The sequence below is a fragment of the Streptococcus infantis genome (assembly GCF_047463315.1).
GTDB lineage: Bacteria > Bacillota > Bacilli > Lactobacillales > Streptococcaceae > Streptococcus > Streptococcus infantis_AB.
Genome location: NZ_JASHEB010000003.1, coordinates 115,343 through 172,506, shown reverse-complemented (window position 1 = coordinate 172,506; position 57,164 = coordinate 115,343). Strand labels below are relative to the sequence as shown.

The following is a 57,164-nucleotide window of genomic DNA, read 5'->3' as shown; positions in this document are numbered from 1 at the left end:
TCGTTCATTGTTCCGTCGTCGTTCATGACATTAACTTGTGGCAAGTTGTGGCGTTGACCAACCAAGAAGTCGTTTGGATCATGGGCAGGTGTGATTTTCACGACACCCGTACCAAACTCAGGATCAGCGTGTTCGTCCCCAACGATTGGAATCAATTTATTAGCGATTGGAAGGACGACGTTTTTACCAATCAAGTCCTTGTAGCGTGGGTCTTCTGGATTGACCGCAACCGCAACGTCCCCAAACATGGTCTCAGGACGAGTGGTCGCCACTTCAAGGGCACGTGAACCATCTTCCAGCATGTAGTTCATGTGGTAGAAGGCACCTTCCACATCCTTGTGGATGACCTCGATATCAGAAAGGGCTGTGCGAGCTGCTGGGTCCCAGTTAATGATAAACTCACCACGGTAAATCCAGCCTTTCTTGTATAGGTCCACAAAGACCTTGCGAACAGCTTTTGACAAACCTTCATCAAGAGTGAAACGCTCACGAGAGTAGTCTACAGAGAGTCCCATCTTACCCCATTGTTCTTTGATAGTAGTGGCATATTCGTCTTTCCATTCCCAGACTTTGTCAAGGAATTTTTCACGACCAAGGTCATAACGGCTGATGCCCTCACCACGCAAGCGCTCCTCAACCTTAGCCTGAGTCGCAATCCCCGCGTGGTCCATCCCTGGAAGCCAAAGTGTATCAAAACCTTGCATACGTTTTTGACGGATGATGATATCTTGCAAAGTCGTATCCCAAGCGTGACCAAGGTGGAGTTTCCCAGTTACGTTTGGTGGTGGAATAACGATAGAGTAAGGCTTAGCCTTTTTATCGCTAGAAGGCTTGAAAACATCTTCGTCAAGCCATTTTTGGTAACGACCAGCCTCAACCTCGGCTGGATTGTATTTAGGTGAAAGTTCTTTAGACATGTGTTTGTCCTTTCTAGTTATTTCTATTTTTAATGTTGACCTTGAGCTTCCCACTCACTCTTCAGCAATCCATATATCAGACTGTCACAGCGGTTACCTTGAGCATCTTTGCGGTCTCTTATGCGAGCTTCGAGGGTAAAACCAAGTTTCTCAGCGACTCGTTGACTTTGGATATTGTAGCCAAAGCAAGACAATTCTACCTTGTGAAGCCCCAGTTCTTTAAAAGCCAGGTCAATCAAGGCACGCGCTGCTTCAGGCACATAGCCTCGTCCCCAATAGTCTGGGTGCAAGGTATAGCCAATCTCCAGTACATCGTCTTCGTAGCGACGGGGAAAATCGACTGAGCCTATGATTTTATCGGTCCCTTTGACCACGATTCCATAGCCTGCTGGGAGATTGTCTTTTTGATTGCGCTCGGGAAGGATATGTTCTAGGTAATAAATCTCGTCTTCCAAGGTCTTGACAGGTGGAAAACCTGCTGGGTAAGAGACTTCTGGGAGACTAGCATAGTCAAAGATATCCTCGGCATCAGCCACCGTTCGGACTCGCAAGACCAGTCGCTCCGTTTCGATTTGTTCTGGCAACTCTGTTCTTGTCATCTTCCTACCTCGCTTTCTACAAAAAAATCGCCCCTGTCATTAATTTGACAGGGACGAATGTGTTTATCCGCGGTACCACCCAATTTCGGGCAGAGCCCGCAACTTTGTTTATTTCATTTTCATCCATTAGCAACCAGTTTTGACACATTTGTGGACTTCTCAGCACCGCCACTTTCTGTAAAATGTGGGATTCAAAACACCTCTAATGGCTTTATTTTAACAAGTTTTTCACGGAAAAGCAAGGAACAAGAAAGATTACTTGAACTTGATGCCGTTTTCTTTTAATTTCTTGATTGTAGCTGGACCGATTCCTTTCAAAGCAAGGAGTTCTTTTTCTGTCCAGTTTTTGAAGTCAGCAGCAGACTTGATGCCTTCATCGTAGAAAGTCTTAGCACGGTCGACTGAAAGTCCACCTAGGTTGGCTGCGAATTCTTCTGCTGAGCTTGTAACTTTTTGAGCTTGCTCTTTAGTTGCTTCTACAGTTTTTTCAACTTGCTTAGAGACTGCTTTTCCTGCTTCACTTGCTGCTTTTTCAGCATGCTTCACAACTTTTTTTGTTTCTTCGACAACCTTGTTTACAGCATTTGAAAGTGCGCCTGAGCGACGAAGACTGTTTCTTAATTGTTTTTTACGTTGTAGTTTTTTTGACATGATAAGATCCTTTCAATAAAAAACCCCTGTGACTGAACAAGGATAAATCTTTATGTTTTATTGTATCAACTTTCTTTAGGAAATGCAAGGCTTCTTAGTTTAGAAAGATAGGAGTTATATAGGAAATTCCGCCTTAGAATAAGAGAATATGATAGAAGAAAAGCGAAAAATATGGTATAATGAAACGATAGATTTTTGAATAGGAATACAATCATGTTTGGATTTTTAAAAAAAGATAAAGTTACAGAAACACCAGCGGTAGTGCCAGCTCACATTGGAGTTATCATGGATGGGAATGGTCGTTGGGCTAAAAAACGGATGCAACCGCGTGTCTTTGGGCATAAGGCTGGGATGGATGCTTTGAGAATAGTAGCCATTGCTGCTAGTGATATGGGTGTCAAGGCTATGACAGTTTATGCCTTTTCAACTGAAAACTGGACTCGTCCAGACCAGGAAGTTAAGTTTATCATGAACCTTCCGGTTGAATTTTATGATAAGTATGTTCCTGAGTTGCACCAAAAGAACATGAAGATTCAAATGATTGGGGAAACGGATCGTTTGCCTAAACAGACTTTTGAAGCTTTGAAAAAGGCAGAAGAGTTGACCAAGTTAAACACAGGTTTGATTCTCAATTTTGCCCTTAATTACGGTGGACGAGCTGAAATTACACAAGCAGTCAAGTTGATTGCGCAGGATGTTTTGGATGCCAAGGTGAATCCAGGCGATATTACAGAAGAGTTGATTGGGGAATATCTATTTACGGGACATTTGCCGAAAACCTTGCGCGATCCAGATTTAATCATCCGAACTAGTGGCGAGCTTCGTTTGAGTAATTTCTTGCCTTGGCAAGCAGCTTATAGTGAACTTTATTTCACAGATGTCTTGTGGCCTGACTTTGATGAGGAAGCCTTGAAGGAAGCTATTGCAGAGTTTAACCGCCGCAATCGTCGATTTGGAGGAGTTTAGGAAGAAGTTATGAAAAAGGATTTATTAAAGAGAACCATATTTGCCGCTCTGGCATTAGCAATCTTTATCCCACTCTTGGTGATTGGTGGACTCTGGTTACAGATTGCTATGGGACTTCTAGCCATGCTAGGGGTTCATGAGTTGCTTCAGATGAAAGGGTTAAATACCATGACCCCTGAGGGCTTGCTGACCTTGTTAGCAACTTTCGCACTGACAATCCCCCTAGAAAACTACTTGACATTTTTACCTGTAGATGGGAATGTTGTCGCATATGGTGTTGTGATTTTTATCATGTTAGGTTGCACTGTTTTTAGCAAGAATTACACCATTGAAGATGCTGTATACCCAATCGCCATGAGTTTCTATGTTGGTTTTGGATTCAACGCTTTAGTCGATGCTCGAATCGCTGGCTTGGATAAAGCGCTCTTGGCTCTCTGTATCGTGTGGGCAACAGATAGTGGTGCTTATCTCGTTGGAATGAATTTCGGCAAGAGAAGATTGGCTCCAAGAGTTTCTCCTAACAAATCAGTCGAAGGAGCTTTTGGTGGTATTATAGCTGCCATGCTTGTTACACTCATCTTTATGTTAGTGGATAGTACAGTTGCCCTTCCTTATGGTATTTACAAAATGACACTCTTTGCTATTTTCTTTAGTATTGCAGGTCAATTGGGTGACTTGATTGAAAGTGCCATGAAACGCCATTTTGGAGTCAAGGATTCAGGATTCTTTATCCCTGGACATGGTGGGGTGCTGGATCGCTTTGACTCTATGTTGGCTGTTTTCCCTATTATGCACCTATTCGGCTTATTTTAAGGAAAGGTGGACAGATATTAAATGTTAGGATTATTAACCTTTATCCTTGTTTTTGGAATTATCGTGGTGGTTCACGAGTTCGGACATTTCTACTTTGCTAAGAAGTCTGGAATTTTGGTTCGTGAATTTGCCATTGGTATGGGTCCGAAAATCTTTGCCCATATCGGGAAAGACGGGACTGCTTACACGATTCGTCTCCTACCGCTTGGTGGTTATGTCCGCATGGCAGGTTGGGGTGAAGATACCACAGAGATTAAGACAGGAACTCCTGTTAGTTTGACCTTAGCCGAAGATGGCAAGGTTAAGCGCATCAATCTTTCTGGTAAGAAGGTCGACCAAACGGCTCTTCCGATGCAAGTAACCCAGTTTGACTTTGAGGATAAACTCTTTATCACAGGTTTGGTCTTGGAAGAGGAAAAAACGTTCTCCGTAGACCATGATGCAACTATTGTGGAAGCTGATGGAACGGAAGTTCGTATCGCTCCGCTAGACGTCCAATATCAAAATGCGACTGTCTGGGGCAAGTTGATTACCAACTTTGCAGGCCCCATGAATAACTTTATCCTAGGCGTCATCGTCTTCTGGATCTTGATTTTCATGCAGGGTGGCGTTCGTGATACACAAAGTAATAACTTTAGTATCATCCCTGATAGCGCGATTACAAAGGTCGGTGTTGAAAATACGGCCCAAATCACTAAAGTCGGTTCACACGAAATCAGTAACTGGCAAGATTTGATTCAGGCAGTTGAAGCAGAGACCAAGGACAAAACAGCACCTGTTTTGGATGTGACAATCTCTGAAAATGGGACTGACAAACAAGTTAGTGTGACACCTGAGGAAAGCCAAGGGCGTTATATTCTAGGTGTTCAGCCGAGACTCAAATCGGATATCTGGTCTATGTTTGTAGGTGGATTCACATCTGCAGCGGACTCAGCCTTGCGCATTCTTAATGCCTTGAAAAACTTGATTTTCCAGCCTGACTTGAATAAATTGGGTGGACCTGTTGCTATCTTTAAGGCAAGTAGTGATGCTGCTAAAAATGGTCTTGAGAATGTTTTGTTCTTCTTGGCTATGATTTCCATCAATATCGGGATTTTCAACTTGATTCCTATCCCGGCACTAGACGGTGGAAAAATCGTGCTCAACATCATTGAAGCCATTCGCCGTAAACCGCTGAAACAAGAAATTGAAACCTATGTGACTCTAGTTGGAGTTGTGATTATGGTTGTCTTGATGATCGCCGTGACTTGGAACGACATCATGCGTACCTTCTTTTAAGAATTAGAGGAAAAATATGAAACAAAGTAAAATGCTAATCCCAACGCTTCGCGAAATGCCAAGCGATGCTCAAGTTATCAGCCACGCTCTTATGTTGCGTGCTGGTTATGTTCGTCAAGTATCAGCAGGAGTCTATTCTTACCTGCCACTTGCTAACCGTGTTATCGAAAAAGCTAAGAAGATCATGCGTCAAGAATTTGACAAGATTGGTGCTGTTGAGATGTTGGCTCCAGCCCTTCTCAGTGCTGACCTTTGGCGTGAATCTGGCCGTTATGAAACCTACGGTGAAGACTTGTACAAATTGAAAAATCGTGAGAAGTCAGACTTTATCTTGGGTCCAACTCACGAAGAAACCTTCACAGCGATTGTCCGTGATTCTGTCAAGTCTTACAAGCAATTGCCTTTGAACTTGTACCAAATCCAGCCTAAGTATCGTGATGAAAAACGTCCACGTAATGGACTTCTTCGTACCCGTGAGTTCATCATGAAAGACGGCTATAGCTTCCACGCTAACTACGATAGCTTGGATGTAACCTATGATGAGTACAAGGCAGCTTACGAGCGTATCTTTACTCGTAGTGGCTTGGACTTCAAAGCCATCATCGGTGACGGTGGAGCTATGGGTGGTAAGGATAGCCAAGAATTTATGGCCATCACACCTGCTCGTACAGACCTTGACCGTTGGGTTGTTTTAGATAAGTCTGTCGCATCATTTGATGAGATTCCTGTAGATGTACAGAAAGAAATCAAGGCAGAATTGCTCAAATGGATGGTTTCTGGTGAAGATACCATTGCCTACTCAAGTGAGTCAAGCTATGCAGCTAATTTGGAAATGGCAACTAACGCCTACAAACCAAGCAACCGTGTTGTGACTGAAGACCAAGTAGCTCGCGTGGAAACACCAGGTGTCAAATCGATTGATGAAGTAGCAGCCTTCCTAAATGTTTCAGAAGAAGCAACAATCAAGACCTTGGTTTATATCGCAGATGAGGAGCCAGTTGTGGCACTACTCGTTGGCAATGACCAGCTCAATGAAGTTAAGTTGAAAAACCACCTTGGAGCAGACTTCTTGGAACCTGCAACTGAGGCAGAAGTCAAAGAATTATTGGGAGCTGACTTTGGTTCTCTTGGGCCAGTAGATCTTCCAGAAAATGTTAAGATTATCGCTGACCGCAAGGTACAAGATAGCCGCAATGCTGTTGTAGGTGCCAACGAAGATGGCTACCACTTGACTGGTGTCAACCCAGGTCGTGACTTCACTGCCGAGTATGTGGATATCCGTGAAGTTCGTGAGGGAGAAATTTCTCCAGACGGACAAGGTGTTCTCAACTTTGCGCGCGGTATCGAAATCGGTCACATCTTTAAACTTGGAACTCGTTACTCAGCAAGTATGGGTGCAGATGTCTTGGATGAAAATGGTCGCGCCGTGCCAATCATCATGGGATGCTACGGTATCGGTGTCAGCCGTCTCCTTTCAGCAGTCATGGAACAACACGCTCGCCTCTTTGTTAATAAAACTCCTAAAGGTGAATATCGTTACGCTTGGGGAATCAATTTCCCTAAAGAATTGGCACCGTTTGATGTGCACTTAATTCCAGTCAATGTCAAGGACGAAGCAAGTCTTGAATTGACAAATCGTATCGAAGAAGCCCTGGTCAACAAAGGCTATGAAGTCTTGACAGATGACCGTAACGAACGTGTCGGTGTTAAATTCAGCGATAGCGACTTGATCGGTCTTCCAATTCGTATCACTGTTGGTAAGAAAGCAGCTGATGGTATCGTAGAAGTGAAGATCAAGGCGACAGGAGATACAATCGAAGTTCATGCAGATAACTTGCTTGAAACTCTTGAAATCTTAACCAACAAATAAAATCTATAATCAGAAGAAAAACAAGACAAAAATGTAACTAGTTTTTACCTTGTTTTTTCTTTATAATGAGATAAAATAAAGATAAAAAGAGTAAATAAAGAGGTAGAGCTATGCTAAAATTTCCAAAGGATTTTGTCTGGGGTTCCTCAACTTCTGGGCCACAGACAGAAGGGCGAGTGCCTGGTGACGGAAAGGGAGATAATCTCTGGGATTATTGGTTTCAAGTGGAACCAAATCGCTACTACAATGGGATTGGACCAGATAAGACATCGACCTTCTATGAAAATTGGGAAAAAGATATCGAATTATTGTTAGAAACAGGGCATACAGCCTTTCGGACTTCTATCCAGTGGTCTCGTATTTTCCCACAAGGACGTGGAGAAGTCAATCCTCAAGGTGTGGCGTTCTACCGTCAGGTCTTTGAAGCTATTAAGGCCAAGGGAATCCTTCTCTTAGTCAATCTTTATCACTTTGATCTGCCTTTTGCCCTTCAAGAAGATGGCGATGGTTGGGAAAATAAGGCAACTATCCAGGCTTATGAAGACTATGCGCGTTTCTGTTTTGAAACTTATGGAGACTTGGTAGACCAATGGATTACCTTCAATGAGCCTATCGTTCCTGTAGAGTTTGGCTATTTCTATGATGCGCATTATCCACATAAGGTGGATGCCAAAGCTGCGGTTCAGGTAGCCTATAACACTCAACTGGCCAGCACTCTTGCGGTGAAGGCCTGCCATGAGGTTTTGCCTGATTCTAAGATTGGGATTGTTCTCAACTTGACACCAGCCTATCCACGTAGCGAGCATCCTGCCGATGTCAAAGCTGCACGCATTGCTGATCTATTCCAAGCTCAATCTTTCCTAGATCCATCTGTCTTGGGAACTTATCCAGAAGAATTGGTGGAAATTTTAGCTGAGCATAATTTGCTGCCAGATTCTACAGCTGAGGAGTTGGAACTTATTCGTGAGCACACAGTAGACTTCCTTGGAGTCAACTACTACCAACCTTTGCGTGTCATGGCGCCACGTTTTGCTAAGCATCCTGACAGTCCGCTTTTGCCAGAGCATTTCTATGAACCTTACGTCATGCCTGGTCGTAAGATCAATCCGCACCGTGGTTGGGAAATCTACGAGCAAGGGATCTATCATATCGCTCAAAATATCAAGGAAAACTATGGCAATATCGAGTGGATGTTGACAGAGAATGGGATGGGCGTTGAAGGTGAAGATAAATTCCGTGAGAATGGAATGATTCAGGATGATTACCGTATTGACTTTGTTAAAGGTCACCTTCGTGAGCTTCATCGTGCCATCGAAGACGGTGCCAACTGTAAAGGCTACTTGATTTGGACCTTTATCGACTGCTGGTCATGGCTCAACAGCTATAAAAACCGCTATGGTTTGGTCGAGCTTGACTTAGAAACACAAGAACGTCGCTTGAAAAAATCAGGCCACTGGTTCAAAGAACTCAGTGACAATAATGGATTTTAAGCTACTTTTCAAATAGATTCAAAAAAACCATTGGAAATAAAGATCTCTGAGAGAGTCTCCAATGGTTTTTCTTGTTCTTAGAATAGTCCGATAAAAAGTAGTAGAGCTGATAAAGCAATAAAAGCTAGGGTTGCAAGACCACGTTGGCCTGGGCTGTAAATTTTTCGTTCTCCTCGAACTGGGAAGACGATAGCCAGTAAAGCACCACCGATAGCTCCCCCGACATGCCCAGCAAGGCTAATACCAGGCATTAAAATACTACCTACTAGATTGATGACTAAGAGGGAGAGGTAGGATTGACCAAGTTGTTGGAGATAGGGATTGCGTGAAGCATATCGGAGAACAACAATTGAGGCAAACATACCGTAGAGGGCAGTTGAAGCACCTGCAGTAATAGCATTGGGACTAAAAACTAGGACAAAGAGATTTCCCATCATACCTGATAGAAGGTAAATAAAGAAAAACTGTTTGGAGCCAAAGATTTGCTCCATCTGACGTCCCAAAAAGTAGAGGGATAGCATATTGACTAAAAAGTGCTGCAAGCCAATGTGGACAAAGGTTGCGGAGAATAAGCGCCAGATTTGTTCAGGCATGGCCTTGATAGCAGGGGGATACACAGCTCCAAATTTATACAAGGTGGCTGCGCTGGTATAGTTAAAACCACTGGTTAGAAACATGAGTATAAAAACCAGGCTTGTCACGAGTAGAAAGAAGCTCGTGACAGGATACCGACGATCAAAAATTTCTTTCATAGATGAGTACCTCCTCAACAGGAATATCGTAGTGCTCAGGTTGAAAATTCTGAATCTGACATGGATAAATCGTACTAATTGTATGACCTGGGAAACGCTCCAAGTAGCGGTCATAGTAGCCTCCACCATACCCAATCCGATAACCGGAAGGATTGAAAGCCAAACCAGGAACATGAATCAGGTCAATCTGAGAGGGTTCAAGGATTGTGAAGTCTCCTTGAGGTTCAAGAAGTCCAAAAGAATTTCTTTCGAGTTTCTCTGGTTCATATAGAACAAAGTCCATTTTTCCATGTGGATAGGTTTTGGGAATGAGGATAGTCTTCCCATCTTTTTGAGCTTGTTCAATGAGTCTAGCTGTCTGAAATTCATGAGGAAAAGACAGGTAAGTAGCGATGGTTTTTGCTTCCTTGTGGAAGGGATGTAGAAGTAGTTGCTCAGTCAACCAAGCGTCCATGACTTCCTTTTCTTCGGCTGATAGAGATTTGAGTTCTTGCAAGACCTGCTTGCGTAGGGCTTTTTTCATTGTTTACTCCGCAACTTTCTTTGCTAAAAAGCTTGATACAGCCTCGACACCGACAGCCAGAGCTTCTTCCTTAGGACTCATCTTTGGATGGTGAAGAGCATAGGGACTGTCAATTCCAAGCCAGAACATGACTCCAGGAACCTTTGATAGAAGATATCCAAAGTCCTCCCCTGTCATGGCAGGTTCGATGTCGATTAGTTCAATTCCCTCTTTTTCATCAAAGAAGGTCATCAATTCCTGGGCTAATTCAGGGTTGTTTTCGACAGGTAGGTAACCTCCCTGTTTGAGTTCAACTTCCACATCCATATCAAAAGCAGCTGCGACACCTTCAGCGATGGCTTTGACACGTTTTTGAACTAAGAGGCTCATGCTATGTGTGAGGGCTCGAATGGTTCCATGCAAGAAAGCTGTATCAGCGATGACATTATTGGTTGTTCCAGCTTGAAAAACACCGAAAGTGACGACAGCTCCCTCGATAGGATCGACATTACGGCTAACGACTGACTGGACTTGAGTGACAAAATAGCTAGCTGCAACCAGAGCGTCGTTTGCTTGATGTGGAAAGGCAGCGTGACCACCTTTACCCTTGAAGCGAATCTTGACTTCGCAAGTTCCTGCAAAGAGTGTATGGGTATTGGTCGCAATCTGACCAACCTTTAGGTCTGGACGGACATGAAGTCCATAAAATTGATCAGGCAACCAGTCGCCAAAGGCCCCATCTTCATACATGAGCATGCCACCTGCTTCATTTTCCTCGGCAGGCTGGAAGAGAAAGAGGAGATTGTTTTTGGGTTGTTTTTCTAATGCACGTTCGAGACTTCCTAGGGCAATGGTCATGTGAAAATCGTGTCCACAAGCATGCATACGGTCTGGGTGCTGAGAGGCAAAGGCAAGACCTGTTTGTTCAACGATTGGGAGTCCGTCGATATCTGTCCGCCAACCGATGGTACGTTCTGGCTGACTTCCCTGTAAATACACTAAAATACCTGTTCGCCAAGTACGAATCTGAACAAAATCCTTACCAGCTGTTAATTTCTCAATGACATTGAGCAAATAAGCTTGAGTCTTGACTTCTTCTAAACCGATCTCAGGAATTTGGTGAAGATCGCGTCGAGTTTGAATCAAATCTAACATATCTAATTTCCTTCTACTGATACGATAAAGAGGCTGGAAAAGTTTCCGCCTCTGTTACTAATTACAAGGTACGAAGCGCATCCTCTAGCGCTGTTTTTTGTTGAGTTTGGCTATCAATTTCTTTGATGATACGAGCCGGAACACCAGCAACCACAACATTTTCTGGGACATCTTGAGTGACGATGGCACCTGCTGCAACAACAGATCCGCTACCGATTTGAACACCTTCTATAACCACAGCGTTAGCACCGATGAGTACATTATCACCGACACGGACAGGCTCTGCACTAGCTGGTTCGATAACACCTGCAAGAACAGCTCCCGCACCCACGTGACTATTTTTACCGACAATAGCACGTCCACCTAGAATAGCACCCATGTCAATCATAGAGCCAGCACCGATTTCAGCACCAATATTGATCACAGCTCCCATCATGATAACAGCGTTGTCGCCAATTTCAACCTGGTCACGGATGATAGCCCCTGGTTCGATACGGGCATTGATGTCACGCTTGTCAAGGAGAGGTACAGCTGAGTTACGGGCATCTTGCTCAACAACATAATCCTTATTTTCAGTCAGTCCTTCAAGAAGAGGTGCGATATCCTTCCAGTCTCCAAAGAGAACATTTCCAAGCTTGGTAACAGAAGCAGGGATAGATCCAGTAAGTTGCCCCTCAAAGGTCACTTTTACACTTGTCTTTTTCTCAGCATTGGCGATAAATTGGATAATTTCTTGTGCATTCATTTTTGTAGCAGTCATAGATGTCTCCTCACTCTTTGTAATGCTTACTATTCTACCAAAAAAGGCTTCAAAATTGAAGCCTTAAGTGTTAAAAGAAGATTCTTTCAGTTTGTCCTTTGATTCTTCGATGGATAAGAAGATCATGGGAATAATAATCAAAATCATAGCTAATAGTAGGTAGCCGTCCAAGACCAAACCTAAAAATAGAACGCTTAGAATAGCAGAGGATAGTGGTTCACTTGCACTGACCACTGACACCACCAATGGGGATACCAGCGATACAGCCTTCATAGATAGGAAAAAGGCAAAAGCTGTTCCCAAAAAGGCAATGGTCAAACAAATCAAGATGCTCACCCAATCTAGCTGAAAGCTAATTCTATATACAGGGTAGAGAAAATTACTAAAGAGTCCAGCCAGCATCATTCCCCAACCAACAGTGGGAACAAAACCATATTTTCGAGCAAATGGCTGGGGCAAGATAACATTAAACATGACGCCCAGCGCACTGAGAAGTCCAGTTAGTAAGGCAATAGGAGTGATGGATAACTTAGATAAATCGCCTTTGGTAGCCATCAAAAAGACCCCAAGCATAGCAGTTAAAACATAGAAGATTGCTTTTTTAGAAGCTTTTTTCTTGTAGATGATACGGTTGTATATGAGAATGAAGACAGGACTGATAAATTGTAGGATGGTTGCAGTTGTCGCATTAGAGTATTCTACACAGAGATAGAAGAAATACTGAACAGAGAAGATTCCTAAGATGGCATAAGCCAGAAAAGGCAGGTAGTTTTTGCGCTTTCTCCAGATATCGAATAGCTGTGAGCGAAACTTAAAGCTAGACAAGATAAGCACGAAACCACCTGCAAGGCTTAGTCGCATGGAAGTAATCCAGCCGGATGATACTTGATAATGCGTAAAGAAGAATTCTCCTAAAATGCCACAAATACCCCATATTAATCCAGATAGGAGGGAGTAGATGGTCCCCTTAAAAATATTCTTTTGGTAGTGATTCATATAAAAGGTTAGCGTTGTAGTCTATTTGACGAAGAGTCGTTACTTCCGTTGGTAATATTATTGTTATTATTACCGTTATTGTTGCTACTGTTGCTATTATTATTGCTATTGCTATTGTTATTTCGATTATTGTTATTGTTGCTATTGTTGTTTGAATTAGAAGATTTTGGTAAGCTTCCCAAAATAGTATTCCAAGCATTTTGGTAGTCAGCATCGCTTCCACCAATAGCAAATCTGTAGGTAGTAGTCGGAGCACCAGTTTGGTTAGCCCAGTAACTCGTTACCATTTCTCCAGTTACTTCAATTTCTCTACCGTTAATAGTAACCTTACCTGGTTTCTGACCAGTTGATCTAAGAACTTGAGAAGAAGTGACGCTAGAGTCCAGGCTAAAGCGTTCAGAACCCCAAACAGAAGGAGAAGCTTGCTGAATAGCATTGACCAGATAAGCCATATATTTAGCATTGCGGTAGTGACCAGCTCCCTTTCCAAGAGGTCGGTTGTCATCGTGACCAAGCCAACCGCCAAGTGTCAATCTTGGAGTTGAAAGCATAAGCCACATATCACCATCTTCATTGGTTGTACCCGTTTTACCAATCCAGTCAGCGCCCGCTAAACTTGGATTGATCGCAGCAAGGTCGCTCTGGAAGCTTGAAGTGACTCGTGACGAAATAACATCTCTCAACAAGCTCTGCATAATGGTTGCAGTCGCTTTAGAGTATACCTGAACAGGTTCGTCTTTGTGCTCATAGATAACCTCACCACTAGTTTTTTCGATTTTCGAAATCATGAATTTTTTATGATAAACACCGTTGTTGGCTAAGGTTTGGTATCCGTTTGTATGTTGAGCTACAGTAACATCGATTCCTCCACCCATAGGCAAACTTTCAATGTCGTATTCCGGGATTTCATAGCCCATTTTTTCCATGTAAGAGCGAACATCAACACCCTTTTCACGGAGGGTACGATAAGTCCAGTAGGCTGGGATGTTCCATGAATAATTGAGGGCTTCTTTCAAGCTCATCATGCCTGTACCAGGGCTATTGACATACATGATTGGGTTTCCGTTTGAGAAGTTGGTTGGATAGTTAGATAGGATACTAGCACTTCCCATCAATCCTTGGTCAATAGCAATACCATAAGCTAATAGTGGCTTAGTAGTAGAGGCAGGAGAGCGTTTAGTATCAAAAGCATGATTATTTTGATTGTTTTGGTAATCTCGTCCTCCTACAAATCCTATGATGGCCCCTGTTTTATTATCCATTAAGACATTTCCGACTTCAGGTTGACCACTACTATCATTTAGAAGGTAGCCATAATTTGCCACAGCATCTTGCATGGCAGCATGGATTGTTTTGTCGATTGTAGTAGTGATACGGTAACCACCATTTTGAATTTCTTTTTCAGCTAATTCACGATAAGATTTTTGAATAGATTCGTTCTTGAGTTCTTGGGCAGAAACATTATCTTTTTGTACCAAATAATCATACATGAGGTTAGTTGCTTCATCGAGAGCAGTAAAGTAGAGATAGCCCTTAGCAGTTATGTTTACATTTTCTGCTGGCAAGAAGTCTTGCTTAATGTCGTATGCCTTATATGTCTCGTAGTCTTCTTGACTGAGCACTCCAGTTCTGTACATATTGTAAAGGACATCTTTGGAACGTTTAATACCTAGTTCCATATCCTCTTCGCTCTTCATTTCTCCAGTAGATTCATAAGGTGAGTAGGAGATAGGACTTTGTGGCAATCCTGCTATGAAGGCTGCTTGAGGAATCGTTAGCTGATTGGCGTTAACTCCGAAAATATCCTTAGCTGCTTGTTGAGCTCCTGCGATATTTTGCCCTTTATTGTTACGACCAAATGGAGCAACGTTGAGATAAGTTGTCAAGATTTCGTCCTTACTCATTGCTCTCTCCAAGGCCAAGGCATCCACGATTTCAGTAGCTTTACGGGTTAGTGTAGGAGCATCCCCAACCACTTGCTGCTTGATGAGCTGTTGGGTTAGTGTAGAACCTCCACTAGAAGAACCAAGTCCGATAAAGTTTCCTAGACTGGCACGAATAACCGCTTTAGGAACGACCCCATTATGTTCTGCAAAATGTTCATCCTCTGTTGCAACGATTGCCTGCTTGAGATTGTCTGAAATAGCATCCGACGCAACAGATGTTCGCAGAAGATCACTCTCAATAGCACCAATCATGGATCCGTCAGCATAGTGAATCTCAGAGATGGATGAAATATCATTCACTTGCTTGAGCAAATCTTCTGTTTGAGGGACGGTCACTTTGTCAAATAGGGACACTGCATATCCGAAAACAACCCCAGTGCCTAAAAGTCCACCAAGAAAGGCGATGATGAATAGGGTATTAAAGGTTGCCTTGATTCCCAGTAAGATATTAGCAAAGATAGTCCAAATATTAGTCTTTGTTTGCTTTTTCTTTTTAGATTTTTTAGGACCACTTTTACCTAAATGTATATTTTTTAGTTTTGATTTTAGAGACTGCAGTAAGGCCAGTCCTTTTTCTTTCATAGATAATAATTTATTCTTCATTTCTTTCCTCACTCTTATTATTATACCATAAAAGCAATGATTGCAAGAAATTAGTCTTGGACGAGCTTTGGAGGTGTTTAGACAACAAAAAAACCAGGTATTTTCAACCTGGTTTAAGGGCTTATTTTTCTCCTGAGAGTTCTTTCCCAAGGTTAATCAAATAAGTTTTCAAGTCATCTTTGACTTGAGGATGTCTAAGTGCGTAGTCGATTGAAGTTTTCATAAAGCCAAACTTGTCTCCAACATCATAACGAGCCCCCTTGAATTCACGAGCAAATACACGTTGAGTTTTGTTGAGGGTATCAATAGCGTCTGTTAGCTGGATTTCATTTCCGGCACCAGGTTTTTGATTTTCAAGAATACCAAAAATCTCTGGTGTGAGGAGGTAACGACCAATAATGGCTAAATCACTTGGTGCGTCCTCAGGTGCTGGTTTTTCAACGAAGGTTTCAACACTGTAAAGTCCATCTTTTCCTTCTCCTTGAGGATCGATGACACCATAGGCAGAAACTTCTTCGTGTGGTACAGGCATTACGGCGATAGTAGAAGCGTGAGTCTCTTCGTAATCATTCATAAGTTGCTTGGTCAATGGGACAGCATTGTCATCAGTGATATCCATGAGGTCATCTCCGAGCATCACCACAAAAGGTTCATTCCCAACGAAAGCTTTGGCTTGTAAAACGGCATCTCCGAGTCCACGTGGGTGTGTTTGACGGATGAAGTGAAGTCGCATGCCTGTTGTTTCATCAACTAATTTTAAGAGATCTGTTTTTCCTTTTTCCTTAAGGTTATATTCTAGTTCAAAGTTTGAGTCAAAATGGTCTTCGATAGAACGTTTTGATTTCCCTGTTACTACAAGAATATCCTCAATTCCAGACTTGAGAGCTTCCTCAACGATGAATTGAATAGTTGGCTTATCCACGATTGGCAACATTTCTTTTGCCAAGGCTTTGGTTGCTGGAAGGAAACGAGTTCCAAGCCCCGCGGCAGGGATAACAGCTTTTCTAACTTTTTGCTTCATGAGCTTCCTTTCTAACGGTGATTATGACCACTCGTTTTCTGCCTTGAACTCGTTACTCATGAGCTCAGAAACAGCATCTTTAATATTAATGTTTTCATAAATAACTTGGTAAATAGCCTGGGTAATAGGCATATAGACTCCAAGCTCTTGCGCCAATTCGTAAGCAGCTTTGGTTGTTGAAATTCCTTCGATGACCATTCCCATGTTGGCTTCGATATCTGACAAGGCTTCACCACGACCAAGAGCATCACCTGCTCGCCAGTTACGTGAGTGGATTGAAGTTCCAGTAACGATTAGATCCCCAACACCTGAAAGTCCGCTATAAGTCAGTGGATTTGCTCCAAGCTTGACTCCTAGACGAGTGATTTCCGCAAGCCCGCGCGTGATAATGGCAGCCTTAGCATTATCACCAAAGCCGAGTCCATGAAGAGCCCCTGCACCAACAGCAATGATATTTTTAAGAGCACCAGCTGTTTCCACTCCAATCACATCTGTATTGGTATAAAGACGGAAGTAGTGGTTACTAAAGAGTGCTTGAACATACTGAGCTGTTTGTAAATCTTTAGAAGCAGCAGTAATCAAGGTGATGTCGCGGACGATTGTTTCTTCTGCGTGGCTAGGACCAGATACAACCACAATTTCACTGCGGAACTCTTCAGGGATTTCTTCTTCAAGAATGGTTGAAAGACGTTTGTGACTATTTGGCTCGAGGCCTTTTGAAGCATGCATAATAACCACTTTATGATCAAGAACAGCAGCCACTTGTTGAGCAACCAATCTTGTCACCTTAGTTGGAACTACGAACAAAACAGCGTCAGCGCCTTTCAAGACTTCTGCTAAATCATGGTAGGCAACAATCTTTTCGTCTAAAACAGTATCCTTAAAATAGCGTTTGTTGGTATGTTGTGTATTGATTTCGTCAATTTGGTCAGGAATATTTCCCCAGATACGTACTTCATGTCCATTGTCATTTAAAACTTGTGACAGAGCAGTACCCCAAGAACCAGGCCCTAAAACAGCGATGGTTTGTTTGTTCATTTTCCCCTCCTTCTGAGAAAGCACTTTCCTATATTCTACCATAAAAAGCACTATCTTGCATCTATATTATTTATGAAGCATTAATTGAATGATAGAGTATAAATAAAAAAACAGCCAATGAGTAATTTGGCTGTTTTTAGGAGAAAAACTAGAGGGTAATGCTATTGTTTTTAGAAATTTTCATAAATAGTAATAATGAAGTAACTGTTAAGACAGTGAGGATAGTTGACAAAGCAGCTGCCACACCATAATTTCCTCTGAGAACCTCTGTATAGATTGCTACGGTCATAGTTTTTGTTTTGGCATTATATAGCAGGATAGAAGTAGATAGTTCTGAAATCATTGTTACCCATGATAGAATAGCTCCAGAAATAATACCGGGTAACATCATTGGAACAGTGATGTTACTGAAAGTATTGAGACGGCTACTTCCTAAACTCTCAGCTGCTTCTTCAATACTAGGTGCTATTTGTTGTAAGCTAGCAACAGATGAGCGGATTGTATAAGGGAGTCTTCTTACAGATAAGGAGATAATCAAGATGAAGGCTGTTCCTGTAATCATAAGGAAGCCACTTCCGAAGATACCTGTATTGAATGAAGAGATAAAGGCAATACCGAGAACTGTTCCTGGTACGATATAAGGTACCATACTAAGGCTATCAATTAAGTTTGTAAACAAATTTCGTTTTCTAACAGCTAGGTAGGAGATAAATGATGCAAATAAAACAACTAGAATCAAAGCAATCAAAGGAATGCGAATCGTATTAAAAATAGTAGCTCCCATGCGATTGAAGGCAATCTTGTAACTGTTTAGAGAATAGCCTTTGACAAATACCATACCTGATGTTTTTAAGAAAGAGGTATAAATCAAAAATAATTGAGGTAGAACAGAAAATAAGACAATTCCGTAAACTGTTGCATAAATTGCTGCCATTTTCCCTTTTGTGGTTTTTTTCGGCTCAATTGGATGGAGAGAATTCATGCTGAAACTATAGCGATTGGAAATATATTTTTGAATAAGAAAGATTGTTAAAGCAATGATAATCGCCATGATTGCTAAAGCAGATGCAAAAGCAGAATTTCCGCCAACCTCACTAATGAATTGATTATAAATTAAAACAGGGAAAGTTCGATATCCTTCACCAATTAACATAGGAGTTCCGAAGTCGGAAAATGCTCTCATAAATACGAGTAGGGCAGCGGCAAGTAAAGTTGGAACTAAAAGGGGCAAAATAACTGTTATCATACGTTTGAATCCAAATACTCCCATGCTTTCAGCGGCTTCAAGAAGAGAATGGTCAATTCTTTTCATGGCTCCAGCCACGTATAGAAAAACTAATGGGAATAGCTGGAGTGTAAACACAAGTACAATTCCTTTGAAGCCATAAATATCAATAGCTGGAAGATGAAGGGCATTTGTCAAAAATTTAGTGATGACACCATTTCGTCCCAACAAGAGAATCCAAGAGTATGCCCCTACGAAAGGAGCTGACATGGAAGCGATGATAATCAATATCTGTAAAAATTTCTTTCCTTTGAAGTCATATATAGAAAAGAGGTAAGCCAATAAGGTCCCTAAAACTAGGGAAGTTACAGTAGAAGTAATGGAGACGTTAAAACTGTTTACTAGTGTCTCAGAGTAATAGGATTTACTAAAGAAATCCTCAAAATTAGCTAGTGAGAATTGACCTTCATGTATGAGTGCTTGCTTGAGTACAATAATAATTGGATAAACAAGAAAAATAAGATAGGTAAGAAAGATGAAGAACGAGGAGGCTGTCCAAATATTTAGTTTTTTACCTTTCATAGCCAACTCCTGTAATAAGATTTTGGGAACCATCTGCAGAAAAGACATTTAACTTTTGAGTATTGATTCGTAGACGAATTCGATCCCCTTTTTGAAGATCTTCTTCAAAAGTTGATTCTTCGCTGACCTGTATTTTTGAAGAAAATGCAGTCTCTACAAAATATTCAGTGGTGAGTCCAAGATAAACACTATCGGTGATTGTTCCATCGATTGGACCATTTTCATCACGGATAAATTCTTCAGGACGGATGCTAACACGGATGTTTTGCTCGTCAACTTGGTCAAGAGTTGGCATACGAAGAGAATAGCCGTCTTCGAAGACTATGTAAGCTCCATCAGCTTGTTTTTCTAAACGAGCAGGGATTATATTTGTTCTACCAATAAATGTTGCAACAAATTCATTTGCTGGTTTGTGGTAAAGCTCTTTTGGACGACTAATTTGTTGAATAACACCGTCTTTCATAACAGCAATTTGGTCAGAAATGGCCATCGCTTCTTCTTGGTCGTGGGTCACATATACAGTTGTAATTCCCACTTCGTGTTGAATTTCTCGAATAACTTGGCGCATATCTAAGCGAAGTTTCGCATCCAGGTTACTAAGAGGCTCGTCCATGAGGAGAACACTTGGATTAACAGCTAAGGCACGTGCCAAGGCGACACGTTGTTGTTGTCCACCACTGAGTTTATCGGGCTTTCGATCTGCGTATTGATCAATTTGCATTAGTTCCAGATATTTATTAGTTTGTTGAACTAATTCATCTTTTGGAACCTTTTTTTGTTTAAGGCCAAAAGCAACATTATCTCGAACAGTCAAATGTGGGAAAATAGCGTAGTTTTGGAAAACCATACCGATGTTGCGTTTGCTGGGTTCTATGTTATTGATTTTAGTATCATCGAAGTAAAATTCTCCGCCTTCAATACTGTTGAAGCCTGCAATCATTCGAAGTAGAGTCGTTTTTCCACAACCTGAAGGTCCAAGAATAGTGAAAAGACTTCCTTTTGGGATCGTAACATTTAAATTCTCAATGACAGGAATGTCATGGTAGATTTTTTTTGCGTTAATAATTTTGATCTCACTCATAGCGAACCTCTTTTACTGTTTCGATTGAATATTAGTGAAAATATCATTGTACTTTTTAAGAATAGCTGATTTATTTTGGATGACGTACTCAGAATCTTCAGTGGCGATATTGATTTCGGTCATTGATTTCATATTTTTATTGGTTTTAGCATTTTTTCGAATGGGTCTAATGGTTGTTTCAGTTCCTAGTTTATCCTGAATGTCTTGAGAAAGAAGGAAATCGATAAATTTTTTAGCGTTTTCCATGTGTTTGGCATTTTTGATAATAGCTGCGTTACCAGGCAAAAAGACGGTTCCTTCTTTTGGATAAATGACTTTTACATCAACGCCATCGTTTAAGAGTTTCAAGGCAGGATCTTCATAGGTAAGTCCTACAGCCATTTCTCCGTCAGCGACAGATTTGTAGACATTTGAAGAACTAGAAGCAATTTTACCGTCTACTAAGCTAAATAGATTTTTCACATATGTCCAAGCTTGCTCATTTTCATAGCCACCTTGATCCACAAGCATGTTTGTTAATTGAGCAAAGGCGCTAGAAGAATTACTTGGATCAGCAGTTGCGATTTTTCCTTTTAATTTAGGATTGAGTAGATCATTGTAGCCTTCAATTTTAATATCTTTTGTAAGAGCTGAATTGGCAATGATGACACTGACATCAAGTGTATAAGGCGTGTAGAATCCAGTTTTATTTTGATATTCAGGGATTATCTGGTCGTTCTCTTGAGAAATATAAGGTTCAAAAAGATTTTCGTTAGAAGAGAAGAGGGCGTAGGAGCCTCCGAAAATGACATCGGCTACAGGGGATTCTTTTTCAGCCTCAGCTTTTTTGAACAATTCACCAGTGCTGGCTTGTACTAAGTCAACCTTAATACCATATTTTTCTTCGAAGGCAGGGATTGTTTCTTCGATAAGGTCTTCAGGGTTAGGCGAGTAGATAACCAAAGTGTTATCTGAATCTTTTTCAGAGCTAGTTTCCGCTTCTGTTGTTGAAGAACATCCTGATAAAGTAAGAAATATCCATCCACAAGAGAGAAAGAATAGTAGTTTTTTCATAAGAGTCTCCTTTTTTACGAACGTTTTTACTCCACAGCTTGCTTAATGTTTATAATTTGCAGAGTTCTATAGGATATAATAAAAACCTTAAAGAAATCTAAAACGAGGAATATGAGTCAAAGGCGTTAGGGGAAAAAGATGGAAGAGATAAATAATCGATATAAGTTAATTTCAAGTGTTAGCTAATTTCTTATACTGCTAAATAAGCTGGATTTGCGATTCAGTCTTTCTTTCCATCCAAGCCCAAAAGAACATTTCTCGACTTTCAAATTCCCCCAAAAATGGTATAATAGGAGCATCACGAAAATTGGAGAGACAGCATGAGTTTTTACAATCATAAAGAAATCGAGCCTAAGTGGCAAAAGTACTGGGCTGACCATCACACTTTTAAGACAGGAACAGATGCTTCAAAACCGAAGTTTTATGCATTGGACATGTTCCCTTATCCATCTGGAGCAGGTCTGCACGTAGGGCACCCAGAAGGCTATACAGCGACAGATATTCTCAGTCGTTTCAAGCGTGCCCAAGGCTACAACGTCCTTCACCCAATGGGATGGGATGCCTTTGGTTTGCCTGCAGAGCAATATGCTATGGATACAGGGAATGACCCAGCAGAATTCACAGCGGAAAACATTGCCAACTTCAAACGCCAAATAAATGCGCTTGGATTCTCTTACGACTGGGACCGTGAAGTTAATACTACAGACCCAAACTACTACAAGTGGACGCAATGGATTTTTACTAAGCTTTACGAAAAAGGCTTGGCTTATGAAGCTGAAGTGCCAGTAAACTGGGTGGAAGAGTTGGGAACAGCTATCGCCAACGAAGAAGTCCTTCCTGACGGAACTTCTGAGCGTGGAGGTTATCCAGTTGTCCGCAAACCAATGCGCCAATGGATGCTTAAAATCACTGCTTATGCTGAGCGCCTGCTCAATGACTTGGATGACCTTGATTGGCCAGAGTCTATCAAGGACATGCAACGCAACTGGATTGGTAAATCAACTGGTGCCAATGTCACTTTCAAAGTCAAAGGGACTGACAAGGAATTCACCGTCTTTACCACTCGTCCTGACACCCTTTTTGGTGCTACCTTCACTGTTTTGGCGCCTGAGCATGAACTAGTAGATGCCATCGTAAGTGCGGAACAAGCTGAAGCTGTAGCAGACTACAAACACCAAGCAAGCCTCAAATCAGACTTGGCTCGTACAGACCTTGCCAAGGAAAAAACAGGAGTTTGGACGGGTGCTTATGCGATTAACCCTGTAAACGGCAAAGAAATCCCAATCTGGATTGCCGACTACGTTTTGTCTAGCTATGGTACAGGTGCTGTTATGGCTGTACCTGCCCACGACCAACGTGACTGGGAATTTGCCAAACAGTTTGGTCTTCCAATCGTAGAAGTGCTTGAAGGTGGAAACGTTGAAGAGGCTGCTTACACAGAAGATGGTCTTCACGTCAACTCTGACTTCTTGAACGGTCTTAACAAAGAAGATGCTATTGCCAAGATTGTGGCTTGGTTGGAAGAAAAAGGTTGTGGTCAAGAGAAGGTAACTTACCGTCTCCGCGACTGGCTCTTTAGCCGTCAACGTTACTGGGGTGAACCAATCCCAATCATCCATTGGGAAGATGGGACTTCAACAGCCGTTCCAGAAAGTGACCTCCCACTTGTCTTGCCGGTAACCAAGGACATCCGCCCTTCAGGTACTGGGGAAAGCCCACTAGCCAACTTGACAGACTGGCTGGAAGTGACTCGTGAAGATGGCGTCAAAGGTCGTCGCGAGACCAATACCATGCCACAATGGGCAGGTTCAAGTTGGTACTACCTCCGTTACATTGATCCACATAACACAGAGAAATTGGCCGATGAGGACCTCCTCAAACAATGGTTGCCAGTCGATATCTACGTGGGTGGTGCAGAACACGCTGTTCTTCACTTGCTTTACGCTCGTTTCTGGCACAAATTCCTCTATGATATCGGTGTTGTACCAACTAAAGAGCCGTTCCAAAAACTCTTTAACCAGGGAATGATCTTGGGAACAAGCTACCGTGACCATCGCGGTGCTCTTGTAGCGACTGACAAGGTTGAAAAACGTGACGGTTCCTTCTTCCATGTGGAAACAGGAGAAGAATTGGAGCAAGCACCAGCCAAGATGTCTAAATCCCTCAAGAATGTGGTGAACCCAGACGATGTGGTGGAACAATATGGTGCTGATACCCTTCGTGTCTATGAAATGTTCATGGGACCACTTGATGCTTCAATCGCTTGGTCAGAAGAAGGTCTGGAAGGAAGCCGTAAATTCCTTGACCGTGTGTACCGTTTGATTACAAGTAAAGAAATCGTTGCGGAAAATAATGGCGCTCTAGACAAGGTTTACAACGAAACCGTTAAGGCTGTCACAGAGCAAATCGAGTCCATGAAATTCAACACAGCCATTGCCCAACTTATGGTCTTTGTCAACGCTGCTAACAAGGAAGACAAACTCTATGTGGATTACGCCAAAGGCTTTATCCAATTGATTGCCCCATTTGCCCCTCACTTGGCAGAAGAACTCTGGCAAACAGTGGCAGCAACAGGCGAGTCTATCTCTTACGTAGCTTGGCCAACATGGGATGAAAGCAAATTGGTTGAAGACGAAATTGAAATCGTCGTTCAAATCAAAGGAAAAGTCCGTGCTAAACTCATGGTCGCTAAAGATCTTTCACGCGAAGAATTGCAAGAAGTTGCTCTCTCTGACGAAAAAGTCAAAGCAGAGATCGATGGTAAGGAAATCGTGAAAGTGATTAGTGTACCTAACAAGCTTGTAAATATTGTTGTGAAATAAATTTAAAAGTCCTTCAGAGCTAAGTTCTGGAGGATTTTTGTATTGCTATATGCTATAATAGTTCCAACTAAGATAAAAACACAGTTCTGGTTGGTAGTCCAGACGTAGGCAAGCCTATCAGTAACCTTCCTCCTTGGTTGTCCATTCTTAGGGATAGATTTAAGGAGGTGCTGTCGTGGAAACAATTTCAATTGGATTGACAGTTTATTTTGAAGATGGATTTTGGCATGGTTTGTTCGAACAAGTGTATCGAGAAACTTATCAAGTTTGTCGTGTGACATTTGGTAAGGAGCCAAAAGATGATGAAATTCTAGAGATTTTACAGACTCAGTTTACTCAATTATCTTTTAGTCCAGAAACTACAGTTAAGCAACATGTAAAAATCAAGAATCCTAAACGATTACAGCGAGCTGTGAAGAAACAAGTAAAGCAGAAAGTTTCTTCCAAGTCGAAAGAACTATTGCAGTTGCAGTATGAGGAAAGGAAAAAGATTTCAAAACATCAATCTAGTGTCCAAAAACAATTGCTCAAACAAGAGAAATTCGAACGCAAACAGCAAAAACGTAGAGAGAAGCACAAGGGGCATTAACTCACTCGTTTCCATATTTGATCAATCCTCCATAATCTGGAGGATTTTTTGTAGATTACCTGTGAGATGTGATATACTATTCACATCTTTAAACTTATAAGTGTGAGACAAGGAGAAAGCTATGCCAGTAAATGAATACGGTCAGATGATTGGTGAACCTGTAGATGATACACCTGGAGTTTTGCCTTCACTTGTACGGATAGAAGGGCGATATACGATTATAGAAGCTCTATCGGTGGAAAAGCACGCGAAAGATTTGTTAGCTGTTTATGGCCCAGATAGCCCTCGTGACATGTGGACCTATCTCTTTCAACCACCAGTAGAAAATCTCGAAGAATTAATCGTCGCTTTAAAGAAGATGATTGAGCGCAAGGATCGCTTCTATTATACGATTATCGATAAAGTGACTGGAAAGGCGTTGGGGACTTTTTCTCTCATGCGTATTGACCAAGCCAATCGCACCATTGAAGTTGGCGCGGTGACCTTTTCTCCAGCTCTCAAACAGACTAGGATGGGAACAGAAGCTCACTATTTGCTAGCCCGTTATGTCTTTGAAGAGCTCAATTATCGACGTTATGAGTGGAAGTGTGATGCCCTCAATCTTTCATCTAGAAAAGCAGCAGAACGTTTGGGCTTTGTCTATGAAGGAACCTTCCGCCAAGCTGTTATCTATAAAGGTCGCACCAGAGATACGGATTGGTTGTCCATGATCGATAAGGACTGGGCTCAAGTCAAAGCTCGCTTGGAAGCGTGGTTGCATCCTGAAAATTTTGATGAAAATGGGCAACAGTTGAAATCTCTTAGAGAATGTTAGAAAGGTTCTACTATGATAAAATTTACAAAAGAATCCTCTGTTTCAATTGATGACGTTTTACATCTCTATCAGGCAGTTGGTTGGACAAACTATACCAATCAGCCACAGATGTTAGAGCAGGCCTTGTCTCATTCGCTAACGACTTATCTTGCGCGTGATGGTGAGGAAATCGTTGGTTTAGTGCGTCTGGTTGGAGACGGTTTTTCATCGGTTTTTGTCCAGGATTTGATTGTTTTGCCTAGCTATCAGCGCCAAGGAATTGGTAGTAACTTGATGAAAGAAGCCTTAGCTGACTATAAGGATGCCTATCAAATACAACTAGCGACTGAACAAACAGAAAAAACCTTGGGTTTTTACCGTTCTCTGGGGTTTGAAACCTTATCTACTTATGATTGTACAGGAATGATTTGGGTGGATCGAAAAAAATTTAAATAATTTTTTTATCTTAAGTTAACTTTAAGTCTTCTCTTGTAACATATAGTTATTAAGTAAAGACCTCCTAACTTTATTTAATAGAAATCCTAAACTTTTCTTTTTCATAATAATCTCCCTAAAGAAGCCACCAAATCAGGTGGCTTTTTTATGTTCAAATGCAGAAGTTTTAAGGTAGAATTGACCACATAATCATCCATTTCGACCACATAGCACCAAACAATATTTTTTCTTTTTCCTTTTTGTTAAACTGAAGGTGTAAAAAGGAGGAAGGAAATATGATTTTACAAGCAAAAGGCCTCACTAAGAACTATGGAGACCATACAGCAGTAAAAGATATAAATTTAGAGTTTAAAAAAGGAAGTTTTAACGCAATCTTAGGACCTAATGGGGCTGGCAAATCGACCACGATTTCAATGTTAATCGGACTTAAACGAGCTACTAATGGTCAAATCATCTATGCGCCCAATACTAGGATTGGAGTTGTTTTTCAAGCAAGTGTATTGGATGAAAAGTTGACGGTCAAAGAAAACCTAGCCATTCGTGCCCAGCAGTATAAGGGAATTAAAGGTGGTCGTGTGGAAGATTTAATCAATCAACTAGGGTTGACTGCTTTTCAGAAACAACTTTATGGAACTTTATCAGGAGGACAGAAACGTCGAGTTGACATTGCTCGGGCTCTCCTATCCAATCCCGATATTTTATTTCTAGATGAGCCTACGACTGGACTAGATATTCAGACTCGCAAATCCATTTGGGATTTATTGTATCGTCTACAAAGAGATGAAGGGATGACTATTATCTTAACGACTCATTATCTGGATGAAGCAGATGAGGCAGATCAACTTTATATTATAGATCATGGAAAGGTTATTGCCCAAGGTTCTGCTACTGAGATTAAAAGTGAGTACGCTTCCAATCATTTAAAAATTTGTTTTAAAGATAACCAGGTGGAAAAATTCTTACCTAAAAATATGCCTGTGGAAAAGGAAAATGAGTTTGAGTATAGTCTTTATCCTAAGAGCCAATTGGAAGCTATTGATTATTTGACCCAAGTTCGTGAGAAGATTGCTAGCTTTGAATTTCGTCCAGGAACTATGGATGATGCCTTCATAGCCCTTACAGGAAGAGAGGTGCGCTAATGTTAGCCTTATTAAAACGTGATTTTTTGTTGTATTTTCGTAATCGTTCAGGAGTCTTTTTCTCATTACTGGGAGCTTTGATTTCCTTTCTACTCTATATCATTTTTTTGCAGAAAAATTTGATGGATGCCTGGTCCCAACTTCCTGATAATAAGAGCCTTTTAAATAACTGGTTGATGGGTGGAACCTTGGCTGTGACTGGGATTACAACCAGTTTTACAGCTTTGTCCCAGATGGTACAAGACCGTGAAAATCAAGTGGATCAGGATCTCTTTTTGACAGATTTAGGGAGCTGGGGCTTGCAACTGTCTTATCTTATTAGTAGCCTTATCATTTCCTTTGTTATGCAAGCCTTTATGCTTATTGTTATGAGCCTTTATTTTCAAGAAATTCCAGCTATGAGTAAGCTATTTGAAATAAGTTTAATCATGCTGCTAAGTAGTCTCCTTTCAACATTGGTAAATGTACTCTTGATTTATCATTTCCAGTCAGTAGATAGTCTGGGTAAATTGGCTACAATTGTAGGTACAGCATCAGGATTTTTAGTAGGAACTTATGTACCAATGGGAATTCTTCCTAACTTCGCTCAAGTTCTCATGAAGTGCACACCGGCTACCTATCTTGCTTCTCTCTATAGACAGGTCTTAATGAAGGAGCAATTAGAAACTACATTTATGGAGAATAGTAGCTTATTAGAAGAGTTTCAAGAAAAATTAGGAATCCGGCTTAACTGGCAGAACCTTTTAACAAAGGAAGAAACATACTTAATAGTGGTGAGTATCTGCCTCTTAACTTTTCTGCTTTGGCTGGTAGTAGTTAAAATCTCTAGCAAAAAAATAAAATTTATAGGTTAAGCTAACTTTAAGTCTTCTCTTGTATCATATAGTTATTAAGTAAAGACCTCCTAACTTTATTTAATAGAAATCCTAAACTTTTCTTTTTCATAATAATCTCCCTAAAGAAGCCACCAAATCAGGTGGCTTTTTTGTTTGTAGGCTGGATTTTTGCTATAATAGGAACATGAGTAGAATTTTAGATAATGAAATCATGGGTGATGAGGAGTTGGTAGAACGTACCCTCCGTCCCCAATATTTACGTGAATATATCGGTCAGGACAAGGTCAAAGATCAGCTTCAAATCTTTATCGAAGCAGCAAAAATGCGTGATGAGGCGCTGGACCATGTTCTTTTGTTTGGCCCTCCAGGTCTCGGGAAAACAACCATGGCTTTTGTCATTGCCAATGAATTGGGAGTCAATCTCAAGCAGACATCTGGCCCTGTTATTGAAAAAGCTGGTGATTTAGTTGCAATTTTGAATGATTTGGAGCCGGGAGATGTGCTTTTTATCGACGAGATTCATCGCTTGCCCATGTCAGTAGAAGAGGTCCTTTACAGTGCAATGGAAGATTTCTACATCGACATCATGATTGGTGCAGGGGAAGCTAGCCGTAGTGTCCATCTAGACTTGCCGCCTTTTACCTTGATTGGTGCGACAACACGAGCAGGGATGCTTTCAAATCCTCTTCGTGCCCGTTTTGGGATTACAGGTCACATGGAATATTACGAACATGCTGACTTGACAGAGATTGTCGAGCGGACGGCAGATATCTTTGAGATGGAAATCACTCATGAAGCTGCATCTGAGTTAGCTTTACGCAGTCGTGGAACTCCTCGTATCGCTAATCGTCTCCTCAAGCGCGTGCGTGACTTTGCGCAGATTATGGGGGATGGCTTGATTGATGATATCATTACGGATAAGGCCTTGACTATGCTGGATGTAGACCACGAAGGATTGGACTATGTGGACCAGAAAATTCTCCGCACCATGATTGAGATGTATGGTGGTGGTCCTGTCGGTCTAGGGACTCTTTCGGTCAATATTGCGGAAGAGCGTGAGACGGTAGAGGATATGTATGAACCTTACCTGATCCAGAAAGGCTTTATCATGCGAACTCGTTCAGGACGGGTCGCGACAGCCAAGGCTTATGAACATTTGGGGTATGAATATATTGAAAAATAAGGCTGAAATCTTAGATTCTTTCAGAGAAAATCCTGACATGATGTCCATTCTGACCATCATCCGAGACCTGAAGTTGAAAGATTCCTGGTTGGCAGCAGGTTCGGTTCGAAATTTTATCTGGAATCTCTTGTCAGATAAACCGGCCTTTGACCGTGAAACGGATGTGGACGTCATTTTCTATGACTCAGAGGTGAGTTATGAAGAAACGCTGGCAATAGAAAACAAATTGAGAAAGGACTTTCCCCAGTACCAATGGGAGCTGAAAAATCAAGTCTATATGCATCAGCATAGTCCTTATACGCCTCCATATGTGAATTCCTGTGATGCCATGAGTAAATATCCTGAACGCTGCACGGCGATAGGTCTTCGCTTGCACGCTGATGCAAGTTTAGAGCTCTTTGCCCCTTATGGCTTGGAGGATATTTTCAACTTTCAGGTTCGTCCGACTCCTCATTTCTTAGAGAATGAAGACCGGATGAAGCTCTATCAACAGCGTCTATCCAAGAAAAACTGGCGAGAAAAATGGAAAAATCTCACATTTAAACTAACTTAAGGAAACTTTAAGTTAGGAGCTGTATACTTGTCTCATAAGTTAAGAATACCTTAACTTAAACTCCTAAAACTTTTTCATAATAATCTCCCTATAAAAAAATTAAGTCGCCCAATCAGGCGGCTTTTTTTGTTGTGAACTTGAAATAAGGATAGTTATAAACAAGGGCAAACCCCAGCGAAATGTTGACAAAGGGGAAAGATTTCTCTAGTATAAGAAGTGAGCTAGAGATTTTCTGAGATTAGAGTAAATTGAAGTCCAGTGGTTTGAGAAAGAGATGTTGAACAATGACTAAAAGAATGAAAAACAATAGGAAACTAGTTAATCTAGGATTGTATCAAAACAAAATAGTCTATTATGACTTAAAAGAAAAGAGACTTTACTTTTCAATTCTAGAAAGAACCTCTAAGAATCAACACTACTACACTCTTGGACTTACATTACTCTCTCTCCCCATTATTAGATTGCTGAATGGTTTAACCATTTTTGATATCCCTACTATCAAATATTCTAGCGTCATTCTATGTTCCTGCCTTTCCTTGCTCATAGGAAAACTTGTAGTTGACTACTCTAACAAAGACTTGGACTTATATCCTGCATTGTTTACAGATATTGAGTACTCAGAGTTCTTAGAAATAGCAAAGAAAAATGGAACTCTTGCTTTTGTATTTAATATTATTAGTAGTGTCAGTTTGATAGGTTCCTTGATAGTTTACCTGGTCTATGCAAAGTTTTTAGGATTGCTGATTTATTCTGTTCTCTTGTTCATTCTCTACATCTGTGTGGTCAATAATGTACATAGACGGAATAAATTTATTAAAAAACTAAACTAGTGAAAATCTTCCATATGATTGATTGTGGAAGGTGTAAGGATATAGGAAGGTCTCGTGGAGTACTATGAATAAAATTTTTAAAAAAGATTGGAGAAAATATGAGTAACAAAGTGTCAATTATGCAAGAGATGTTTAAAAAAGAGGGGTCAGATGAACTGGTTCCTGCAGTAACCATTATCTTAGATGGTCACATTAGAAATATCATCGATGCTCTTTCAGAACAGAATGGCTATGAAGGCTATCCAGAAGCTATATCAGAAATTCTTTTCAAAGGAATAGAAAGTATGATTAAAAAATAAATCCGGGAAAGCAAATACAAGAAAAAGAGAGCGAAAACCGCTCTCTTTTTATGATATAATAGCCCTATGAGATTAGATAAATTTTTAGTAGCCTGCGCTGTCGGGAGTCGGACTGAGGTCAAAAACTTTCTAAAAACTGGGCGCGTGACGGTCAATGGCAAGAAAGAAAAATCTGCCAAGCTACAAATCAATGAAGATACGGACGAGATCTGTTTTGACGGTAAAAAATTAGAGTACGAAGAGTTTGTCTACTATATGATGAACAAACCTCAAGGAGTTATCTCAGCGACTGAAGATCCTAAACACAAGACTGTTTTGGATTTGTTGGATGACTTGGCTCGTTCAAAGGAAGTTTTCCCAGTGGGACGTTTGGACATCGATACGCACGGACTCTTACTCTTGACCAATGATGGCAAGCTAGCTCATGCTCTTATTTCTCCTAAACGCCATGTGGATAAGACCTATCTGGCTCAGGTCAAGGGAATCATGACGAATGAAGACATTGAGACATTTGCACAAGGGATTCCGCTCAAAGACTTTATCTGCCAACCTGCTAAGCTGGAGCTTGTGTCGATTGATACGGAAAAGGATCAAAGCCTGGTCCGAGTGACCATTGCAGAAGGAAAATTCCACCAGGTCAAGCGTATGGTGGCTTACTGTGGCAAGGAAGTTGTGGACTTGCAACGTCTGACCATGGGAACGTTGACCTTGGATGAGGATTTGAAACGTGGAGAATGGCGTCGCTTAAGCAAGGAAGAACTAGAAGGCTTGCTTGAAAGTGTTCAATAAACTGGATAATCGGAAAAGGTAGGGAAAATGTCCCTGCCTTTTTCAGTTTTTGGTTGCTTCCTTTGTGAAAAGAGTTATAATAGACAGTAAGAAAAAAGGAGGATTTTATGAACGCGATTCAAGAATCATTTACAGATAAATTATTTGCTAACTATGAAGCAAATGTAAAATACCAAGCTATCGAAAATGCTGCTAGCCATAACGGTATTTTTGCAGCCCTAGAGCGTCGTCAAAGCCATGTCGACAACACACCAGTTTTCTCACTTGATTTGACAAAGGATAAGGTTACTAACCAGAAAGCTTCTGGTAGATGCTGGATGTTTGCGGCTCTCAACACTTTCCGCCACAAACTCATCTCTCAATACAAACTTGAAAACTTTGAATTGTCACAAGCCCACACCTTCTTCTGGGACAAGTATGAAAAATCTAACTGGTTCTTGGAGCAAGTGATTGCAACTGCTGATCAAGAATTGACGAGCCGCAAGGTTAGCTTCCTTCTTCAAACACCTCAACAAGATGGTGGACAATGGGATATGGTAGTAGCTCTTTTTGAAAAATATGGTGTCGTACCTAAATCAGTGTATCCTGAATCTATCTCATCTAGCAGTAGCCGTGAGCTCAATGCAATCCTTAACAAATTGCTTCGTCAAGATGCTCAAATCTTGCGAGATCTATTAGCTTCAGGTGCGGATCAAGCGACTGTTCAGACTAAGAAAGAAGATCTCTTGCAAGAAATCTTTAACTTCCTTGCAATGTCACTAGGCCTCCCACCGCGTAAATTTGACTTTGCTTATCGTGATAAAGACAATAACTACCAAAGCGAAAAAGGAATCACGCCACAAGAGTTTTACAAGAAATATGTCGATCTTCCACTAGAAGACTACGTTTCTGTGATCAATGCTCCAACTGCTGATAAACCATACGGTAAATCATACACAGTTGAAATGTTGGGAAATGTCGTTGGTAGCCGTGCAGTTCGTTACATTAACGTACCGATGGAGCGCTTGAAAGAATTAGCGATTGCTCAAATGCAAACAGGTGAAACTGTTTGGTTTGGTTCAGATGTCGGTCAGCTCAGCAACCGTAAAGCAGGAATCCTTGCGACAGATGTTTATGACTTTGAATCAAGCATGGACATTAAACTCACTCAAGACAAGGCTGGACGTTTGGATTACAGCGAAAGCTTGATGACTCACGCCATGGTCTTGACAGGTGTTGATGTGGACGAAAACGGTAAATCAGTCAAGTGGAAAGTTGAAAACTCATGGGGAGACAAGGTTGGTACCGATGGTTACTTTGTTGCTTCAGATGCTTGGATGGACGAATACACTTACCAAATTGTTGTTCGTAAGGAATTACTAACAGCAGAAGAACGAGCTGCTTACGAAGCAGAACCAATCGTCCTTGCACCATGGGATCCAATGGGTGCCTTGGCAGAATAAATGAGATATAAAAAGAATGTTTCTATAATTTTTAGGGTTGGTGGAAATTTTCCACCAACCCTATTTTAGTGTATACAAAAAGGCCAACATCCATTATATTAAAAGCGCCTAAACCTAAAACAAAAGAATGATGACCATATGAACAATATACTAGAAGCTACACTACAAATCAAAGATAAAAACATTATTTGGGATAATAATGTTCAAGAGAAGATATTAAAAAATAGAAAATCTTTATTTTATTCAGCTACATATACGCATAAACCAGAATTTTGTGCCGTTTGTGGGTGCGTTAGCCAAAATAACAATATAGTTAAAAACGGGACGAAAACTTCTCGTATCACTCTCTGTTCTGTTTCAGGCCTTCCAGCCTACTTAAATCTACGAAATCAGAGATTTCTCTGTAGAGAATGTGGTTCTTCATTTACTGCAGATACTAGTCGAATTGTAGAAAAATACTGTCATATCTCGAAACGATTAAAAAATGAAATTAAGGCAAAAATAAGTGAAACAGTATCTGAAACATATATTGCCAAAGAAACAAATGTTTCAATTCATACCGTTAGACGTATCATAGATGATACAGCACGATTATTAACGATTAAACCATTACATGATTTACCCGAGCATTTGTGTTTTGATGAATTTAAATCTGTTAAATCTTCCGATAGTAATATGAGCTTCATTATTTGTGATAGCACTACACACAAGTTGGTCGATGTTGTACGAGATAGAAAATCTTACAGTTTGAAACAATATTTTTATCGTTTTGAGCCTAAGACTAGATTAAAGGTGAAAACTATCTCCATCGATATGTACTTGCCATACATTCAATTAATAAAAGAAATGTTTCTTAACGCAAAAATTATCATTGATCCTTTTCACATTGTACAAGCCTTGAATAGAGAACTAAATCGAACTCGGGTACGTATCATGAATCAGCATCGTTATAAAAATCCTAAATTATATCGAAAGTTAAAACATTATTGGAAGTTAATTTTAAAGAACCCTAATGAACTTCAGAACTATAAATATAATCGTTATAAGCTTTTTGAAAGCTTCATAACAAGTAAAGGAATCGTAGATTATATCTTAGAAAACAATCCATCTCTAAAAAATGATTATGAGGTTGTACATTCACCTCGTGAATGTATACAGGATAGAGATTATATAGAATTCAAGGAAACGATTGAAGCAGCTACGCAATTAGACCTATCTCCTGGTTTAAAAAGAGTATTAAAGACTCTTATGACTTACTTGCCATATATTCAAAATACTTGTGAGTATCCAACTAGAACAAATGGCCCTATTGAAGGAATAAACAATAAAATAAAAGTGCTTAAAAGAAATGCCTACGGCTTTAGAAACTATTACTATTTTAGAAATAGGATTATTTTAATAACAAAAATGTTTGGCCCAAAACAAAAAGGAATTAAGCAACAATTAGTTGCTTAATCCCTTCCTAAATTTCTTCATCAACACTATTTGACAAAGAGCCCTTTTTTAGTGCTCAAAATAGCACTCAATTTTAAATGGATTTGGTGTTCAAAAAATATAATCAAATGCAACAAACTAATTTCATTTTTAATAGGCACAATTAATTTTAGAAGATAGTACGAAAAAATATTGACTGTTTTCTTTAGAATGTGTAAAATTTAGATAGATTATTTAAAGTGAGGTTTTTTTATCTTGTCTATATTAAAGAAGAAATTTAATAAGTTTAGTGTTCTATTGAATCTGGTATTAATAGCTATTATAGCTATTGGAGTGCTATTTTTCTTACCTAAGGAACATAAATCAGAAGTCAAATCGTCAATTAATATCGAAAGTATTGAAAAAGTGAATGAAGTTGTATTTTTGAATGCGGGAATTAATGAAATTATTTCTGAAACAAAAACAACTCAAGTTTTTGGGTTTGATGTGCCGTTCTCTAAAAAAGCAGCATTAGTAATTTTAAATTATAACGCTAAATTTGGAATTAAAAGTAGTGTAAAGGTTGAACAAATAAGCGAAAAAGAATATAAGGTTATTGTTCCAAAATTGGAAGTAATTGGTGTTGAACTTTCAAAAGATGATCCTTATGATTTATATGATAGTCATGGAGAGTTATTAAGTGGGACTACAGAAGATGTTGATACTGGGAAATTGGTCACAAACCAACTTTCTAGTGATAAACAAGCAGAGTATTTAGATAAATTTAAGAGTGAAATTAAAGAATCTGCAATCAATTATTATAAAACAATATTTTCTTCAATGGATTCTGAAGTAAAAGTAACTATAGAATTTACAGAATAATTTTTGAAATACAAAACCCTGACCATCTCTGGTCAGCGTTTTGTGTGGTTCTATAATTTTTAGGGTTGATGGAAATTTTCCACCAACTCTATTTTAGTGTATACAAAAAGGCCAACATCCATTAAATCAAAGATGCACACAATGAAGGTGTTACATTCCATTTCTTAGAGAATATTAAAGAAGTATTGCGTGATGAGAGTGGGAAAGTAACTGGTGTAAAGGTTATTACAATGGAACTTGGTGAATCAGATGAAAGTGGAAGAAGATTAACGCATGAAGTGGCAGGTAGTGAACATATTATTCCATGTGATCTTGTCGTTGCAGCAATTGAACAAAAGTAGACTTTAGTGTTCTAGATGAAAGGTAAAAATTTGACTTTCGGTCAACATCAGAATACAATAGAAATAAATAATAACAGGTGATGCATATTTAGGTCCTCAATCTATCGCAACCGCAATTAAAGACGGGCGAGAAGTTGCGACAGAAGTACATGAATCGTTTAAAGAAAACATATAAATAACTTGTGGTGCCTTTCGTTTTTTACTGGGAAAATTAAGGAACTATAGTTATAAATACTTAAAGATATTAATATATTAACATGCGTATATTTATAGGAAGATTAAATAGAAATATTTGATATTAGCAAGAATATCTACATCTTATAACATATAGGTATTAATATATTCATAAAATATTAGGAGGAGAAATAATGAACAAGAAACTATTATCAGGCTTATGTGCAGCAGTACTCTTATCAGGTTTAGTAGGATGCGGACCTAAGGAGTCAAAACAAAATACCACAACAAGTACTTCTACAATAGAAACAAAAAATACCACAACAAATAACTCTGAAGTAACAGAGAAGAACTTCAAAGACTTCCCGGATACAGATGAAAAGTACTTCACATATGAAGAGTGGCAAGAAGGATACGCAATCTATAGTTGTACTTCTGACGACAAGGTTGTTCGTGTACCAAAAACCATTAATGGTAAACCTGTTATAGCGATTGCACAGCGTGGTATGGCAAATCTTGAAAAATGTGAAGCAATCGTCTTACCAGATACAGTAAGATATGTTGGAGAGTCATCTTTTGGTCAAGATAAAGCATTGAAGTACATTTATTTAGGAACATCATTAGAAACTGTTGATGATCACGCATTTTTAGGAGCAAGTTCTCTAGAGTCTGTTGTATTTCCAGAAGGAACAAAATCAATTGGTCAATTGGTATTTTCAGACACACCATCAATCAAATCGATCACAATACCTGAAAGTGTAATTGAAATAACAGACTTATTTTACTTCCCAGAAAATTCAAATAAGAATGTAGAAATCCATACACCTAAGGGATCAAAGGCAGAAGAGGCTGCCAATAGTTTAGGACTCAAAGTAGTAAATGACTAAAGGGGAATAGTATGAACAAGAAACTACTATCAGGCTTAGGGACTGACCCCAAAAAGTGAGAATTTAATAAAAACACCCTAGGGCTACCGTCTTCGGTATTCAACCGGAGACAGGTAGTCCAATTTTTGTTGGATTCTTTTTTCATTAGGTTCTTCATCAACACTATTTGACAAAGAGCCAAAAGAATCAGGTGATAAACCTGATTCTTTTTTGTTTGTATATTCTCACCGAGATTACATGATACCGAAGTAACGAGCTGCGATACCAACTGCAAAGAGTGCAAGGATGATTGTGATTGGAGATACTTTTTTCTTAAGCAACCACATGCAAAGGAAAGTAAGGAGAAGTCCCATCAATCCTGGGATCAATGAGTTCAACTGACCTTGAAGCGTTTGTGGTTGAACGCTATCCAAACTCAAACCACTAAGTGCTTGACCAAGAATACCCTTCAATTCTCCACCTGTAACAGCGCCTTCTGGGAAGTTGATGTAAGCACCTTCTGCCAATTGTTTACCTGGAAGATTGACAGTGAAGTTGATAGAAACCCAACGTTGTACAAGAACGGCAAGGATGAACATACCAAGGATAGAAGCTCCTTTAGTGATGTCTTTCAAGATACCACCTGACATGTCTTTAGTGATTTCAGATCCAGCCTTGTAACCAAACTCTTGTGTGTACCAAAGGAAAGACATACGGATTGCATTCCATCCAAAGAAGAAGAGAAGCGGGCCAACGATGTTACCAGTTGCAGCAAGTGAAGCACCAAGGGCACCAAGGATTGGACGAACTGTAAACCAGAAGACTGGGTCACCGATACCAGCAAGAGGTCCCATCATACCAATCTTAACACCTTGGATAGCAGCGTCATCGATTTCAGTACCGTTAGCGCGTTCTTCTTCAAGTGCAAGAGTAACCCCCATGATTGGAGCAGCTACGTATGGGTGAGTGTTGAAGAATTCAAGGTGACGCTCAAGAGCAGCTGCTTGGTCTTCTTTTTTAGTGTAAAGTTTCTTGATAGCTGGGATCAAAGAGTAAGCCCAACCCAAGTTTTGCATACGTTCGTAGTTCCAAGAACCTTGAAGGAATTGTGAACGCCACCAAACTTTTTGGCGATCTGATTTTGATAATTGAATTTTTTCAGCCATGATTGTTCCCCTTTCTAGTAGTCTTCTAGGATATCACCGATTGGATCGTTAGAAGTTGCAGCTCCTCCGCCGGCGTTTCCACCTTGTTTAGAAAGGTTGAGGTAGATGAAGGCAAGGGCAACACCGATGACACCAAGGGCAATCAAAGTCAATTGAGAAATTGCTGCAAGAGCAAAACCGATAGCAAAGAATGGCCATACTTCACGAGTAGCCATCATGTTGATAACCAAAGCGTAACCAACGGCAACGACCATGGCACCACCGACAGCCATACCACCGTTCAACCAGTCTGGCATCAATTTAAGAGCATCTTGAACAGCAGAAGCTGGGATAGCAATAAGGAAGGCTGCAGGAACAGCGATACGAAGACCTTGAAGAATAAGGGCAAAGTAGTGAGCGCGTTCAACAGCTGCAATGTTTCCTTCTTTAGCAGCAGCATCTGCAGTGTGAACCAAACCAACTGAGATTGTACGAACGATCATTGTCAAGAAAAGTCCAGCTACGGCAAGAGGGATTGCAGTTGCAGTTGCGACTGCGATACCTTCAGTAGTAAAGTTACCACCTTTAATCATGATAATTGCAGCAGCAACAGAAGCAAGAGCAGCGTCAGGAGCTACGGCTGCTCCGATGTTAGCCCAACCAAGGGCAATCATTTGAAGTGATCCACCAAGCATAACCCCTGCTTCGAGGTTACCAGTTACAAGACCGATGAGGGTACATGCTACGATTGGTTGATGGAATTGGAATTGGTCGAGGATACCTTCAAGACCTGCGAAGAAGGCAACAACTACAACCAAGATAGCAGAAATGATTGAAATATCTGACATGGTTTTATTCCTTTTCTATTTAATGTTAATTATTGAACGTTAGCTTTGCTAATCAAGTCAAACAAATCTTTTTTCGTGTCGTTTGGTACTTTACGTACGTCAAATTCAACACCAAGGTCACGCATTTTTTCAAATGTAGCAACGTCGTCTTTGTCCATTGACAATACGTTGTTGATCATTGTTTTACCAGTTGAGTGAGCCATTGAACCAACGTTAAGAGTCTTGATTGGTACACCGCCTTCGATAGCACGAAGGGCATCTTGAGGTGTTTCAAACAAGATAAGGGCGTGTGTGTTACCAAAACGAGGGTCTTTTGCAACCTCAATCAATTTTTTGATTGGCACAACGTTAGCTTTTACTCCGTTAGGAGCAGCTTGTTTGATCAACTCTTTACGCAATTCGTCGTTTGCAACGTTATCTGAAGCAACGATGATACGGTCTGCTTTTGAATCTGGTGTCCAAGCAGTTGCGACTTGTCCGTGAAGGAGACGTGTGTCAAGACGTGCAAGATTGATTTTCAATTTACCGTCTCCGATAACTGTTCCTTCTGGAATAGCAGCTTGGGCTACAGGAGCAGTTGCAGCAACTGCAACTTCCTCAGCTGGGTTTAGCTCTTCTGGAAGAGCCTTGATGCCATCTTTGGCTTCTTTAATGATGTTCGCAGCAACTTTAGCCACTCCGGCATTAGCGTCCATCAGGCGTTCGGTGTAGGCTTGGATCAACATCGGCAAGTTAAGTCCTGTGATGATGGCAAATTTACGCTCAGGATTTTCTCCCATTACGCGGCTAGCTTGGTTAAATGGAGAACCACTCCAAAGGTCAGCCAAGACTAGAACCTCATCTTCTGCGTCAAATGCAGCTACAGCATTGTTGAATTTTGCGTATAAATCATCTGGACCTTCGTTTGGCATAAAGGTTACAACTTGAACCTTTTCTTGTTCACCAAAGATCATAGATCCTGACTGATGAATACCCGCGGCAAATTCACCGTGACTCGCAATAATGATTCCGATACTCATTATTGTCATTCCTCCTTATAAAATGTTTGACTTGTAGTTTAAGAAAACTTTAAGACTCTTTAAGTATAAACCGTTTTCAGCAAAAAATCAACTACTTATAATAAATCCTAAAAAGCAGCGTAACAAACCTGTCATTCCAAACATTGATATATCAATATCTTTAGATAAGATTTTGAAGGTAAGTATGGGAAATTTAATATAAAAAAGTCATAGTACAGAAATCGACGAAGCAAATCGGTATCTTATTTCTAGCCCTATACTTCAACCGTTGGATGCTTAAAGAATGTGGATAGTAAAATGACGTTTTGTCAATAGTGTTCTTGAGCGTAAAAAAAAAGAACTTTAAGTTCAATAAATTGCTATATCAAAATTTTATTGCTAAAAAACGAGGTGGGGTCTTTTGTCCCTACCTCGTTTTGGAATTTATTATCTATCTTAATGAGTAAAGTCTAGAACCATGCGACCTTGGATGGTGCCAGCAGCCATTTCATCAAAGACAGCAATGGCATCTTCGACAGGCCGTTTTTGAACAACTGGAACAACGAGACCTTCAGCACCAAATTGGAAAGCTTCTTCCAAATCTTTACGTGTACCAACAAGGGAACCGATGACCTGAATACCGTCAAGAACTGTTTTAACGATACTTAGATCCATCATTTCTGAAGGGAGTCCGACAGCTACTACACGACCACCTGCACGAACAGAGTCAACTGCTTGGTTGAAGGCAACTTTTGATACAGCTGTTACGACAGCTGAGTGAGCACCACCGTTTGTTTTTTCTTTGATAAGGCCTGGAACATCTTCGACTTCAAGACCATTAATCACGATATCAGCACCGACTTCTTTAGCTAGAGCAAGTTTATCGTTGTTAATATCTACTGCGATAACGTGAGCGTTGAATACTTTTTTAGCGTATTGAACAGCTAAGTTACCAAGTCCTCCAGCACCATAGAGTACAACCCATTGGCCTGGCTCAACTTTTGCTTCTTTGATAGCCTTGTAGGTAGTAACACCGGCACAAGTGATTGAAGAAGCTTGGGCTGGATCGAGACCTTCTGGAACCTTAACGGCATAATCTGCAGTTACGATACATTGTTCTGCCATACCACCATCAACTGAGTAGCCAGCATTTTTTACTGTACGGCAAAGGGTTTCGCGTCCGGTTGTACAATATTCACACATGCCACAGCCTTCAAAGAACCAAGCTACGCTGACACGGTCACCAACTTTTAGACTCTTAACATCAGGAGCGATTTCTTTTACGATACCAATCCCTTCGTGACCGAGAACACGTCCTGGAACTTTTCCAAAGTCACCATGGGCAACGTGGAGATCTGTATGGCAAACACCACAGTACTCAACTTCAACAAGTGCTTCGCCATTTTCGAGAGGACGGAGCACTTTTTCTTCAATAGCAACACCAGTGCTTTCTGGATTTACAACAACAGCTTTCATAGCTATCCTCCTTGGTTAGTAGTTGAGGTGCAGAGGAAAAGGGGCTTGCCTTAAATCGTGATTCAAGTGAAGTCAAATTTGAACTGCCCTCTTTTTGTCTATATGTGAATTATATCACAATATTTGATATAATGCAAGGAGATTTATGCAAAAATATATGAAATCGCTTAACTGGTTGATGATGCTGTGAAATTTGCACAATGATATCTAACGTATTCATGTAAAATTTCATATAAAGAGAAACTTGTTTGGCCTCAAATCTAGGGAGTGAGCTTGCAAACAGATTTTCTAAGATTCATCTCTAGGAGTTTTTGGTATAATAGAGAGTAATTTATTTTCTAGTATGAGAAGTTAGAGTGAGAGGTATGTATGTCCCCTTCAATTCAGTTATTAAAAGACCGCTATTTAAAAAATATCAAAGAAAATCCAGATCTCTACATCGGTATTGAGTTGGAGTTTCCTATCGTTCATACGAAAGGCCAACCTACAGATATTGAAGTCAGCAAGGACTTGATGAATTTTTTGGTTGATGCTCTCAGTCTGGAAGTTGAAAAGGTAGACCAGGAGGGCAATTCGATTCAACTTGTAGAACCGGCGAGTCAAGATCGGATTTTGTTTGAAGTTTCTTATACAACCTTGGAGTTTGCCTTTGGTAGGGCTCAGAATATCCAAGAGGTTGAAGGACGTTTTCAGGCCTATATGAAGGTAATCCAAGAAAAGCTAGGTGAAAAGGAACATGCTATCCAAGGTTGGGGGATTCACCCGAACTGGGATATCAATGATAATAGACCTGTAGCTTATCCACGCTATCAGATGCTGATGGATTATCTGCGTATGGGGAGTCACCAAGAAAGTGCGCATTTACATGACTTTCCACAATACGGGGCCTTCATCTGCGGGAGTCAAGTCCAGTTGGATGTTTCGACCGCTAACTACCTACGTGTCATCAATGCTTTCACTCAGATTGAGTCAGCCAAAGCTTACCTGTTTGCCAATTCTGAGTTTTCTGGAGCAGACTGGGATACTCAGATTTCACGAGATATTTTTTGGGAAGACTCTATGCATGGGATTTATCCAGAGAACGTTGGTGTCAATTCAAAACTCTTCAAAGATGAGGATGATTTCTTTGATTATCTAGACCACTCTGCGATTTTCACAGCAGAACGAGATGGAGAAACCTATTATTTTTCTCCGATTCGTGCTAGAGATTACCTAGCTACTGATGAGATTCATGCTTATACTTTAAATGGGAAAGAGACTCTGCTTGTCCCTCAAGAAAAGGATTTTCAAACGCACCGTAGTTATCAATTCCAAGACTTAACAACTCGAGGAACAGTCGAATTTCGGAGTGTTTGTACACAACCCCTAGACCGCACTTTTGCTTCGGCAGCCTTTCACTTGGGACTTTTGGTGAATTTAGACAAGCTTGAAGCTTACCTAGAAACAGCTCCTTTCTTTGAAAGTTTTGGTCGTGATTACAAGTCTTTGAGACGACAATTTTCTAAGAAGCAGCTCACAGACGAGGAGAAAGCTGGGATTGTACGTTTCTCCAAAGACTTGCTAGCTATAGCAGAGCAAGGTCTTGAGATGAGAGGTCAAAGTGAAATGACCTACTTAGAGCCTTTAAAAGAAGAAATGACCTTATAATTTTCTTATAAAGGGAGAATTTTCTGAAAAATCATGTTATAATGAATAAGACTATAGATAAAGGATAGAGATTTATGACATTAGTTTATCAATCAACGCGTGATGCGAAAAATACAGTAACGGCCAGCCAAGCAATTTTGCAAGGTTTGGCAACTGATGGAGGTTTGTTTACTCCGGTTAGTTATCCAAAGGTAGATTTGGATTTTGACACATTAAAAGATGCTTCTTACCAAGAAGTGGCTAAACTTGTCTTGTCAGCCTTCTTGGATGATTTTACAGCAGAAGAGTTGGACCACTGTATCAACAATGCCTATGACAGCAAGTTTGATACGCCAGCCATTGCTCCTCTTGTCAAACTTGATGGCCAATACAACTTGGAACTTTTCCACGGTTCAACCATTGCCTTTAAAGATATGGCCTTGTCCATCTTGCCATACTTTATGACGACAGCTGCTAAGAAACATGGCTTGGAAAACAAGATTGTCATCTTGACAGCAACATCTGGGGACACTGGGAAGGCTGCCATGGCTGGATTTGCAGATGTTCCAGGAACTGAAATCATCGTCTTTTATCCAAAAGACGGTGTCAGCAAGGTGCAAGAGTTACAAATGACCACTCAGACTGGTGATAATACTCATGTCATCGCCATCGATGGGAACTTTGATGATGCCCAAACCAACGTGAAGCATATGTTCAACGATGTGGCTCTTCGTGAGAAATTGGCAACCAACAAGTTACAATTTTCATCAGCTAACTCTATGAATATCGGTCGTTTGGTGCCACAGATTGTCTATTATGTGTATGCCTACGCTCAGCTTGTTAAGACTGGCGAGATTGTGGCTGGTGACAAGGTCAACTTCACTGTACCGACAGGAAACTTTGGAAATATCTTGGCTGCCTTTTACGCTAAGCAAATCGGTCTACCAGTCGGCAAATTGATCTGCGCTTCAAACGACAACAATGTCTTGACAGACTTCTTTAAGACTCGTGTCTACGACAAGAAGCGTGAGTTTAAGGTAACTACTAGCCCGTCTATGGATATCTTGGTTTCTTCAAACTTGGAGCGCTTGATTTTCCATCTTTTGGGAAATGATGCGGTTAAGACAGCTGAACTCATGAATGCCTTGAACACTCAAGGACAATATGAATTGACAGATTTTGATGCAGAGATCCTTGACCTCTTTGCAGCTGAGTATGCGACAGAAGCAGAGACCGCAGCAGAAATCAAGCGTGTCTATGAGGTTGATTCTTATATTGAGGATCCTCATACAGCGGTTGCCTCAGCTGTTTATAAGAAATACCAAGCAGAGACAGGTGATGCGACAAAGACTGTGATTGCGTCAACAGCTAGTCCATACAAATTCCCAGTCGTTGCAGTAGAAGCTGTAACTGGACAATCAGGGCTTAGTGACTTTGAGGCCTTGGCTCAATTACACGAAATCTCAGGTGTCGCGGTACCACCAGCAGTTGATGGTCTCGAAACAGCTCCGGTTCGTCACAAGACAACTGTTGCAGCAGCAGATATGCAGGCTGCAGTAGAATCTTATCTAGGACTTTAAAACAGAGGAAGTAAACTCGGTTGGGAAACTAACTGAGTTTCTTTTCATCAGGAGGAAGGATTGTTTAAGAAAAATAAAGACATTCTCAACATTGCTTTGCCAGCCATGGGTGAAAATTTCTTGCAGATGCTCATGGGAATGGTGGATAGTTATCTGGTGGCCCATCTAGGTTTGATAGCCATTTCGGGTGTATCTGTAGCGAGCAATATTATCACCATTTACCAGGCAATTTTTATTGCTCTAGGAGCTGCGATTTCAAGCGTCATTTCAAAAAGTTTGGGGCAGAAGGACCAGTCTAGACTGGCCTACCATGTGACAGAAGCTCTCAAGATAACCTTGCTATTGAGTTTAATTTTAGGTAGCTTGTCCATCTTTGCAGGTCAAGAGATGATTGGTCTTTTGGGTACTGAACAGGTTGTGGCTGAAAGTGGAGGCTTATACCTATCTTTAGTTGGCGGGACAATCGTTCTCCTGGGCTTAATGACTAGTTTAGGGGCCTTGATTCGCGCTACCCACAATCCTCGACTGCCGCTTTATGTTAGTTTTTTAGCCAATGCTTTAAATATCCTTTTTTCAAGTGTCGCCATTTTTATCCTTGATATGGGGATAGCTGGTGTAGCTTGGGGGACTATTTTGTCTCGTTTGATCGGGGTTGTAATTTTGTGGTCACAATTAAAACTTCCATATATGAGACCGACGTTTGGACTGGATAAAGACCTGCTGACCTTGGCGTTACCTGCAGCGGGAGAACGTCTCATGATGAGGGCTGGTGATGTAGTCATTATTGCCTTGGTTGTTTCCTTTGGGACGGAGGCAGTCGCGGGAAATGCTATCGGTGAAGTTTTGACTCAGTTCAACTATATGCCTGCTTTTGGTGTTGCGACAGCAACAGTCATGCAGGTGGCTCGAGCAGTAGGGGAGGATGATTGGGCAAGGGTGGACAGACTAAGTAAGCGAACTTTTTGGTTGTCTTTCTTTCTCATGTTGCCTTTAACACTTAGTATCTATGCTCTCGGGACACCACTAAGCTATCTCTACACCAGCGATTCTGTGGCTATCAAAGCCAGTGTTTTAGTGACTCTTTTTTCACTTTTAGGGACTCCTATGACAACGGGAACGGTCATTTATACAGCTGTCTGGCAAGGTTTGGGAAATGCCCGACTTCCCTTTTATGCGACAAGTATTGGAATGTGGGGCATCCGTATTGGGACTGGTTACCTGATGGGAATTGTTCTTGGATGGGGGTTGCCTGGTATCTGGGCAGGAACACTTTTGGATAATGGTTTCCGTTGGATTTTTCTACGCTATCGTTACAAATCTTATATGACATTGAAAGGATAAAAAATGCAAGAAACGGCTTTTATTTGGGATTTGGATGGAACCTTGTTGGACTCCTATGAAGCTATTTTGTCAGGAATTGAGGAGACCTATGCACAGTTTTCCATTCCTTTTGACAAGGAAAAAGTTCGAGCTTTTATCTTGAAATACTCTGTCCAGAATTTACTAGTGCAAGTGGCAGAAGAAAGAGGCTTGGATGTTGATAGGCTCAATCAAGTCCGTGCTCAGAGCTTGGCTGAAAAGAATGCCCAGGTCATCTTGATGCCGGGGGCGCGCGAGGTTTTAGCCTGGGCAAATCAGCAAGGAATTAAGCAATTTGTCTACACCCACAAAGGCGAGAATGCCTTGACTATTTTACGAGATTTGGGATTGGATGTTTATTTCACAGAAATTTTGACAAGCCAGAGCGGTTTTGCTCGTAAACCAAGTCCAGAAGCAGCGACCTACCTTATCAGTAAATACCATTTAAAACCAGACCGCACCTTTTATATAGGGGACCGTACTTTGGATATCGAATTTGCTCAAAACAGTGGCATCCAGAGTATCAATTTCCTTGGAACTCCGGTGGATTGCAATCATCAGATTTCTTGTTTAGCGGATATTCCTTCTCTCTCTTTATGAAAGTTTTATGAAAGAGAATATGTCAGCTTTGTGACAAAATTCATACATACTATTTCAATTAATGTGGTTTGTTACAGAGACTAGACAGTTTTATTAAATAGCCCCCAAAGGGCTTTTTTTCTTTTTTCTTTATGTTATGATAGAAAGGTACTACATTTGAAAAGGAGTTTGAATAGTATGAAGAAACGAATTATTTTAGCATCAACAGTAGCTCTATCACTTGCCCCTACCTTGGCGACTCAAGCAGAAGAAATTGTATGGTCACCACGTACAGTTGAGCAAATTCAAAACGATATTGCTAAAAGCGAAAATAAAACAAGTTACACAATTAAGTACGGAGATACCCTAAGCACGATTGCAGAGGCTTTGGGAGTAGACTTAAATGTCCTTGTAAACTTGAACAAAATCACTAATATTGATTTGATTTTCCCAGAAACTGTACTGACTACAACTGTTAACGACAATGAAGAAGTAACAGAGGTTGAGGTTTATACACCTCAAGAAGTTGGTTCTGATGTAGCAAGTGCAACAGCAGATTTAACAACGAATCAAGTAACAGTAGATGAACAAACTGTTCAAGTCGAAGATTTGACACAACCAGTTGAAGAAACTGAAGCTGTAGCAGAAACTACAGTATCGTCAGAAGTAACAACAGCAGAAGCAACTACTGAAGCTGCGGCACCTATCGTTGAAGAAACAACTACGGTCGCTGAACCAACAACTACAGTTGAGGAAACAACTACGGTCGCTGAACCAACAACTACAGTTGAGGAAACAACTACGGTCGCTGAACCAACAACTACAGTTGAGGAAACAACTACGGCCGCTGAACCAACTACAACAGTTGAGGAAACAACTACAGCCGCTGAACCAACTACAACAGTTGAAGAAACAATGACTACTGTTGAGGAGACAACTACAACAGAAGCAACAACTGAGGCTGTAACAGAAGCTCAATCAGCTCCAGCAACTTACCAAGCTGAACCAAGCCAAGGTGCATCGGCAACTTATACAGCGCCAGCGGCTCCTGATTATGCAAGTATTGCAGCTTCAAAATCAGAAAATGCAGGTCTCCAACCACAAACAGCGGCATTTAAAGAAGAAGTTGCGAACTTGTTTGGTATCACATCATTTAGTGGTTACCGTCCAGGAGATCCAGGTGACCACGGAAAAGGTCTAGCGATTGACTTCATGGTCCCAGTTAGCTCGGCTCTCGGTGATCAAATTGCAGATTATGCTATCCAAAATATGGCTAGCCGTGGCATCAGCTACATCATCTGGAAACAACGTTTCTACGCACCATTTGATAGCAAATACGGACCAGCTTACACTTGGAATCCAATGCCAGATCGTGGTAGCGTAACAGAAAACCACTATGACCACGTTCACGTATCTATGAACTAAGAATAATAAGAAGCTATACATTTAAAAGTGTAGCTTCTTTTTTTATAAAAATAGTATTTACAAGTGAAAAAAAATATCAAACATGATAAAATGTAAGCGAATACAAAACTATACCGGCAATTTTAAGCATAGAGAGAAAGGATGATAAAGATGACAAACCGATTAAAAACTCCATTTGAGAAAACAAGAGATGATTTTGAAGAGGAATTTTTAGGAGAAATTGTTGAGCTCTTGATTTTTACCTTCCAAAATGTAAGTGGAGCAATCTCCTTAAAAGATGGATGCAAGGTACCGTCAGTAAATTTTAAAGCTAGTGTCAATGTCGCAACCCAGGAATTCTCTGAACGTGAAGGACGTTTGGAATGGCTCCTGACTCCAGAAGAATTTGAAGAAAAGCGATGGGGATTTAGTTTTGAACCCTACAAAATTCATCGGATCAAATGTCAAAAACGCCCCTTCATGGAGCTAGAGCCATATATGTCAGAAGTAGCTAACAACTGCTATCGTTTGCTGGAATATTTAGATGACCAATCCACGGATGCTAGATTAGAGACCTTGATTGAAACCTATCAAAAACCAGTCATCATTCAAGACGATATTGGTGAATTCACCTTAAATAGAGCCTATTCTTGGTTTGAAGGCTTCATCACTTATGAGGGCGGTAAGATTCATGCTATCTTTGTTGCGGATGCAGATGAAAGTCTTCCTCCAAGTTCTTTCGATGATCTAAAGAAATTTATGGAAACCTTCCAAGTCCAAGATGCTCGGATTAAAGACTATATTGTCAAAGAACTGTGGGAAGCAGCTCAAGACTGGATAGATTCGGATGAAAATGATGTGGAGTTAACAGAAGAGTATTTCACCAACTCTCTTTCCTTGAGTGAACTATCGATCAACGAAGATGGGGAATTGACCCTCTACTATGATGATAGCGAGGAAATTTTTGCAGGCCATGCCATTGAAGTCGTCATTGATAAAGAGGGAGAAATCCTTCGAGCAGATTTGGTAGGTTAGTGCTGGATTTTATCTAGAATATAAGAAACATAGCCTTTTGGGATTGAAACCAAGAGGCTATGTTTTCGGAGTGAGCAAAATAGTTGCGTTTTTTAACCTGCTTGCATTATAATTGATAAGTCAATAGTTGACAAATCAAATATTAACAAAGGAATAGAAATGTCAGAAATCAATGAATTACTGTACCAGCTCCATTTGGTAGATCAGACGATTACTCAACTTTTTGAGAAACAATTGGGAATTAGTTTGACCCGCTATCAAATTCTGCAGTTTTTATTGCAAAAGTCACCGTGTAACCAAACTGCCGTTCAGGAGAAGTTACAGATTGACCAGGCAGCTTTGACCCGTCATTTTAAGGTTTTAGAGTCAGAGGGTTATGTCAGTCGTAAGCGTAATCCAATCAATCAGCGAGAAGTCCTAGTTGAATTAACCCAAGAAGCCAAGAATCAACTCTTGGTCAATCCGCCTAAATATCATTTGAATGTGAAGGAACAGATGGAGAACATCTTATCGCCTGGTGAGCAGAAAGAACTGACAACCTTACTGACAAAACTAGTATCAGGTCTAGAAAAAATAGAATTTTAAGGAGAAAACGATGTCACTCATTACTACTATTTTAGCAACACTTGTTGCCTTGGAACATTTTTATATCTTTTATTTGGAGAGTATCGCAACCCAATCAGACGCAACCAGCCGAGTCTTTAATATGGAAAAGGAAGAGTTGACTCGACCATCTGTTACCTCACTGTTTAAAAACCAAGGGATTTATAATGCTTTGATTGGGGTGTTTCTTATCTATGGGATTTATTTCTCACATAGCTTAGAAATCGTAACAATCTTTGTTTTATTTGTCATAGGAGCAGCGACTTATGGCGCTTTAACAGCAGACAAAAAAATCATTCTAAAGCAAGGTGGTCCAGCAATCATAACTCTTTTGAGTATCCTCTTATTAAAATAAAAACAACCAGCACTTTCTATGAAGGTGCTGGTTTTTAATAACTGCTGTTAAACTTTTCTGCGTTTGATTTCCAGTAGCCTTTGATAGAAGAAGATTTGGCTACTATAGATATAAGGGAAGATAGAGATACTTGCGATTCCAAAGCTAATCCAGATAAGGATATACCAAGGAAGTAGCTGTAAATCAAGGACAAAGCGTTGGAACTTATAGCCTTTCATGAGAAAGCGGCTGGTATGCAGCACGCGGCTAGGTTTGGCAATTCCGATTGCAAGGGTGTCACATAAAAGTAGTTCAACTTGGGAATAGGCATAATATTGTGGCAGATAGATAATGGTTCCCAAAATCATTACTAGGACGCTACCAAAGAAATAGAGAGCGAAAGTAAGTAGGAAGTGTTCGATATCTGGATTGGTGACGTCAACAGATGGAAATTCGGGATGAAGTTCCACAAATTTACGAGCCATGGCACTGCTATAAAAGAGCAAGAAGACTCCAAAAAGATTAGGGATGCTCCATAAAAAGAGATAGAAACGCTTGAGTAAGAGCGTTAGAAATGTTTGGGTAAAGAAGCGGTTGTCAAGCAAGGACAGACTATCTTTAAAGGAAAGCTCTATCTCAGAAATTCTGTAAAGATTAATCGTGGTAAAGAGAGCACCAGCTAGGATGATGGAACTTGTAAATCCAACGGCTATCGGAAAGAGAGCAGACTGGATTGTGATCCCTAGAAAACTCAAGAAGGACTGTTCAAGAATACCTTCATCAAGTAGGGATAAAGGTCTGATAAAGCTCGATAGAATCAAGAGAATACTTGGTAATAAAAAGACAAGCAGCAAGCGAGGGTGCTCGGCTTGAAATTGTCTAGCCTGCTCGCGAACTTCTTTTAAATTAATTTTTGGGTACTTCATTCTTTCATTATACCATAAATAGTACATAGCTTGCTAATCCTTTGAAAACAGTGGACGTCTAGCGTGTTAAGCAAAAGTGAATACGAGATTGAATACGACTTTACTTTTAGCTGGAGCGGATGAAATCCATGAACTGGTCAACGACTTCAACACGTTGATTATCATTGATGTGGGTATACATATCAAGGGTGATTTGAACATTATTGTGACCGAGTCTATCTGAAATGATTTTCGCTGTAACACCAGCTTCAAACAGAAGAGAAGCATGTGTATGCCTAAATCCGTGAGGCGAAATTTTTTTAAGTTCTTTGTGTTTACAAAAGAATCTGCTAAGCTTCACTTTCATAGTTGCGGCTAAAAGCCATCCCCCTATGTCATTCGTAAAAATATAATTCAAATCATGTTTGTAAGGCACACCAGCCTGGAAATATTCTTTTATTTGCTGTCGTTTCCAGAGTTTTAAGACATTCAGAGTTTCATCATCTAAGGTGATAACCCTCTTACTCCTTTTGGTTTTAGGGTCCTGAACAGTTTGTTTTTTGCCAATCACGACAGCCGTGCGAGAAATGCTTAACCGTTTATTTTCAAAGTCAACATCTGACCACATGAGTCCGATTGCTTCTCCAGTTCTCAAGCCAGAAAAAGCGAGTAAGTGGAAAAAAGTGTAGTCTACAGGCTTAAAATTTGCTTTGGAAACTTTAAGAAAATCCGTTAGCTCCTGTTTTGTATAGTAGTTTTCTTTGCCCTTTAAGGGTTTATTTTTAGGCTTGATAATCTTGTCTAAGGGATTTGACTTAATGATGTCAAGAGAAGTGGCATACTTGAAAATACGGCTAATAACAGAGTAGTAATTGGAATAGAGGACATAGCGATTGCTTAACTTTATAGCAACCTTCTGACAATAAGCAACACTGATCTGCTGAATTTTCATATCTGTAAAATACAAATCAATCATAACATCAAGTTTCTTCTTAGTGTTCTGATAAGTTGTTGGTTTTACAGTGCTCTTGTAGCTTTCAAGCCATAGCTCAGCAACTTCAGCGAATGTAGGGTTCTGGGAATCTTTATTGTTTGAAAAACCATTTTCTTCAACATCTAAGAGAAGATCACGTTCGACTGCCTTGGCCTCTTTGATGGTCTTAAAACCACGGCGTGTTGTGCGTTTTTCTTTTCCAGTAGCTGGATCTATGCCCAGGTATGTTTGAAAGAGGTATCTAGTCTCTCCTTTTTTTGTAATGTATTTTTTTATCATAAAATGTCCTTTCTTTTCGATTGCTTGCCCGCATAGTTGAAAAGGTGTAGAACTTATGATAAACTATAGTTGTATTTTTTTATCATCTTTTCCATTGCTTGTCATATGGAAGGTTGAACCCTCACACTCAAAAACTTGGCGGTCGGAGAGTGTGGGGATTTTTTATTTTTTATTCAACAAAAAACGGTAACTAAATTTATAGTTACCGTTTCTACGTGGCAGCTTGTGCCAACCAGATTATTTGCACTAGGATTTCTCCTAGGTTGGTAACTATATATTATCAAATATATTTCATTTTGTCAAATAAGATAGCGCGCTTTGATTTCATCGCTTAAAATTTTCATTTGTGGTTCAAGTATTTGTGCAACCCCAATTCCATCTAAAGGATTGATTTTCTTAAAAATCTTCACTTTGTCAATAGTTGTAATTGAATCTAATTTCGCATAGGTTGTTTTATCTAGGTCAGATACATATTTTTCAAGACGTTCACCAGCCAATGCAACGCTATCTGTAAGTTTTTGAACAAGGTTTATTGCACGTTCTTTCTCTTCTAATCGACCTTCTTTATCCAATTTTGCGATAAGTTCATCAAAATCATCATATTCTCCAAAATGTGATACCAGTTCATTTTCAACCTTATCTTCAGCAGCTTTGATTAGGTGTGTAGTTAGTAAGCCAAGTCCTTCAGCTAGGTTAAACTCTAGTGGTAAATTATCGTATCCAGGCTTGGATGTTAGAGGGATAACCGTGATAGTATTTCTATTCTTTTTGTCTTCTTTGGTAAGCGTAATTGCATAATGTGGCGCAGAGAATTCTGATCCAAAGTTTATCCCAAAATCAACATAGACAAGTGTGCCGTAAGGGAATACTCTATTTCTACGACGCTTTCCTTGTATTTCACGCTCTAATTGATTGCTATAATTGGTCATACTTTGACCAAGTCTAGAGGTTTTGAAGTGATTTGGATTCTCAATGGTTAGTTGTTTCATTTTATCTGTTGAGACTGTCAATTTATCAAGATTATTTTTTTCAAATTGGTCCATTCTCTAACCTCTATACAAATCCACGACTTCACCGATAATTCGGAAGTCTGTCTCTGGTGTGATTGGCATATCCTTGTACGATGGGTTTAGGCTATGTAGGTATGCCTGTTCTTTGTCAATGACAAGCTGCTTGATATAAGCATCGCCGTTGTAGTTGAATACTCCGATAACACCGTCATTCAAGTCCACGCTGGTCTGAATGAATACTAGGTCGCCGTCGTGATAGTCAGGTTCCATGGAGTCCCCTTTGATTGGAATGACGAAGTCGGCATCGATATCTACTGGCAACTCAATCCGTTCCACTCGTACATCGTTCAAATACTGGCCTGTACCTGCAGAAGCTGGGTGGTCGTAGTAGTCGTAACTATAGAGCTGAATAGCTTCCGATACTTCGTTTTCCCTCGTTTCTCCTTCGTTTCTCTGTCGATACGTTCCGCGATTTGCTTTTTGACTCTCCCAAAGATCCTCAGAGGTACGTAGTACGATTTTCTTATTATCAGTGTTTAATTTTCGAGCCGTATTTGTAATTTTTTCTAAAAGGGAGTCTGATGGTTGTGCGGTAGAAATCTTATTTTCAATAAGGTCGGATTTATTTATATTGAAATAGTTTGCCAAAAGTTCAATTTTACCAATCCGAGGATAAGTTATTCCTTTCAACCAATCGCGAACAGTGGTGTATTTTAAATCCAAGTCTGCGCATAATGTATTTCTATCTACCCCTTTTTGTTCCATGTAGAAACTCAGATTATTGGCAAAAATTTTTTTGTTTTCGATTTTCATTTCCGCTCCTCCTTATATAGTATATTTTACGGCAAAAACGCAAAAAAGTAAAGAATAAAATAAAAAATTGCGAAAAAAACGCAAAAAACACTTGACATTGCGGTTAAACCGCAGTATAATATAATCAAGCTTAAGGAAATAACAAAAACAAATCGGAGGGAAACATCATGAACACATTAAACGAGAAAGCCATCAACATCTTTAAAGCAGTGGTTGCAGAAACCTTGCTTCAAAACACATACGAGGAACGCTTCCTCTATGGTCAGCTTGAATCATTCTGGAACAACTGCCGTCAGTTCGCTTTCGGATGGACAGAGTTGGGAGAAGAGATCGAACGCCAAGAGAGTTACCTTCTTGATGCTGGTTTCACTCAAGACGAAATCGATGACATTCGATTTGATGCAGCATTCGCAGGAATGATGGACAAAATGAATGTAGCCTGATCGGTAGCACTAGGGTTCGACTCCCTGGCAGGCTGTTGCTCATAGAGCGAAAAAAGAAATAATAGAAAGGAGAAACAATGAGACCAAGACGATATCCGTATAGTGGGAAAAGAAAAAAGCCTATCGAACGACCGATAGACTTTACGATAGATAAAGATTCTATTCTTCAGTTGGATTTTCGAATTTCCCAATCGAAACACCCAATATCTGATCTAAAAATAGACAAACGTATGGCATTTTGAATGGTCCACCGATTGAATTGGTGCGAACTTCAACATCTACTAAAAAGATTGCTGTTGGATTTTTTTCATCGTATTCAGAAAATCTAAGATCTTTTATCTTTTGAGCAATAGCAGATACGTAAGGGTAATCTGCATTATCAGGATCGTAAGGTTTGCCAATGAATTGTCCAGCAGCTGTTTGGATTATCAATTTGTGATCTGTATCTTCAGCGATAATCCCATGTGTTAGTAGAATGTCAAGTTTTGCCAAGTTGTTACTCATTTTTTGCTCTCCTTTCTGTTTAAATTTTGACTAAAACGGTGAGAGGTCCTAGTCAATAATGATTATAACATGAATAACAGAAAAGCACAACATATTGTTAATTAAATATATTTGTTTAACAACATATAGTGTCCGAGGTGTAAAAATGTGGGAACAATTAAACCGAATAATGCAGGAAAGAAATTTGAATGGCTATCAATTATCTAAGATGTCTGGGGTCAACCGTAGTTTCTTTTCTGATTTAAAAAGCGGAAAGGTGAAATACCTTTCTTGGCCGAACATATGCAAAATTGCTGATGCACTAGAAATCAGCTTGGATGAATTTAGATAAGGAGGTAGGAACGTGCCGAAAATGACATTAAAAACACTAAGGACACTCAAAAATTGGAGACAAAGTGATGCGGCAGAAGCTGTGAATGTATCAGTTGATACTTGGGGCCATTGGGAACGTGGGGTAACAGAACCTAGTGTCTCAAAAGCATATCAAATCGCTAGTGTTTTCGAGGTCTCAGTAGATGATATTATTTTTTTACCTGAAGTTGCGGTTTAACCGCAAAAAGATAGAAAAGGGAAAGGAGCAAATATGAATGAATTAAAAATAAGAGAAGATGGTATTTATTTGAATAACCAAAAATTAAAAGGTGTTCAAGCAATCAAAACAAAAAGCACGGTTGAAAGTCACCATGCTGCTGTCTACTTAAAATTTATTGCCAAGCTGATTTGAAATGAGGGGGCGAGGAAATGAGACAAAACAATATCCGTATAGTGGGAAAAGAAAAAACGTACTCCAGCTGCTATCTGAAGTACGCTACGGAAATTGTTCTGCTCAAACTAATAGCAGTAGTCAACAACACTTCGCTGGTATCGTCCCCAGCACTGTAGTTGAAATAAACTCTGATTCTCGATTTTAGAGTCTAGCTTTCCACGGCTTTTAGTGTCTAGCCAAGACGTTTCGGGAAGGCTAACTCTCCCTATTGAACCCTGCTAGCCAGGTGCGGTAGGCAAAAGGTAAACCTACAAATGAATCCAAAGTTTACTGAGACACAGTTCCTATCAAAAATTTTGCCAATTTACATTAGCTCCTTTCTTGTTAAGGATAATATAACCATATACCATTTGTGAGTGGTTGACATCGGTCTCAAGACTGATTTTTGGAGAAAATCATGGAAGATAAAATCATCGAACTTGCTGATTATTTCATCAGCGAATCTAAAACGTACAGAGAAGCTAAAATAGCATGTGAGAAGCTATTGAAACAAGTTAGCCATGAGATAGAACTCAGGGCGATGGAAAGTAATATTGTATAAACAAAAAAGCACCTGACGACAATCAGGCGCATACTAAAATAATTAAAACCATTATATCACAAAAATGCTTGCCCGCATAGTTGAGAGGATGTAGAAAATGGAAGGAATAACGTTACAATTACGATTGGACGGCGAAAGTGCTGAATTGTTCACCAATCAATTATTGGCTTTTGCTGAAAAGCAGGTCAAGGACCAGTTAGAGAATGATCGTATGCCAATCAATCAACAGGCTTTGATGAAGAAATTTGGCTTTACTCATGGCTATATTAAGAAGTTAGAACGTAAAGGATTAAGATTTCGTAAGCAAGGGAAAGATATTATGTACGATGTCAATGATGTTTATGAGATTTTAGAGTTAGAAAAACAAGTACGAAAATTAAGAGCGTAAGGAGAACAAAATGACAGAACCAACTTTATCAAGCCAAATGCTTGGCTTGGCGGCCATCTTTATCGGAATCTTTATCATGATGCTACTGACTGCTAAAAATGAAAAATCGGATGAACAAAATGTAGTAGTCATCATTGAAAAAACAGAAGATTTCGGAGAAGTTGCCCGAAGAAACTTGAAAAATAGCGACAGGAGATTCACCTATGACACTCAGCCACCTGTAGGACTCGCTTCATCGATTGAGGACGTACCACAAGTTTTTAGAGCATGCATCGAAGATTATGACAGACTGGCTCAGGACTACCTGGAAGAAGCAGGTAACAATGATTTTCTAAGAAAGCAAAATTCAGGCCTCTTAGAAGAAAATGGACGTTTGCTTTATCAGGAAATGACCATGAATTTCCGTCAGAATCCAAGAAAATGGAGGGCAAAGACATGAGTGTTAGTCGCAGTATGAATGAGTTAGAAATTCGTGTCTTAAACATGATTATCAATTGTGCGACCTTCGACTTGCCAATCCAAGCCAGTGAAATTCGTTTAGAAACTGGGCTCTCAAAACGTAAGGCAGAAGAAATCATCGAGAGCTTGCGTGTCAATTTTGGTCATCCTATCGTAGCTAAGAAGACGAAGCCGAACGGATATTACTTGCCACGAAGTGAGGAGGAGCGACAAGCTGGGCTTGCGCCTTATCGTCGTCAAATCCTAACCGAGCAGAAGAATCTTGCTGCTGTCATGAATATTGACTTAGAAAGCTACTGGAGGAAGAGTGTATGAGTGAAGATTTTAGAATACTACCTCATGATCTAGTTGCAGAGCAGTCGGTTCTGGG

Annotated in this window: 62 protein-coding genes (2 of these 62 running past the window's edge); 38 read left to right on the top strand and 24 right to left on the bottom strand. The window is 40.2% G+C overall.

All coding sequences use genetic code 11. The annotated features are described in order from the left end of the window. The 3 genes from QM857_RS04525 to QM857_RS04515 all read right to left on the bottom strand — a co-directional run. Positions 1-917: the start of a valine--tRNA ligase gene (locus QM857_RS04525; protein WP_414275203.1), read on the bottom strand. 1,735 nt of this gene lie to the left of the window's left edge; only the first 917 of its 2,652 coding nucleotides appear in the window; its start codon is at positions 915-917; its stop codon lies beyond the left edge, outside the window. A gap of 29 nt (positions 918-946) precedes the next feature. After that, positions 947-1,516: a GNAT family N-acetyltransferase gene (locus tag QM857_RS04520; RefSeq protein ID WP_414275202.1), complete on the bottom strand. Its 570-nt coding sequence runs from the start codon at positions 1,514-1,516 to the stop codon at positions 947-949. Between the two features lie 255 nt (positions 1,517-1,771). After that, positions 1,772-2,167, bottom strand: a complete 396-nt coding sequence (locus tag QM857_RS04515) for a helix-hairpin-helix domain-containing protein (protein WP_414275201.1) — start codon at positions 2,165-2,167, stop codon at positions 1,772-1,774. Positions 2,168-2,380: 213 nt separating this feature from the next. Here QM857_RS04515 and QM857_RS04510 point away from each other — a divergent pair, with 213 nt between their 5' ends. The 5 genes from QM857_RS04510 (at position 2,381) to QM857_RS04490 (ending at position 8,584) form a co-directional block, all read left to right on the top strand. Continuing rightward, on the top strand, positions 2,381-3,133 hold the full coding sequence (locus tag QM857_RS04510) for an isoprenyl transferase (RefSeq protein ID WP_414275200.1): 753 nt from the start codon (positions 2,381-2,383) through the stop codon (positions 3,131-3,133). Positions 3,134-3,142: 9 nt separating this feature from the next. After that, positions 3,143-3,946 (top strand): phosphatidate cytidylyltransferase, encoded by an 804-nt coding sequence (locus QM857_RS04505; RefSeq protein ID WP_414275199.1) that lies wholly within the window; start codon positions 3,143-3,145, stop codon positions 3,944-3,946. Between the two features lie 21 nt (positions 3,947-3,967). Then, the gene (gene rseP, locus QM857_RS04500) at positions 3,968-5,224 is read left to right on the top strand and encodes an RIP metalloprotease RseP (protein ID WP_195183397.1); all 1,257 of its coding nucleotides are present in this window, start codon (positions 3,968-3,970) and stop codon (positions 5,222-5,224) included. A gap of 16 nt (positions 5,225-5,240) precedes the next feature. After that, complete coding sequence (locus QM857_RS04495; RefSeq protein ID WP_414275198.1) at positions 5,241-7,094, top strand: proline--tRNA ligase; 1,854 nt, start codon at positions 5,241-5,243, stop codon at positions 7,092-7,094. A gap of 110 nt (positions 7,095-7,204) precedes the next feature. After that, a complete protein-coding gene (locus QM857_RS04490) occupies positions 7,205-8,584 on the top strand; it encodes a glycoside hydrolase family 1 protein (RefSeq protein ID WP_414275197.1) in 1,380 nt (459 codons plus the stop codon). Positions 8,585-8,661: 77 nt separating this feature from the next. Here the strand turns inward: QM857_RS04490 and QM857_RS04485 are convergent, their stop codons facing one another. The 11 genes from QM857_RS04485 to QM857_RS04435 form a co-directional block, all read right to left on the bottom strand. Further along, the gene (locus tag QM857_RS04485; RefSeq protein WP_414275196.1) at positions 8,662-9,336 is read right to left on the bottom strand and encodes a rhomboid family intramembrane serine protease; all 675 of its coding nucleotides are present in this window, start codon (positions 9,334-9,336) and stop codon (positions 8,662-8,664) included. Then, positions 9,320-9,859, bottom strand: coding sequence for a 5-formyltetrahydrofolate cyclo-ligase (locus tag QM857_RS04480; RefSeq protein ID WP_414275195.1), 540 nt, complete (start codon positions 9,857-9,859; stop codon positions 9,320-9,322). Before QM857_RS04480 ends, QM857_RS04485 begins: the two co-directional genes overlap by 17 nt. Before the next feature lie 3 nt (positions 9,860-9,862). Then, positions 9,863-10,993 carry an N-acetyldiaminopimelate deacetylase gene (locus QM857_RS04475; RefSeq protein WP_414275194.1) on the bottom strand — a complete coding sequence of 377 codons (1,131 nt, stop codon included), beginning with the start codon at positions 10,991-10,993 and terminating at the stop codon, positions 9,863-9,865. A 61-nt stretch (positions 10,994-11,054) separates the two neighbouring features. Continuing rightward, complete coding sequence (gene dapD / locus QM857_RS04470) at positions 11,055-11,753, bottom strand: 2,3,4,5-tetrahydropyridine-2,6-dicarboxylate N-acetyltransferase (protein ID WP_414275193.1); 699 nt, start codon at positions 11,751-11,753, stop codon at positions 11,055-11,057. 63 nt (positions 11,754-11,816) lie between these two features. Then, positions 11,817-12,749 (bottom strand): DMT family transporter, encoded by a 933-nt coding sequence (locus QM857_RS04465; RefSeq protein ID WP_414275192.1) that lies wholly within the window; start codon positions 12,747-12,749, stop codon positions 11,817-11,819. Between the two features lie 8 nt (positions 12,750-12,757). Then, complete coding sequence (gene pbp1b, locus QM857_RS04460; RefSeq protein WP_414275191.1) at positions 12,758-15,298, bottom strand: penicillin-binding protein PBP1B; 2,541 nt, start codon at positions 15,296-15,298, stop codon at positions 12,758-12,760. A gap of 121 nt (positions 15,299-15,419) precedes the next feature. Continuing rightward, positions 15,420-16,319 carry a UTP--glucose-1-phosphate uridylyltransferase GalU gene (gene galU, locus QM857_RS04455; protein WP_414272844.1) on the bottom strand — a complete coding sequence of 300 codons (900 nt, stop codon included), beginning with the start codon at positions 16,317-16,319 and terminating at the stop codon, positions 15,420-15,422. Between the two features lie 21 nt (positions 16,320-16,340). Beyond that, positions 16,341-17,357, bottom strand: coding sequence for an NAD(P)H-dependent glycerol-3-phosphate dehydrogenase (locus tag QM857_RS04450; RefSeq protein WP_414275190.1), 1,017 nt, complete (start codon positions 17,355-17,357; stop codon positions 16,341-16,343). Positions 17,358-17,505: 148 nt separating this feature from the next. Further along, entirely contained in the window at positions 17,506-19,164 is a 1,659-nt protein-coding gene (locus QM857_RS04445) for an ABC transporter permease (protein ID WP_178894493.1), read from the bottom strand. After that, the gene (locus tag QM857_RS04440) at positions 19,154-20,245 is read right to left on the bottom strand and encodes an ABC transporter ATP-binding protein (protein WP_195183387.1); all 1,092 of its coding nucleotides are present in this window, start codon (positions 20,243-20,245) and stop codon (positions 19,154-19,156) included. The genes QM857_RS04445 and QM857_RS04440 overlap by 11 nt, the downstream gene beginning before the upstream one ends. Before the next feature lie 12 nt (positions 20,246-20,257). Continuing rightward, the gene (locus tag QM857_RS04435; protein ID WP_254730035.1) at positions 20,258-21,298 is read right to left on the bottom strand and encodes an ABC transporter substrate-binding protein; all 1,041 of its coding nucleotides are present in this window, start codon (positions 21,296-21,298) and stop codon (positions 20,258-20,260) included. 320 nt (positions 21,299-21,618) lie between these two features. On the opposite strand from QM857_RS04435, the gene leuS reads away from it, so the two are divergent. The 16 genes from leuS (at position 21,619) to QM857_RS04355 (ending at position 36,726) form a co-directional block, all read left to right on the top strand. After that, positions 21,619-24,120, top strand: a complete 2,502-nt coding sequence (leuS, locus tag QM857_RS04430) for a leucine--tRNA ligase (RefSeq protein WP_414275189.1) — start codon at positions 21,619-21,621, stop codon at positions 24,118-24,120. A 175-nt stretch (positions 24,121-24,295) separates the two neighbouring features. Beyond that, positions 24,296-24,709 carry a YjdF family protein gene (locus QM857_RS04425; protein WP_195183384.1) on the top strand — a complete coding sequence of 138 codons (414 nt, stop codon included), beginning with the start codon at positions 24,296-24,298 and terminating at the stop codon, positions 24,707-24,709. 121 nt (positions 24,710-24,830) lie between these two features. Continuing rightward, a complete protein-coding gene (locus QM857_RS04420; protein ID WP_195183383.1) occupies positions 24,831-25,523 on the top strand; it encodes a GNAT family N-acetyltransferase in 693 nt (230 codons plus the stop codon). Between the two features lie 12 nt (positions 25,524-25,535). Continuing rightward, entirely contained in the window at positions 25,536-25,958 is a 423-nt protein-coding gene (locus QM857_RS04415; RefSeq protein WP_049496978.1) for a GNAT family N-acetyltransferase, read from the top strand. A 275-nt stretch (positions 25,959-26,233) separates the two neighbouring features. Then, positions 26,234-27,097, top strand: a complete 864-nt coding sequence (locus QM857_RS04410; RefSeq protein WP_414275188.1) for an ABC transporter ATP-binding protein — start codon at positions 26,234-26,236, stop codon at positions 27,095-27,097. After that, complete coding sequence (locus tag QM857_RS04405) at positions 27,097-27,951, top strand: ABC transporter permease (protein ID WP_414275187.1); 855 nt, start codon at positions 27,097-27,099, stop codon at positions 27,949-27,951. The genes QM857_RS04410 and QM857_RS04405 overlap by 1 nt, the downstream gene beginning before the upstream one ends. Positions 27,952-28,117: 166 nt before the next feature. After that, on the top strand, positions 28,118-29,116 hold the full coding sequence (gene ruvB / locus QM857_RS04400; RefSeq protein WP_414275186.1) for a Holliday junction branch migration DNA helicase RuvB: 999 nt from the start codon (positions 28,118-28,120) through the stop codon (positions 29,114-29,116). Further along, positions 29,097-29,669 (top strand): nucleotidyltransferase family protein, encoded by a 573-nt coding sequence (locus QM857_RS04395; RefSeq protein WP_414275185.1) that lies wholly within the window; start codon positions 29,097-29,099, stop codon positions 29,667-29,669. The genes ruvB and QM857_RS04395 overlap by 20 nt, the downstream gene beginning before the upstream one ends. Positions 29,670-29,953: 284 nt before the next feature. Then, positions 29,954-30,499 (top strand): hypothetical protein, encoded by a 546-nt coding sequence (locus QM857_RS04390; RefSeq protein WP_414275184.1) that lies wholly within the window; start codon positions 29,954-29,956, stop codon positions 30,497-30,499. A 98-nt stretch (positions 30,500-30,597) separates the two neighbouring features. Further along, positions 30,598-30,798: a hypothetical protein gene (locus QM857_RS04385; protein WP_414275183.1), complete on the top strand. Its 201-nt coding sequence runs from the start codon at positions 30,598-30,600 to the stop codon at positions 30,796-30,798. Between the two features lie 66 nt (positions 30,799-30,864). Continuing rightward, positions 30,865-31,587: a pseudouridine synthase gene (locus QM857_RS04380; RefSeq protein WP_414275182.1), complete on the top strand. Its 723-nt coding sequence runs from the start codon at positions 30,865-30,867 to the stop codon at positions 31,585-31,587. 107 nt (positions 31,588-31,694) lie between these two features. Then, a complete protein-coding gene (pepC, locus tag QM857_RS04375) occupies positions 31,695-33,029 on the top strand; it encodes a C1 family peptidase (RefSeq protein WP_247922054.1) in 1,335 nt (444 codons plus the stop codon). 138 nt (positions 33,030-33,167) lie between these two features. Next, entirely contained in the window at positions 33,168-34,484 is a 1,317-nt protein-coding gene (locus tag QM857_RS04370) for an ISL3 family transposase (protein ID WP_247922053.1), read from the top strand. Between the two features lie 234 nt (positions 34,485-34,718). Further along, entirely contained in the window at positions 34,719-35,324 is a 606-nt protein-coding gene (locus QM857_RS04365) for a DUF4230 domain-containing protein (RefSeq protein WP_004250641.1), read from the top strand. Between the two features lie 185 nt (positions 35,325-35,509). Beyond that, the gene (locus QM857_RS04360) at positions 35,510-35,665 is read left to right on the top strand and encodes a hypothetical protein (RefSeq protein WP_414275181.1); all 156 of its coding nucleotides are present in this window, start codon (positions 35,510-35,512) and stop codon (positions 35,663-35,665) included. Between the two features lie 368 nt (positions 35,666-36,033). Beyond that, positions 36,034-36,726, top strand: a complete 693-nt coding sequence (locus QM857_RS04355; RefSeq protein ID WP_004250645.1) for a leucine-rich repeat domain-containing protein — start codon at positions 36,034-36,036, stop codon at positions 36,724-36,726. 83 nt (positions 36,727-36,809) lie between these two features. Here the strand turns inward: QM857_RS04355 and QM857_RS04350 are convergent, their stop codons facing one another. The 5 genes from QM857_RS04350 to adhP form a co-directional block, all read right to left on the bottom strand. After that, positions 36,810-36,899: an IS3 family transposase gene (locus QM857_RS04350; RefSeq protein WP_367400507.1), complete on the bottom strand. Its 90-nt coding sequence runs from the start codon at positions 36,897-36,899 to the stop codon at positions 36,810-36,812. 60 nt (positions 36,900-36,959) lie between these two features. Next, positions 36,960-37,871 carry a PTS system mannose/fructose/sorbose family transporter subunit IID gene (locus QM857_RS04345; protein WP_178894511.1) on the bottom strand — a complete coding sequence of 304 codons (912 nt, stop codon included), beginning with the start codon at positions 37,869-37,871 and terminating at the stop codon, positions 36,960-36,962. A 14-nt stretch (positions 37,872-37,885) separates the two neighbouring features. Continuing rightward, positions 37,886-38,698 (bottom strand): PTS mannose/fructose/sorbose transporter subunit IIC, encoded by an 813-nt coding sequence (locus QM857_RS04340; protein WP_414275180.1) that lies wholly within the window; start codon positions 38,696-38,698, stop codon positions 37,886-37,888. A 29-nt stretch (positions 38,699-38,727) separates the two neighbouring features. Then, positions 38,728-39,717, bottom strand: coding sequence for a PTS sugar transporter subunit IIB (locus QM857_RS04335; protein ID WP_414275279.1), 990 nt, complete (start codon positions 39,715-39,717; stop codon positions 38,728-38,730). Positions 39,718-40,152: 435 nt separating this feature from the next. Continuing rightward, the gene (adhP, locus tag QM857_RS04330) at positions 40,153-41,172 is read right to left on the bottom strand and encodes an alcohol dehydrogenase AdhP (protein WP_070678633.1); all 1,020 of its coding nucleotides are present in this window, start codon (positions 41,170-41,172) and stop codon (positions 40,153-40,155) included. A gap of 369 nt (positions 41,173-41,541) precedes the next feature. Here adhP and QM857_RS04325 point away from each other — a divergent pair, with 369 nt between their 5' ends. From QM857_RS04325 to QM857_RS04290, 8 genes are all read left to right on the top strand, one after another. Next, on the top strand, positions 41,542-42,819 hold the full coding sequence (locus tag QM857_RS04325; RefSeq protein ID WP_414275179.1) for a gamma-glutamylcysteine synthetase: 1,278 nt from the start codon (positions 41,542-41,544) through the stop codon (positions 42,817-42,819). 74 nt (positions 42,820-42,893) lie between these two features. Then, the gene (gene thrC, locus QM857_RS04320; protein ID WP_414275178.1) at positions 42,894-44,378 is read left to right on the top strand and encodes a threonine synthase; all 1,485 of its coding nucleotides are present in this window, start codon (positions 42,894-42,896) and stop codon (positions 44,376-44,378) included. Between the two features lie 60 nt (positions 44,379-44,438). Then, positions 44,439-45,719, top strand: coding sequence for an MATE family efflux transporter (locus tag QM857_RS04315; protein WP_414275177.1), 1,281 nt, complete (start codon positions 44,439-44,441; stop codon positions 45,717-45,719). Positions 45,720-45,722: 3 nt separating this feature from the next. After that, the gene (locus tag QM857_RS04310) at positions 45,723-46,337 is read left to right on the top strand and encodes an HAD family hydrolase (protein WP_414275176.1); all 615 of its coding nucleotides are present in this window, start codon (positions 45,723-45,725) and stop codon (positions 46,335-46,337) included. A gap of 177 nt (positions 46,338-46,514) precedes the next feature. Further along, positions 46,515-47,741: a LysM peptidoglycan-binding domain-containing protein gene (locus QM857_RS04305; RefSeq protein WP_414275175.1), complete on the top strand. Its 1,227-nt coding sequence runs from the start codon at positions 46,515-46,517 to the stop codon at positions 47,739-47,741. 150 nt (positions 47,742-47,891) lie between these two features. After that, positions 47,892-48,755 (top strand): DUF2262 domain-containing protein, encoded by an 864-nt coding sequence (locus QM857_RS04300; RefSeq protein WP_414275174.1) that lies wholly within the window; start codon positions 47,892-47,894, stop codon positions 48,753-48,755. A gap of 159 nt (positions 48,756-48,914) precedes the next feature. After that, positions 48,915-49,340, top strand: a complete 426-nt coding sequence (locus QM857_RS04295; protein ID WP_414275173.1) for a MarR family winged helix-turn-helix transcriptional regulator — start codon at positions 48,915-48,917, stop codon at positions 49,338-49,340. A gap of 10 nt (positions 49,341-49,350) precedes the next feature. After that, a complete protein-coding gene (locus QM857_RS04290) occupies positions 49,351-49,713 on the top strand; it encodes a DUF1304 domain-containing protein (protein WP_254730061.1) in 363 nt (120 codons plus the stop codon). Positions 49,714-49,760: 47 nt separating this feature from the next. Here QM857_RS04290 and QM857_RS04285 read toward each other — a convergent pair whose 3' ends face one another. From QM857_RS04285 to QM857_RS04270, 4 genes are all read right to left on the bottom strand, one after another. Next, on the bottom strand, positions 49,761-50,618 hold the full coding sequence (locus QM857_RS04285) for a DUF975 family protein (protein ID WP_414275172.1): 858 nt from the start codon (positions 50,616-50,618) through the stop codon (positions 49,761-49,763). A gap of 106 nt (positions 50,619-50,724) precedes the next feature. Next, positions 50,725-51,870 carry a tyrosine-type recombinase/integrase gene (locus tag QM857_RS04280; RefSeq protein ID WP_414275170.1) on the bottom strand — a complete coding sequence of 382 codons (1,146 nt, stop codon included), beginning with the start codon at positions 51,868-51,870 and terminating at the stop codon, positions 50,725-50,727. Positions 51,871-52,169: 299 nt separating this feature from the next. Beyond that, entirely contained in the window at positions 52,170-52,913 is a 744-nt protein-coding gene (locus QM857_RS04275) for a hypothetical protein (RefSeq protein ID WP_414275169.1), read from the bottom strand. A gap of 3 nt (positions 52,914-52,916) precedes the next feature. Next, complete coding sequence (locus QM857_RS04270) at positions 52,917-53,693, bottom strand: S24 family peptidase (protein WP_414275168.1); 777 nt, start codon at positions 53,691-53,693, stop codon at positions 52,917-52,919. A 167-nt stretch (positions 53,694-53,860) separates the two neighbouring features. Between QM857_RS04270 and QM857_RS04265 the strand changes: the two genes are divergently transcribed. Beyond that, a complete protein-coding gene (locus tag QM857_RS04265; protein WP_033583918.1) occupies positions 53,861-54,136 on the top strand; it encodes a hypothetical protein in 276 nt (91 codons plus the stop codon). Between the two features lie 159 nt (positions 54,137-54,295). Here the strand turns inward: QM857_RS04265 and QM857_RS04260 are convergent, their stop codons facing one another. Continuing rightward, a complete protein-coding gene (locus QM857_RS04260; RefSeq protein WP_414275167.1) occupies positions 54,296-54,640 on the bottom strand; it encodes a hypothetical protein in 345 nt (114 codons plus the stop codon). Positions 54,641-54,785: 145 nt separating this feature from the next. On the opposite strand from QM857_RS04260, the gene QM857_RS04255 reads away from it, so the two are divergent. From QM857_RS04255 to dnaB, 8 genes are all read left to right on the top strand, one after another. Beyond that, on the top strand, positions 54,786-54,971 hold the full coding sequence (locus QM857_RS04255) for a helix-turn-helix domain-containing protein (RefSeq protein WP_414275166.1): 186 nt from the start codon (positions 54,786-54,788) through the stop codon (positions 54,969-54,971). Between the two features lie 12 nt (positions 54,972-54,983). Next, positions 54,984-55,190: a helix-turn-helix transcriptional regulator gene (locus tag QM857_RS04250; RefSeq protein WP_414275165.1), complete on the top strand. Its 207-nt coding sequence runs from the start codon at positions 54,984-54,986 to the stop codon at positions 55,188-55,190. A gap of 33 nt (positions 55,191-55,223) precedes the next feature. Then, positions 55,224-55,364 carry a hypothetical protein gene (locus QM857_RS04245; RefSeq protein ID WP_414275164.1) on the top strand — a complete coding sequence of 47 codons (141 nt, stop codon included), beginning with the start codon at positions 55,224-55,226 and terminating at the stop codon, positions 55,362-55,364. A gap of 439 nt (positions 55,365-55,803) precedes the next feature. Continuing rightward, positions 55,804-55,947, top strand: coding sequence for a hypothetical protein (locus QM857_RS04240; protein WP_000389584.1), 144 nt, complete (start codon positions 55,804-55,806; stop codon positions 55,945-55,947). A 97-nt stretch (positions 55,948-56,044) separates the two neighbouring features. Continuing rightward, positions 56,045-56,335, top strand: coding sequence for a hypothetical protein (locus tag QM857_RS04235; protein ID WP_414275163.1), 291 nt, complete (start codon positions 56,045-56,047; stop codon positions 56,333-56,335). Between the two features lie 10 nt (positions 56,336-56,345). Then, entirely contained in the window at positions 56,346-56,774 is a 429-nt protein-coding gene (locus tag QM857_RS04230) for a hypothetical protein (protein ID WP_414275162.1), read from the top strand. Further along, positions 56,771-57,109: a hypothetical protein gene (locus QM857_RS04225; RefSeq protein ID WP_414275161.1), complete on the top strand. Its 339-nt coding sequence runs from the start codon at positions 56,771-56,773 to the stop codon at positions 57,107-57,109. The genes QM857_RS04230 and QM857_RS04225 overlap by 4 nt, the downstream gene beginning before the upstream one ends. Beyond that, positions 57,106-57,164 carry the start of a replicative DNA helicase gene (dnaB, locus tag QM857_RS04220; protein ID WP_414275160.1) on the top strand. The gene runs 1,276 nt beyond the window's last position, so 59 of the gene's 1,335 nt are visible here — the first part of the coding sequence; it begins with the start codon at positions 57,106-57,108; the stop codon falls past the right edge of the window. Before QM857_RS04225 ends, dnaB begins: the two co-directional genes overlap by 4 nt.

Bases quoted from the DNA above. Each gene is read 5' to 3' on its own strand.
- QM857_RS04520 (WP_414275202.1), bottom strand. From the start codon at position 1,516: ATGACAAGAACAGAGTTGCCAGAACAAATCGAAACGGAGCGACTGGTC.
- QM857_RS04515 (WP_414275201.1), bottom strand. From the start codon at position 2,167: ATGTCAAAAAAACTACAACGTAAAAAACAATTAAGAAACAGTCTTCGT.
- QM857_RS04510 (WP_414275200.1), top strand. From the start codon at position 2,381: ATGTTTGGATTTTTAAAAAAAGATAAAGTTACAGAAACACCAGCGGTA.
- QM857_RS04505 (WP_414275199.1), top strand. From the start codon at position 3,143: ATGAAAAAGGATTTATTAAAGAGAACCATATTTGCCGCTCTGGCATTA.
- rseP (WP_195183397.1), top strand. From the start codon at position 3,968: ATGTTAGGATTATTAACCTTTATCCTTGTTTTTGGAATTATCGTGGTG.
- QM857_RS04495 (WP_414275198.1), top strand. From the start codon at position 5,241: ATGAAACAAAGTAAAATGCTAATCCCAACGCTTCGCGAAATGCCAAGC.
- QM857_RS04490 (WP_414275197.1), top strand. From the start codon at position 7,205: ATGCTAAAATTTCCAAAGGATTTTGTCTGGGGTTCCTCAACTTCTGGG.
- QM857_RS04485 (WP_414275196.1), bottom strand. From the start codon at position 9,336: ATGAAAGAAATTTTTGATCGTCGGTATCCTGTCACGAGCTTCTTTCTA.
- QM857_RS04480 (WP_414275195.1), bottom strand. From the start codon at position 9,859: ATGAAAAAAGCCCTACGCAAGCAGGTCTTGCAAGAACTCAAATCTCTA.
- QM857_RS04475 (WP_414275194.1), bottom strand. From the start codon at position 10,993: ATGTTAGATTTGATTCAAACTCGACGCGATCTTCACCAAATTCCTGAG.
- dapD (WP_414275193.1), bottom strand. From the start codon at position 11,753: ATGACTGCTACAAAAATGAATGCACAAGAAATTATCCAATTTATCGCC.
- QM857_RS04465 (WP_414275192.1), bottom strand. From the start codon at position 12,749: ATGAATCACTACCAAAAGAATATTTTTAAGGGGACCATCTACTCCCTC.
- pbp1b (WP_414275191.1), bottom strand. From the start codon at position 15,298: ATGAAGAATAAATTATTATCTATGAAAGAAAAAGGACTGGCCTTACTG.
- galU (WP_414272844.1), bottom strand. From the start codon at position 16,319: ATGAAGCAAAAAGTTAGAAAAGCTGTTATCCCTGCCGCGGGGCTTGGA.
- QM857_RS04450 (WP_414275190.1), bottom strand. From the start codon at position 17,357: ATGAACAAACAAACCATCGCTGTTTTAGGGCCTGGTTCTTGGGGTACT.
- QM857_RS04445 (WP_178894493.1), bottom strand. From the start codon at position 19,164: ATGAAAGGTAAAAAACTAAATATTTGGACAGCCTCCTCGTTCTTCATC.
- QM857_RS04440 (WP_195183387.1), bottom strand. From the start codon at position 20,245: ATGAGTGAGATCAAAATTATTAACGCAAAAAAAATCTACCATGACATT.
- QM857_RS04435 (WP_254730035.1), bottom strand. From the start codon at position 21,298: ATGAAAAAACTACTATTCTTTCTCTCTTGTGGATGGATATTTCTTACT.
- leuS (WP_414275189.1), top strand. From the start codon at position 21,619: ATGAGTTTTTACAATCATAAAGAAATCGAGCCTAAGTGGCAAAAGTAC.
- QM857_RS04420 (WP_195183383.1), top strand. From the start codon at position 24,831: ATGCCAGTAAATGAATACGGTCAGATGATTGGTGAACCTGTAGATGAT.
- QM857_RS04415 (WP_049496978.1), top strand. From the start codon at position 25,536: ATGATAAAATTTACAAAAGAATCCTCTGTTTCAATTGATGACGTTTTA.
- QM857_RS04410 (WP_414275188.1), top strand. From the start codon at position 26,234: ATGATTTTACAAGCAAAAGGCCTCACTAAGAACTATGGAGACCATACA.
- QM857_RS04405 (WP_414275187.1), top strand. From the start codon at position 27,097: ATGTTAGCCTTATTAAAACGTGATTTTTTGTTGTATTTTCGTAATCGT.
- ruvB (WP_414275186.1), top strand. From the start codon at position 28,118: ATGAGTAGAATTTTAGATAATGAAATCATGGGTGATGAGGAGTTGGTA.
- QM857_RS04395 (WP_414275185.1), top strand. From the start codon at position 29,097: ATGAATATATTGAAAAATAAGGCTGAAATCTTAGATTCTTTCAGAGAA.
- QM857_RS04390 (WP_414275184.1), top strand. From the start codon at position 29,954: ATGACTAAAAGAATGAAAAACAATAGGAAACTAGTTAATCTAGGATTG.
- QM857_RS04385 (WP_414275183.1), top strand. From the start codon at position 30,598: ATGAGTAACAAAGTGTCAATTATGCAAGAGATGTTTAAAAAAGAGGGG.
- QM857_RS04380 (WP_414275182.1), top strand. From the start codon at position 30,865: ATGAGATTAGATAAATTTTTAGTAGCCTGCGCTGTCGGGAGTCGGACT.
- pepC (WP_247922054.1), top strand. From the start codon at position 31,695: ATGAACGCGATTCAAGAATCATTTACAGATAAATTATTTGCTAACTAT.
- QM857_RS04370 (WP_247922053.1), top strand. From the start codon at position 33,168: ATGAACAATATACTAGAAGCTACACTACAAATCAAAGATAAAAACATT.
- QM857_RS04355 (WP_004250645.1), top strand. From the start codon at position 36,034: ATGAACAAGAAACTATTATCAGGCTTATGTGCAGCAGTACTCTTATCA.
- QM857_RS04345 (WP_178894511.1), bottom strand. From the start codon at position 37,871: ATGGCTGAAAAAATTCAATTATCAAAATCAGATCGCCAAAAAGTTTGG.
- QM857_RS04340 (WP_414275180.1), bottom strand. From the start codon at position 38,698: ATGTCAGATATTTCAATCATTTCTGCTATCTTGGTTGTAGTTGTTGCC.
- QM857_RS04335 (WP_414275279.1), bottom strand. From the start codon at position 39,717: ATGAGTATCGGAATCATTATTGCGAGTCACGGTGAATTTGCCGCGGGT.
- adhP (WP_070678633.1), bottom strand. From the start codon at position 41,172: ATGAAAGCTGTTGTTGTAAATCCAGAAAGCACTGGTGTTGCTATTGAA.
- QM857_RS04325 (WP_414275179.1), top strand. From the start codon at position 41,542: ATGTCCCCTTCAATTCAGTTATTAAAAGACCGCTATTTAAAAAATATC.
- thrC (WP_414275178.1), top strand. From the start codon at position 42,894: ATGACATTAGTTTATCAATCAACGCGTGATGCGAAAAATACAGTAACG.
- QM857_RS04310 (WP_414275176.1), top strand. From the start codon at position 45,723: ATGCAAGAAACGGCTTTTATTTGGGATTTGGATGGAACCTTGTTGGAC.
- QM857_RS04305 (WP_414275175.1), top strand. From the start codon at position 46,515: ATGAAGAAACGAATTATTTTAGCATCAACAGTAGCTCTATCACTTGCC.
- QM857_RS04300 (WP_414275174.1), top strand. From the start codon at position 47,892: ATGACAAACCGATTAAAAACTCCATTTGAGAAAACAAGAGATGATTTT.
- QM857_RS04295 (WP_414275173.1), top strand. From the start codon at position 48,915: ATGTCAGAAATCAATGAATTACTGTACCAGCTCCATTTGGTAGATCAG.
- QM857_RS04290 (WP_254730061.1), top strand. From the start codon at position 49,351: ATGTCACTCATTACTACTATTTTAGCAACACTTGTTGCCTTGGAACAT.
- QM857_RS04285 (WP_414275172.1), bottom strand. From the start codon at position 50,618: ATGAAGTACCCAAAAATTAATTTAAAAGAAGTTCGCGAGCAGGCTAGA.
- QM857_RS04280 (WP_414275170.1), bottom strand. From the start codon at position 51,870: ATGATAAAAAAATACATTACAAAAAAAGGAGAGACTAGATACCTCTTT.
- QM857_RS04275 (WP_414275169.1), bottom strand. From the start codon at position 52,913: ATGGACCAATTTGAAAAAAATAATCTTGATAAATTGACAGTCTCAACA.
- QM857_RS04270 (WP_414275168.1), bottom strand. From the start codon at position 53,693: ATGAAAATCGAAAACAAAAAAATTTTTGCCAATAATCTGAGTTTCTAC.
- QM857_RS04265 (WP_033583918.1), top strand. From the start codon at position 53,861: ATGAACACATTAAACGAGAAAGCCATCAACATCTTTAAAGCAGTGGTT.
- QM857_RS04260 (WP_414275167.1), bottom strand. From the start codon at position 54,640: ATGAGTAACAACTTGGCAAAACTTGACATTCTACTAACACATGGGATT.
- QM857_RS04255 (WP_414275166.1), top strand. From the start codon at position 54,786: ATGTGGGAACAATTAAACCGAATAATGCAGGAAAGAAATTTGAATGGC.
- QM857_RS04245 (WP_414275164.1), top strand. From the start codon at position 55,224: ATGAATGAATTAAAAATAAGAGAAGATGGTATTTATTTGAATAACCAA.
- QM857_RS04240 (WP_000389584.1), top strand. From the start codon at position 55,804: ATGGAAGATAAAATCATCGAACTTGCTGATTATTTCATCAGCGAATCT.
- QM857_RS04235 (WP_414275163.1), top strand. From the start codon at position 56,045: ATGGAAGGAATAACGTTACAATTACGATTGGACGGCGAAAGTGCTGAA.
- QM857_RS04230 (WP_414275162.1), top strand. From the start codon at position 56,346: ATGACAGAACCAACTTTATCAAGCCAAATGCTTGGCTTGGCGGCCATC.
- QM857_RS04225 (WP_414275161.1), top strand. From the start codon at position 56,771: ATGAGTGTTAGTCGCAGTATGAATGAGTTAGAAATTCGTGTCTTAAAC.